This is a genomic window from Mesorhizobium sp. M0904 (assembly GCF_040319475.1).
In the GTDB taxonomy this organism is placed as follows: Bacteria; Pseudomonadota; Alphaproteobacteria; order Rhizobiales; family Rhizobiaceae; genus Mesorhizobium.
Genome location: NZ_JAMYOC010000026.1, coordinates 53,639 through 94,056, shown reverse-complemented (window position 1 = coordinate 94,056; position 40,418 = coordinate 53,639). Strand labels below are relative to the sequence as shown.

39 protein-coding genes (1 of these 39 cut by a window edge) are annotated in these 40,418 nt (G+C 63.9%); 14 read left to right on the top strand and 25 right to left on the bottom strand.

Annotation, left to right across the window (positions count from 1 at the left end):
- Positions 1-112 precede the first annotated feature (112 nt).
- The 6 genes from NKH80_RS24905 to NKH80_RS24880 form a co-directional block, all read right to left on the bottom strand.
- Positions 113-1,111, bottom strand: a complete 999-nt coding sequence (locus NKH80_RS24905) for an ABC transporter ATP-binding protein (RefSeq protein ID WP_352994203.1) — start codon at positions 1,109-1,111, stop codon at positions 113-115.
- 15 nt (positions 1,112-1,126) lie between these two features.
- On the bottom strand, positions 1,127-2,188 hold the full coding sequence (locus NKH80_RS24900) for a Gfo/Idh/MocA family protein (protein WP_352994200.1): 1,062 nt from the start codon (positions 2,186-2,188) through the stop codon (positions 1,127-1,129).
- Positions 2,185-3,024: a carbohydrate ABC transporter permease gene (locus tag NKH80_RS24895; RefSeq protein WP_352507069.1), complete on the bottom strand. Its 840-nt coding sequence runs from the start codon at positions 3,022-3,024 to the stop codon at positions 2,185-2,187. The genes NKH80_RS24900 and NKH80_RS24895 overlap by 4 nt, the downstream gene beginning before the upstream one ends.
- Positions 3,025-3,032: 8 nt before the next feature.
- Positions 3,033-3,956, bottom strand: coding sequence for a carbohydrate ABC transporter permease (locus NKH80_RS24890; protein WP_352507070.1), 924 nt, complete (start codon positions 3,954-3,956; stop codon positions 3,033-3,035).
- 239 nt (positions 3,957-4,195) lie between these two features.
- Entirely contained in the window at positions 4,196-5,455 is a 1,260-nt protein-coding gene (locus NKH80_RS24885; RefSeq protein WP_352476907.1) for an ABC transporter substrate-binding protein, read from the bottom strand.
- Positions 5,456-5,457: 2 nt separating this feature from the next.
- A complete protein-coding gene (locus NKH80_RS24880; RefSeq protein WP_352994198.1) occupies positions 5,458-6,417 on the bottom strand; it encodes an N-acetylmuramic acid 6-phosphate etherase in 960 nt (319 codons plus the stop codon).
- A gap of 199 nt (positions 6,418-6,616) precedes the next feature.
- Between NKH80_RS24880 and NKH80_RS24875 the strand changes: the two genes are divergently transcribed.
- The 4 genes from NKH80_RS24875 to nagA are packed head-to-tail and all read left to right on the top strand — an operon-like array spanning position 6,617 to position 10,474.
- Positions 6,617-7,498, top strand: a complete 882-nt coding sequence (locus tag NKH80_RS24875; protein ID WP_352994194.1) for a glucosamine kinase nucleotide-binding domain-containing protein — start codon at positions 6,617-6,619, stop codon at positions 7,496-7,498.
- Positions 7,495-8,277, top strand: a complete 783-nt coding sequence (locus NKH80_RS24870) for a GntR family transcriptional regulator (protein WP_352507073.1) — start codon at positions 7,495-7,497, stop codon at positions 8,275-8,277. The genes NKH80_RS24875 and NKH80_RS24870 overlap by 4 nt, the downstream gene beginning before the upstream one ends.
- On the top strand, positions 8,274-9,305 hold the full coding sequence (locus NKH80_RS24865) for an SIS domain-containing protein (RefSeq protein ID WP_352686219.1): 1,032 nt from the start codon (positions 8,274-8,276) through the stop codon (positions 9,303-9,305). Before NKH80_RS24870 ends, NKH80_RS24865 begins: the two co-directional genes overlap by 4 nt.
- Positions 9,302-10,474: an N-acetylglucosamine-6-phosphate deacetylase gene (nagA, locus tag NKH80_RS24860; protein WP_352994190.1), complete on the top strand. Its 1,173-nt coding sequence runs from the start codon at positions 9,302-9,304 to the stop codon at positions 10,472-10,474. Before NKH80_RS24865 ends, nagA begins: the two co-directional genes overlap by 4 nt.
- A 2-nt stretch (positions 10,475-10,476) precedes the next feature.
- On the opposite strand, the gene NKH80_RS24855 is transcribed toward nagA, so the two are convergent.
- The 3 genes from NKH80_RS24855 to NKH80_RS24845 are packed head-to-tail and all read right to left on the bottom strand — an operon-like array spanning position 10,477 to position 13,043.
- Entirely contained in the window at positions 10,477-12,000 is a 1,524-nt protein-coding gene (locus NKH80_RS24855; protein WP_352994187.1) for a malonate--CoA ligase, read from the bottom strand.
- Positions 12,001-12,039: 39 nt separating this feature from the next.
- Positions 12,040-12,717: a ribulose-phosphate 3-epimerase gene (gene rpe, locus NKH80_RS24850; RefSeq protein WP_352994184.1), complete on the bottom strand. Its 678-nt coding sequence runs from the start codon at positions 12,715-12,717 to the stop codon at positions 12,040-12,042.
- A 41-nt stretch (positions 12,718-12,758) separates the two neighbouring features.
- On the bottom strand, positions 12,759-13,043 hold the full coding sequence (locus tag NKH80_RS24845) for a hypothetical protein (protein WP_352994180.1): 285 nt from the start codon (positions 13,041-13,043) through the stop codon (positions 12,759-12,761).
- Between the two features lie 456 nt (positions 13,044-13,499).
- On the opposite strand from NKH80_RS24845, the gene dnaK reads away from it, so the two are divergent.
- The 3 genes from dnaK (at position 13,500) to pmtA (ending at position 17,475) form a co-directional block, all read left to right on the top strand.
- Positions 13,500-15,416 carry a molecular chaperone DnaK gene (dnaK, locus tag NKH80_RS24840; protein ID WP_023679851.1) on the top strand — a complete coding sequence of 639 codons (1,917 nt, stop codon included), beginning with the start codon at positions 13,500-13,502 and terminating at the stop codon, positions 15,414-15,416.
- 211 nt (positions 15,417-15,627) lie between these two features.
- On the top strand, positions 15,628-16,764 hold the full coding sequence (gene dnaJ, locus NKH80_RS24835; protein ID WP_254815727.1) for a molecular chaperone DnaJ: 1,137 nt from the start codon (positions 15,628-15,630) through the stop codon (positions 16,762-16,764).
- Between the two features lie 111 nt (positions 16,765-16,875).
- On the top strand, positions 16,876-17,475 hold the full coding sequence (pmtA, locus tag NKH80_RS24830; protein WP_352476898.1) for a phospholipid N-methyltransferase PmtA: 600 nt from the start codon (positions 16,876-16,878) through the stop codon (positions 17,473-17,475).
- Positions 17,476-17,501: 26 nt separating this feature from the next.
- On the opposite strand, the gene NKH80_RS24825 is transcribed toward pmtA, so the two are convergent.
- Positions 17,502-18,497, bottom strand: a complete 996-nt coding sequence (locus NKH80_RS24825) for an alpha/beta hydrolase (RefSeq protein ID WP_352994177.1) — start codon at positions 18,495-18,497, stop codon at positions 17,502-17,504.
- Between the two features lie 128 nt (positions 18,498-18,625).
- On the opposite strand from NKH80_RS24825, the gene NKH80_RS24820 reads away from it, so the two are divergent.
- From NKH80_RS24820 to NKH80_RS24810, 3 genes are read left to right on the top strand one after another with little or no spacing between them, the layout of a single operon-like run.
- Entirely contained in the window at positions 18,626-19,222 is a 597-nt protein-coding gene (locus NKH80_RS24820; RefSeq protein ID WP_352507080.1) for an NADPH-dependent FMN reductase, read from the top strand.
- The gene (gene pyrF / locus NKH80_RS24815) at positions 19,219-19,932 is read left to right on the top strand and encodes an orotidine-5'-phosphate decarboxylase (RefSeq protein WP_254815723.1); all 714 of its coding nucleotides are present in this window, start codon (positions 19,219-19,221) and stop codon (positions 19,930-19,932) included. Before NKH80_RS24820 ends, pyrF begins: the two co-directional genes overlap by 4 nt.
- A 27-nt stretch (positions 19,933-19,959) precedes the next feature.
- Positions 19,960-20,247: a DUF1330 domain-containing protein gene (locus NKH80_RS24810; protein WP_254815722.1), complete on the top strand. Its 288-nt coding sequence runs from the start codon at positions 19,960-19,962 to the stop codon at positions 20,245-20,247.
- Here the strand turns inward: NKH80_RS24810 and NKH80_RS24805 are convergent.
- The 6 genes from NKH80_RS24805 to NKH80_RS24780 all read right to left on the bottom strand — a co-directional run bounded on the left by NKH80_RS24805 (position 20,244) and on the right by NKH80_RS24780 (position 26,577).
- Positions 20,244-21,302 carry a D-alanine--D-alanine ligase family protein gene (locus NKH80_RS24805; RefSeq protein WP_352507081.1) on the bottom strand — a complete coding sequence of 353 codons (1,059 nt, stop codon included), beginning with the start codon at positions 21,300-21,302 and terminating at the stop codon, positions 20,244-20,246. The genes NKH80_RS24810 and NKH80_RS24805 overlap by 4 nt on opposite strands.
- A gap of 106 nt (positions 21,303-21,408) precedes the next feature.
- Positions 21,409-22,290, bottom strand: coding sequence for an SMP-30/gluconolactonase/LRE family protein (locus NKH80_RS24800; RefSeq protein ID WP_352507082.1), 882 nt, complete (start codon positions 22,288-22,290; stop codon positions 21,409-21,411).
- Positions 22,290-22,928, bottom strand: coding sequence for a 2-dehydro-3-deoxy-6-phosphogalactonate aldolase (locus NKH80_RS24795; protein ID WP_352507083.1), 639 nt, complete (start codon positions 22,926-22,928; stop codon positions 22,290-22,292). The genes NKH80_RS24800 and NKH80_RS24795 overlap by 1 nt, the downstream gene beginning before the upstream one ends.
- On the bottom strand, positions 22,925-23,875 hold the full coding sequence (locus tag NKH80_RS24790; RefSeq protein ID WP_352507090.1) for a 2-dehydro-3-deoxygalactonokinase: 951 nt from the start codon (positions 23,873-23,875) through the stop codon (positions 22,925-22,927). The genes NKH80_RS24795 and NKH80_RS24790 overlap by 4 nt, the downstream gene beginning before the upstream one ends.
- Positions 23,875-24,642 (bottom strand): SDR family NAD(P)-dependent oxidoreductase, encoded by a 768-nt coding sequence (locus NKH80_RS24785; protein WP_254815718.1) that lies wholly within the window; start codon positions 24,640-24,642, stop codon positions 23,875-23,877. The genes NKH80_RS24790 and NKH80_RS24785 overlap by 1 nt, the downstream gene beginning before the upstream one ends.
- Before the next feature lie 132 nt (positions 24,643-24,774).
- Complete coding sequence (locus tag NKH80_RS24780) at positions 24,775-26,577, bottom strand: GtrA family protein (protein ID WP_352507084.1); 1,803 nt, start codon at positions 26,575-26,577, stop codon at positions 24,775-24,777.
- A gap of 127 nt (positions 26,578-26,704) precedes the next feature.
- Here NKH80_RS24780 and NKH80_RS24775 point away from each other — a divergent pair, with 127 nt between their 5' ends.
- The 4 genes from NKH80_RS24775 (at position 26,705) to NKH80_RS24760 (ending at position 30,953) form a co-directional block, all read left to right on the top strand.
- Entirely contained in the window at positions 26,705-27,712 is a 1,008-nt protein-coding gene (locus NKH80_RS24775) for a glycosyltransferase (protein WP_352507085.1), read from the top strand.
- An 8-nt stretch (positions 27,713-27,720) separates the two neighbouring features.
- The gene (locus NKH80_RS24770; RefSeq protein ID WP_352507086.1) at positions 27,721-28,095 is read left to right on the top strand and encodes a GtrA family protein; all 375 of its coding nucleotides are present in this window, start codon (positions 27,721-27,723) and stop codon (positions 28,093-28,095) included.
- A 220-nt stretch (positions 28,096-28,315) separates the two neighbouring features.
- On the top strand, positions 28,316-29,257 hold the full coding sequence (gene gshB / locus NKH80_RS24765; RefSeq protein ID WP_352507087.1) for a glutathione synthase: 942 nt from the start codon (positions 28,316-28,318) through the stop codon (positions 29,255-29,257).
- 163 nt (positions 29,258-29,420) lie between these two features.
- Positions 29,421-30,953 (top strand): YifB family Mg chelatase-like AAA ATPase, encoded by a 1,533-nt coding sequence (locus NKH80_RS24760; protein WP_352686193.1) that lies wholly within the window; start codon positions 29,421-29,423, stop codon positions 30,951-30,953.
- Between the two features lie 224 nt (positions 30,954-31,177).
- Here NKH80_RS24760 and NKH80_RS24755 read toward each other — a convergent pair whose 3' ends face one another.
- The 9 genes from NKH80_RS24755 to lepA form a co-directional block, all read right to left on the bottom strand.
- Positions 31,178-33,352, bottom strand: coding sequence for a malate synthase G (locus NKH80_RS24755; protein WP_352994166.1), 2,175 nt, complete (start codon positions 33,350-33,352; stop codon positions 31,178-31,180).
- Positions 33,353-33,607: 255 nt separating this feature from the next.
- On the bottom strand, positions 33,608-35,635 hold the full coding sequence (locus NKH80_RS24750; RefSeq protein WP_352994163.1) for a hydantoinase/oxoprolinase N-terminal domain-containing protein: 2,028 nt from the start codon (positions 35,633-35,635) through the stop codon (positions 33,608-33,610).
- Positions 35,636-35,881: 246 nt separating this feature from the next.
- The gene (locus tag NKH80_RS24745; protein WP_352994160.1) at positions 35,882-36,505 is read right to left on the bottom strand and encodes a CDGSH iron-sulfur domain-containing protein; all 624 of its coding nucleotides are present in this window, start codon (positions 36,503-36,505) and stop codon (positions 35,882-35,884) included.
- Between the two features lie 236 nt (positions 36,506-36,741).
- Positions 36,742-37,116, bottom strand: a complete 375-nt coding sequence (locus NKH80_RS24740; RefSeq protein ID WP_352994157.1) for a hypothetical protein — start codon at positions 37,114-37,116, stop codon at positions 36,742-36,744.
- 270 nt (positions 37,117-37,386) lie between these two features.
- Complete coding sequence (locus tag NKH80_RS24735) at positions 37,387-37,626, bottom strand: hypothetical protein (protein ID WP_352994154.1); 240 nt, start codon at positions 37,624-37,626, stop codon at positions 37,387-37,389.
- 118 nt (positions 37,627-37,744) lie between these two features.
- On the bottom strand, positions 37,745-38,335 hold the full coding sequence (locus tag NKH80_RS24730) for a hypothetical protein (RefSeq protein WP_352994151.1): 591 nt from the start codon (positions 38,333-38,335) through the stop codon (positions 37,745-37,747).
- 122 nt (positions 38,336-38,457) lie between these two features.
- Complete coding sequence (locus tag NKH80_RS24725) at positions 38,458-38,955, bottom strand: hypothetical protein (RefSeq protein ID WP_352994148.1); 498 nt, start codon at positions 38,953-38,955, stop codon at positions 38,458-38,460.
- Entirely contained in the window at positions 38,952-39,710 is a 759-nt protein-coding gene (locus tag NKH80_RS24720; RefSeq protein WP_352994145.1) for a hypothetical protein, read from the bottom strand. The genes NKH80_RS24725 and NKH80_RS24720 overlap by 4 nt, the downstream gene beginning before the upstream one ends.
- A 304-nt stretch (positions 39,711-40,014) precedes the next feature.
- Positions 40,015-40,418 carry the 3' portion of a translation elongation factor 4 gene (gene lepA / locus NKH80_RS24715; RefSeq protein WP_352994142.1) on the bottom strand. It continues 1,402 nt past the right edge of the window, so only the last 404 of its 1,806 coding nucleotides appear in the window; its start codon lies off the right edge, out of view; the stop codon is at positions 40,015-40,017.

The window sequence follows — 40,418 nt, the reverse complement described above, 5'->3', positions numbered from 1 at the left end:
ACAAGGGGGCGGAGCTCACAAAGACGAGCGAAATCCCTGCGATCCCGCCCCATCCAAACATCCCCGGTTACTGCGCAACAGGCCCCCCTTGTGAGAGAAGGAAAAAGAGCAGCTACTTCAGCACCCTCCCATCGGCCCCAAACCGGTACGTCTTCGCCGGATCCGGCGTGGCGTAGAGCGTGGCGCCGGGTTCGGCATTGTAGACGCCGAAGATGCGCACGGTGATCAAGCCAGCCTTCTCGCAGTCGAGATAGAGATTGGTGTCGGCGCCAAGATGCTCGGCATGGACAACCGTGCCTTTCCAGGCACCGGATTTCGCATCGACGGTCAGGTGCTCGGGACGGACACCGATGGTCTTGGCCGTGTCGCCAAGCCTGGCCCCGTCGACGAAGTTCATCTTCGGTGAGCCGATGAAGCCGGCGACGAATTCATTTGCCGGCGAATTGTAAAGCTCCATCGGTCCGCCGATCTGCTCGATCTTTCCCGCGTTCAGCACGACGATCTTGTCGGCCAGTGTCATCGCCTCGACCTGGTCGTGGGTGACATAGATCATCGTGGCCTTCAGCCGGCGATGCAATTGCGCGATCTCCAGCCTGGTGTTGACGCGCAGCGCGGCATCGAGGTTGGACAGCGGCTCGTCGAACAGAAAAAGCTTGGGCTCGCGCACTACGGCGCGGCCGATGGCGACGCGCTGGCGCTGACCACCGGAAAGCTCGGCCGGCCGCCTCTCGAGGTAGGGCTCCAGCGACAGCATCGACGAGGCGATGCCGATGCGGCGGTCGATCTCGGCCGCCGGTGTGCCCGCCTGCTTGAGGCCGAGGCCCATGTTGTTCTTCACCGTCAGATGCGGATAGAGCGCATAGGTTTGGAACACCATGGCGATGCCGCGTTTGGCCGGCGGGGTGGCGGAGACGTCCGCCCCGTCGATCACCACGCGGCCCGAGGTCGAGTCCTCCAGCCCAGCAATGACCCTGAGCAGCGTCGACTTTCCGCAGCCGGATGGACCGACGAAGACGACGAACTCGCCATCCGTCACCTCGAGGTTGATGCCCTTCAGCACCTCTACCGGCCCGAAGGCCTTTTTGACATTCTCGATGTTCAGCGAGCCCACGGCTTCGTCCCTGTTCTAGAGTTTCACGGCGAGGCCGCTGCGCACGCTCTCGTCGGCGGCAAGGCAGACGGCAAGCGACTTCACCGCGTCGTCCATATGGCGGGTCAAGTCGAGATCCTCGCGGACCGCCTTCAGCACAAACGCCTGTTCCAGGTCGCAAAGATCCTGATGGCCAGGCTCGCCCTCCATCGACAGCATCTCGTCCGGTTTGGCGAACTTGCCGTCCGCCCCGGTCGCCGCACTGTGCAGGCGGATGGTCGAGGTCTTGGTATGGGTGTCGATGTCGTCGGACCTGACACCCTCCTTCATGACGATCGACACGCAGCCATTGGGCGAGATCACGTCCTTCACGAAGAAGGCCGTCTCCGAGATCATCGGCCCCCAGCCGGCCTCGTACCAGCCGACCGAACCATCGTCGAACAGCACCTGCAGGTGGCCGTAATTATACATCGTGGGCGCAATCTCGTCGGTCAGCCGAAGCCCCATGCCGCGCACCTCGACCGGCCTGGCGTCGGTGATCTGCAGCATCACGTCGAGATAATGCACGCCGCAATCGACGATCGGCGACGTTGTCTGCATCAACTGCTTGTGCGTCTCCCAACTATGGCCGGAGGATTGCTGGTTGAGGTTCATGCGGAACACGTAAGGGCCGCCGAGCTTACGCGCCTCGGCGATCAGCCGGATCCAGGACGGATGATGGCGCAGGATATAGCCGATCACCAGTTTTTTGCCGTTGGCCTTGGCTGCCGCGACCACGCGCTTTGCATCCGCGACGGTGGTTGCCAGCGGCTTTTCGACGAAGACATGGCAGCCGGCTTCGAACGCCCTCACCGCATAGTCGGCATGGCTGTCGGAATAGGTGGCGATGCAGGCGACGTCAGGACTCTCGTCGCGCAACGCCTGGTCAAAGGAGCGCCTGATGCCATAACTGGCGAGCCCGGCCGGCAACGGCACGTCGGAGCGATTGACCAGCGCCGCGATCTCGAAGCCCGGATTGGTATGGTAGGCCAGCGCATGGCTGCGGCCCATATTGCCGAGACCGGCGACGACGACGCGCAGAGGTTGTTGCGAACTCACTTGACCGCTCCCGAAGTAATGCCGCGGATCAGCTGCCGCGAGAAGATGACGTAGAGGATCAGCACCGGCATGATCGCCAGCGACAGTGCCGCCAGAATGGCGTTCCAGTTGGTGACGAACTGGCCGAGGAACAGCTGGGCGCCGAGCGTCACTGTCTTGGTCTCCTCCGACGGCGCCAGGATCAGCGGGAACCACAGATCGTTCCAGATCGGGATCATGGTGAAGACCGCGACCGTCGCCATCGATGGGCGCACCAGCGGCAGCACCAGCCGGAAAAAGATGGTGTATTCGGACAGGCCGTCGATCCTGCCCGCATTCTTCAGATCGTCCGAGACCTGCTTCATAAATTCCGACAGGATGAAGACGGCAAGCGGCAGGCCCTGCGCCGTGTAGACCAGGATCAGCGCCGTCAGCGTGTTGACCAGCCCGCTCGCCACCATCAACTGCAGGATGGCGACGGTGCCGAGGCGGATCGGGATCATGATGCCGAGCGCCAGATAGAGCCCCATCAGCGAATTGCCGCGGAAGCGGTATTCCGACAGTGCGAACGCAGCCATGGCGCCGAACAGAAGCACGAAGAACAGCGAGGCGACGGTGACGACTAGGCTGTTCTGGAAATAGTGGATGAAGTCGCCCTGGCCGATCACCGTGGCGTAGCCGATCAGGTCGAAGGTCCCTGGCGTTGGCGGCGTCAGCGGCGCGCCGAAAATCCCTGCGCGCGATTTGAACGAATTCATGATGACGAGGATGACCGGAAACAGCGCGATGGCGGTGTAGGTCAACAGGATCGCGTGGGCGCCAATGATGCGGGGCAGCGAGCGGGTTGCGGTGCTCATGTCGCGCCTCAGAACTGGTAGCGACGCAAGCGCGTCTGCACGAGGAACAGGTAGACGCAGACGCCGCCGAGGATGATCAGGAACATCATCGTGGCGATCGCCGCGCCCATGTTGGGATCGCCGACCTGCAGCTGGAAACCGAAGAAGGCGCGGTAGAGGAAGGTGCCGAGAATATCCGTTGAATAGTTCGGCCCGGCCAGCGCGCCTTGCGCGGTGTAGATCAGGTCGAAAGCGTTGAAATTGCCGACGAAGGTCAGGATCGAGATGATGCCGATCGACGGCAGGATAAGCGGCAGCTTGATCTTCCAGAACTGCGCCATCCCGGTAATGCCGTCGCATTCGGCCGCTTCGATCACCTCTTCGGGAATGGACAGCAGTGCCGCATAGATCAGCATCATCGGGATGCCGACGAACTGCCACACCGAGATCAGGCTGAGCGCGGTCAGCGCATATTGTGCCTTGCCGAGCCAGGGCGTGAACAGGCTTTTCAGGCCGACAAGGTCCATCATATGCGGCGCCACGCCCCATAGCGGCGACAGGATCAGCTTCCAGGCGAAGCCGACAATGACGAAGGACAGGATCGTCGGCACGAAGATCGCCGTGCGGTAGAAGGCGGAAAACCGCAGCCTGGGGCTGGACAGAAGTGCGGCCAATAGGACGCCGATCGGGTTCTGCACCAGCATATGGATGACGAAGAACCAGACATTGTTCCTGAGGGCGTTCCAGAAATTGACCGACCAGTTGGGATCACCGAACAGCATGCGGAAATTTTCCAGTCCGACGAAGACCTGCGACTGATTGATGTTGCGGAACAAGGAAAGCTGCAGCGTGCCGGCCAGAGGCAGGATCATGATCGCCGTATAGACCAGCAACGCCGGCGCCAGGAAAACGCCGATATGCCAACGGAACGGTCTTTTCGGTGCTGCGGCCATGCATTCGGTCCCCGGATCAGGTCTTGCAATTGCCGTCAAAGGGCGCGGCGCCTCCCTCTCCCTCGAGGGGAGGGCGCCTCGCACAGCGAGGCGGGTGGGGTCGGCCGAGGCGGCCCGCCATCGTGGTTTCGACCGTGCTTTCCAGCAGCGATCAAGCCGCAGCCTGCCTCGACCAACCCTCTCTGTCGCCTTCGGCGACATCTCCCCCTCGAGGGGGGAGACAACGCTTCGCCGCGCTCTTACTTCGCCGGCTTATACCAGCTGTCGAGGCCGTCCTGCAGCTTCTTGGCGGCAGCTTCCGGCGTGTCGGTGCCGTTGATGACGTTGGCCGATTCAACCCACGTCTCGTTTTCGAGGTTCGGCGTGCCGCGCGACAGGATCTGGTAGGTCGAGCGGATCGTCGACTTGCACTTGCCACGCCAGGAGACGAATTCCTGGGCCAGCGGGTCTTCCATCTTCACCGGGGTGTTGTTCAGGCTGAAGAAGCCCGGCAGCGCGTTGGCGTAGATGGTGGCGAAATCCGGCGAGGCCACCCAGGACAGGAAGGTCTTGGCCGCATCCGCGTTCTTCGAGGCCGCATTGAGGCCCATGCCGATGTCGGTGTGGTCGGAGATGTAGCAGGTGTCGCCGGCCTTCTGCACCGGCGGCGGGAAGGCGCCCATCTTGAACTGCGCCTGCGTGTTGAACAGGCCGATCTCCCACGAGCCGGCCGGGTAGATGGCGGCGCGGCCGAGCGTGAACAGGTTCTGGCTGTCCGGATAGGTCTGCGCCTCGAAGCCGTCGCCGAGATAGTCCTTCCACCTGGCCAGTTCCTTGAAGGGCTCGACCCACTGCGGATCGGTCAGCTTCTGCTCGCCCTTGATCAGCGCCAGGCGGCCTTCCTCGCCCTTCCAGTAGTTCGGGCCGATGTTCTGGTAGCCCATGGTCGCCGCTTCCCAGAGGTCCTTGGTGCCCATCGCCATCGGGATGTAGGTGCCGTCGGCTTTGATCTTGTCCAGCGCGGCGAAGAATTCGTCGCGCGTCTCCGGCACCTTGATGCCGAGCTTGTCGAAGGCGTCCTTGTTGTAGATGAAGCCATGGATGACGGAGGCCATCGGCACGCAGAAACTCGACTTGCCGTCGTCGGTCTGCCAGGCGGCCTTGGCGACGTCGGAAAAGTTCTCCATGCCGGGCAGGGTCGAGATGTCGGCGAGGTTGCCCTTCTTGAAGAGCTCCAGCGACTTGTCGAACGGGCGGCAGGTGATCAGGTCGCCGGCCGAGCCGGCGGCGAGTTTGGCGCCGAGGGCGGCGTCATATTCGGTTGGCGCCGACGGCGCGAACACCACCTTGATGCCCGGGTTCTTGGCTTCGAAGGCCGGGATCAGCTTGTCCTTCCAGATGGCAAGGTCGTCGCCGCGCCAGCTCTCGATGTTGAGCGTTACGTCGTCGGCGTAAGCCACCCCGGCGGAGCCGAGAATGCTGGTGCCGAGAAGAAGTGCCGTCAGTAGCTTCGTTGTCATGCTCAGTCTCCCTGTTGACCTTTTTCAGGTTCGGTTTTGATGAGAACAGAGGCATTGCGCCCCTTGCTCCCCTCGATTGCGGAAAGGGCTGGCCGCAGCTTGTGGCCGGTCCCTTCCAGTATCTTCTCGGCCGCATCGGCGCTGGTGGCGCCGGCGGCGAGCAGAATGGCGGTCTTGACGGCGCCGCCGCTCTTTTCGAGCAGGCGCGCCGCCTCGTCCTTGTCGCGCCCGCTGACGGCGGCAACGATGCGTGCGGCGCGGTCGCGCAGCTTGATGTTGTCGGCCATGAGGTTGACCATGTAGCCGTCATGGATATGGCCGAGATGGATGGCGGCCAGCGTCGACAGCATGTTGAGCGCGATCTTCTGGGCGGTGCCGGCGCCCATGCGCGTCGAGCCGGCAATCAGCTCCGGCGGCGTTTCGAGCAGGATGGCGATGTCGGCCAGCCGCAGCAGCGGCGCATCCCTGTTGTTGGCGATGGCAATCGTCGCCGCACCGCGGCGCCTGGCTTCCTCGATCGCGCGGACAGCGTAAGGTGTCGAGCCGCTGGCCGAGACGGCGATCAGGCAATCGCTATTGCCGATGCCGGCGGCGGCGACCGCTGCCGAAGCTTCGTCAACGTCATCCTCAGGCCCGCCGGCCAGTGTCCTGAAAGCTTCGTCGCCGCCGGCGATCAGGATGGCGATGCGGTCGCGCTGGATACCGAAAGTGCCCGGCAGTTCCAGCGCATCGGCCAATGCCATCAGGCCCGAGCTGCCGGCGGCCGCATAGGCGAGCTTGCCGCCGCTTTTCAGCCGGGTTGCGATAATTTCGGCTGCCGCGGCAATGGCAGCAATGGCGCCGCGTACGGCCTTGGCGGCCTCGATCTGTGCGTTGGCCAAAGAGGAAAGGATGGCGTCCGGGGCCTGGATGTCCAGTCCCTCGGCATTGTGGTGAAGCGCTTCGGTGCGCGTTTCGGCCATCCGCTTTCCTCCAATCCAGAAAACAATACCAAAAAAATACCACTTGTCCACACGCATTAATGAAATCCCTGCGTCGGGATAGGACCGCAGACGAAATCCGCTGATTTCTCAACAAACTAGGCCTTAACTTTTTTGAAATGGAAATTAACCCTTGGCTATTGGTATTTTATTGGTATTATCCGCCCCGAGGAGAAATCGCGTGAAATTCGTGCTCGGCATCGATGGCGGCGGCACCAGCTGCAGGGCGGCCCTTGCAACGGCCGACGGCAGCGTCCTCGGCCGCGCCAAAAGCGGCGCCGCCAACATCCGCACCGATCTCACCGGCGCCAGGACGAACATCGTCGACGCGGCGCAGCAGGCCTTTGTCGCCGCGGGCAGGGATCCCGCACTAATCCCGCAAACTCCGGCCGTTCTCGGCCTGGCCGGCGCCAATGTCGGCACCTATAGGCAGCAGCTCGAAGCGATCCTGCCGTTCCGCATCAGCCGTGTCGAGACCGACGCCGAAATCGCGCTGGAAGGTGCGGTCGGCTCCGGCGACGGCGCCATGGCCATCCTCGGCACCGGCACCGCCTATATGGCGCGCCGGCAAGGCAAGTCGCGCGCCATCGGCGGCTGGGGGTTCCAGGTCGGCGACCAGGGCAGCGGCGCCCGCATCGGCCGCGCCCTGCTCGAGCAGACGCTGCTCGCCTATGACGGCATCCGCGAAGGCTCGCCGCTGACGCAGGCCATGCTCGCCATCTTCCGCAACAATCCCGAGGATGTGGTCGAATTCACCACCAACGCCAAGCCCGGCGATTTCGGCGGCTTCGCGCCCAAGGTGTTCGAACACGCCGAAAAAGGCGACGTCGTCGCTATCTGGATCCTCGACAAGGCGGTCGCCGATGTCGAGGCAGCGCTTGGCGTACTCGACCTGGGCGGCGACGATCCGCTCTGCCTGCTCGGCGGGCTGGCGCCGCTTTACGCGCCGCGCCTGTCGGCCCGCTACCGGGCGCTGCTGAAACCGCCGCTCGACGACGCACTGGGCGGCGCGGTGCAGATGGCGGTTCGGATTTTCGCAAACACGGCGGAGACAGCGCGATGAGCGAGGCCGCCGACCAGATATTCACGGCGCTGAAACAATCGTCGCAGAGCGGCGCGCCGCTCTATCTGCAGCTGAGGAAGAGCATCGAGGATGCGGTCAAACGCGGGCTGATCGGACCGGGCGATGCGCTGCCTTCCGAGCGCGACATCGCCAGCAAGGCCGACATCTCGCGCGTCACCGTGCGCAAGGCGGTGCAGGACCTGGTCAAGGGCGGCATCCTCGTCCAGCGCCATGGTTCCGGCACCTTCGTTGCGCCGCGCATGGAGCGCGTCGAGCAGTCGCTGTCGATGCTGACCTCGTTTACCGAAGACATGGCGCGGCGCGGCATGGCGGTGCGTTCAGCCTGGCTCGACCGCGGCCTCTATCCGCCGTCGCCCGACGAGATGATGGTGCTCGGCCTGGCATCGAACGAATTGGTGGCGCGCGTGGCGCGCCTGCGCATTGCCAACGACACGCCGCTGGCGATCGAGCGCGCCTCGCTATCAACAAGCGTGCTGCCCGATCCGGCGGCGATCGGTTCGTCGCTCTACGCGGCGCTGGAACAGACCGGCAACAGACCGGTGCGGGCGGTGCAGCGCATTTCCGCCACCAATCTCGGCGATGGCGATGCGCATCTGCTCGAAGTGCCGCCAGGCATTGCCGGGCTGCATATCGAGCGTATCTCCTATCTGGCGAGCGGCAAGGTGATCGAGTTCACCCGCTCCATCTACAGAGGCGACGCCTATGATTTTGTCGCCGAACTCCGGCTAAGCGGGCCGGGCGAAGAGGGCCGGTCATGAGCGCAACAATTACCCATATGCGGCGCGAGATCGACGAGATCCCGGAGGCCACCGCGCGCCTGCTCGACGGCTCGGCCGCGGTGCTGACCGAGGCCGGGCGCGACATTCGCGAGCGCGACCCGAATTTCGTCGTCACCGTGGCGCGCGGTTCGTCCGACCATGCCGCGACCTTCATGAAATATGCCGTGGAGCTGACCGCCGGGCTGGCGGTTGCATCGGTCGGCCCGTCGATCGCCTCGATCTATGGCGCCAAGCTGAAGCTGGGCGGCTCGGCCTGCCTGGCGATCTCGCAGTCCGGCAAGAGCCCGGACATCGTCGCAATGGCGCAGGCGGCGCGGGCCGGCGGGTCGCTGACCGTCGCCATCACCAACACTGCCGATTCGCCGCTCGCGCGAGCCTCGGATTACGCGATCGACATCCTGGCCGGACCGGAGCGCAGCGTTGCGGCGACGAAGACCTTCGTCAATTCGGCCGTCGCAGGGCTCGCCTTGATGGCGCATTGCACCGGCGACGACAAACTTCTGGCAGCACTTGCCCGCCTGCCGGAGCATTTTCGCAAGGCGATCGCGTGCGACTGGATGGCGCTGGCTGCGGCACTCGAGACGCCGAAATCGCTGTTCATCCTTGGCCGTGGCCCGTCGGCGGCGATCGCCAACGAGGCGGCGCTGAAATTCAAGGAAACCTGCGCCATGCACGCGGAAGCCTATAGTGCCGCCGAGGTCATGCACGGCCCGCTGGCGCTGGTCGGTCCCGGCTTCCCGGTGCTGGCTCTGGCTGCTCGCGATGCGTCCGAACCGTCGGTGGCTGATGCCGCCGACAGCCTGGCCGGCAAGGGCGCCGCCGTCTTTGTGACGTCGAATAAGGCAAGGAGCGCACAGCCGCTGCCGCATGTCGCAACCGGTCATCCGCTGACCGATCCACTGACGCTGATCGTGTCGTTCTATGGTTTCGTCGAGGCTTTTGCCCGCCATCGCGGCCTCGACCCCGACACGCCGCCCAATCTGCGCAAGGTGACGGAAACGCTATGAGCGATCGCTTTGCCCTGACCGGCGCCCGGATTTTCGATGGCGACGACTGGCACGACAATGCGGCGCTTGTCGTGCGCGACGGCCTCGTCGAGGCCATCGTTGCCGCCGGGGCTATTCCACCCGGTGTTGCGCGTATCGAGACTGGTGGCGGCATGCTGGCGCCTGGCTTCGTCGATTTACAGGTCAATGGTGGCGGCGGCGTCATGCTCAACGACCATCCCGACGTCGCCACGATCGAGACCATCTGCCGGGCGCACGCACCCTTCGGCACGGCGGCGCTGTTGCCGACGCTGATCACCGACACGTCCGAGATCACCGCCGCCGCGGTTGCGGCCGGAGCCGAGGCGGCACGGAGGAAGATGCCAGGATTCCTGGGCCTGCATCTTGAAGGGCCGCATCTTTCGATCGCCCGCAAGGGCGCGCATGACCCGGCCCTGATCCGGCCGATGCTAGGCCCCGACCAGGCGATGCTGATCGCCGCACGGAAAAACCTGCCCGTGCTGCTGACGACGGTGGCGCCCGAATCCGTCGAGCCCGGCCAGGTGTCGGCACTTAGCAAAGCCGGCATTGTCGTCAGCATCGGCCATTCCGATACCGGCTATGCCACGGCTCGCGCCTTTGCCGAGGCCGGCGCAACGGTGGTCACCCATCTGTTCAATGCGATGAGCCAGATCGGCAATCGCGAGCCAGGGCTGGCGGGCGCGGCAATCGATACCGGCACATTCTATGCCGGCATCATCGCCGACGGTATTCATGTCGATCCGGCCACCATGGCCATCGCCTTGCGTGCCAAGCAGGGGCCGGGCAAGATCCTGCTCGTCACCGACGCCATGGCGACGATCGGCACCGACATGACCTCGTTCACGCTGAACGGCCGCACCATCCACCGCAAGGATGGCAGGCTGACACTTGCCGACGGCACGCTGGCGGGCGCCGATCTCGACATGATTTCCGCGGTGCGCTTCATGCACCGCGTCGTCGGTCTCGACCTCGACGAGGCCTTGCGCATGGCCTCGCTCTATCCGGCGCAAGCGATCGGCCAGTCGCACCGGCTCGGGCGTTTCGCCAAAGGCACCGCCGCCAACATCGTTTCGCTGTCGGACGATGTGGACATTAAAAGCGTGTGGATCGATGGCGCCAGGGTTTTTGCAACCAGCCCTGCTCGTTAGGGTTAGCCGGCTTTGGACGTATAGAGGTCCTTGTAGGTTTCGCGCAGCAGGTTCTTCTGCACCTTGCCCATCGTGTTGCGTGGCAGCTCGTCGACGAAGATCACCCGTTTCGGATGCTTGTACCTGGCGAGGCGCCCGGCGATGGCCTCGATGAGCCCCGCGGCGCTGATGGTCGAGCCCGGCGCCCGCACCACGACCGCGGTGACGCCTTCGCCGAAATCCGGATGGGCGACGCCGATGACAGCGCTTTCGGCAACACCAGGCAGCGCGTCGATCTCGCTCTCGACTTCCTTTGGATAGATATTGTAGCCGCCCGAAATGATCAGGTCCTTGCCGCGACCGACGATGTGGACATAGCCGTCGGCATCGATCAGCCCCAGATCGCCGGTGATGAAGAAACCATCGTCACGGAATTCGGCCCTGGTCTTTTCCGGCATGCGCCAGTAGCCGCAAAAGACGTTCGGGCCCTTGACCTCGATCATGCCGACCTCGCCCCGGGCAAGTGTTTCGCCGCCGTCGGGATCGGCGATGCGCAGGGAGACGCCGGGCAACGGGAAGCCAACCGTACCGGCACGCCGCTCGCCCTCGTAAGGGTTCGACGTGTTCATGTTGGTCTCGGTCATGCCGTAGCGCTCGAGGATGGCGTGGCCGGTGCGCTCTCGCCAGGCTCTGTGCGTCTCGGCCAGAAGCGGCGCCGATCCGGAAATGAACAAGCGGATGTTTTTCGCCGCTTGCCGGTTCAAACCGTCCTGCTGCAGCAGGCGGACGTAGAAGGTCGGCACGCCCATCAGGACGGTGGCGCGCGGCAGCAGCGAGACGATGCGGGCCGGGTCGAATTTGGTTTCGAACAGCATCGAGGCGCCGGCCATCAGGACGACATTGGTGGCGACGAAAAGGCCATGCGTGTGGAAAACCGGCAGCGCGTGAACCAGCACGTCTGCGGCGGTGAAGCGCCAGAGGTCGACCAGCACCCGCGCATTCGAGGCGAGGTTTTCGTGGCTGAGCATGGCGCCTTTCGAACGGCCGGTGGTGCCGGACGTGTAGAGGATCGCAGCAAGGTCGTCCGGCCCGCGCGCCACATCGTGGAAGTCCACGGCCGCCTCAGAGGCGCGATCGGTCAACGAACCCTCGCCCTGCCTGCCGAGTGTCACGACCGCAGCGCCCGAGGCCTGCGCCAAGGCGCCGATTTCGCTCACTCGCGTCGGGTCGCAGACGACCAGCCGCGGCTCGGCATCCCTGAAGAAATAGTCGAGCTCGGTCAGCGTGTAGGCGGTGTTGAGCGGCAGGAAGATCGCGCCGGCACGCAGGCAGGCGAGGTAAAGGAAAATGGCCTCCGGGCTCTTCTCGACCTGAACGGCGACGCGGTCGCCGGCTTCGACGCCGAGCCGCGACAGCGCATGCGCCAGTTGTGCGGAGCGCGCCAGCATATCGCCGTAGCTGATCGAGCGCCCGTCCTCTGCCTCCATCAAAAGGCGTCCGGGCGCGAGCATCCGGGCACGGAAAGCATCAAACAGATGGTTGCTCATGTTTACCCCGAGCGGCTGACTCCGGCCGGACGGCGGCGGTCAGCCGGCCGCATTGTCCGCCGCCGTCCTGATTGCCTCGATGTTTGCCCGGTAGGCTTCGACGCTGCCGCCCTTGAAGATGGCCGCACCGGCGACCAGCACGCTGGCGCCGGCGGCAGTGGCCAGGGGCGCAGTTTCGGGCGAGATGCCGCCGTCGATCTCGATCCTGATCGGCCTGCCGCCGATCAGCGCCTTCACCCGCTTCACCTTGTCGACGATCGCCGGAATGAAGGCCTGGCCGCCGAACCCCGGATTGACCGTCATGATCAGGATCAGATCAAGCCGGTCAAGCACGTATTCGATCATCGTCTCCGGTGTCGCGGGGTTGAGTGACACGCCGGCCTTCTTGCCAAGGTTTTTGATCGTTTGCAGCGACCGGTCGAGATGTGGCCCGGCTTCGGCGTGCACCGTGATGCCGTCGCAGCCGGCGTCGGCGAAGGCGGCCAGATAAGGATCGGCCGGGGCGATCATCAGATGGCAGTCGAAGAAGGCCTTGGTGCGGTTGCGGATCGCCTTGATCACCGGCGGCCCGAAGGTGATGTTCGGGACGAAATGCCCGTCCATGACGTCGAGGTGGATCCAGTCGGCGCCGGCGGCGGCCACCGCCTCGACCTCGTCGCCGAGCTTCGAGAAATCGGAAGCCAGCACCGATGGCGCAATCAGGGTTTTTTGAGCCATGTCCGCTTCCCGTTGTTGAGCCCGCCTTCGCCGTAATCGTCTCAACGCCGCTTGTCGACAGGAATCCGGCGTCGATATCGCATCTGCGCAGAAGGAGAGAAGCGGTGGCGAGCCACTTCTCTCCTGTGCAGACGTTTCCTCTCCTCCAGTGCAAGGACTTTCCAGAGCAAGGCCTGGATTTCAGTTCGGATGAACCGCGGTCTGGCCGTCCATGACAGGAAGAGCTTGCCGTTGCCTGGTTTCACCTTCTGCAGATCGGGCTTCTTCAGCCCAGCGGCGAGCGCCAAGATCGACAATCCGCTGGCAGCCTGGATGGCGCGGCGCAAACAGCCGCCACGAGAGCGCACGAACGCCCCGTGGTCGCAAGACATGGATCTCCCCCCACAGGTCATGGGAAGGCGAAGGTCGCGCTGAGCTCCTGCTGTTCCACGAGACCATGGAGCCTCTGGATCTGTGGTCATGGGGCTTTCCTTTCCGGGGCCGCACCGCGCGGCACCTAAGCGTCTGTCGCGGGGCGAGGCGGAAAGGTTCATGGGCCGGGGCCGGGCCGGCTGGATCACCGCCGGAAAATACCGGCCTGCCGGTCCCGGATCCGATCAACCGCGATGAATGGTGAACGCCTTGCGCAGAATGCTTGCGCGCCACGCAGCCTGTTCTTATATACGCGCCAAGCCGTCCAGCGCCGAATGCCGGTTGCCGGAGCGGAATTTCTTGTGAACAGGGGCTTTCATCGGAACGCCTGTACGGGTCCTGAGAGCCTGCTTAGCGGAGAGATTAGAACAATGGCAAAAGTAATCGGTATCGATCTGGGAACAACCAACTCCTGTGTCGCCATCATGGATGGCAAGGAATCCAAGGTCATCGAGAATGCGGAAGGCGCCCGCACGACCCCTTCCATCGTCGCCATCAACAGCGACGGCGAGCGCCTCGTCGGCCAGCCGGCCAAGCGCCAGGCGGTCACCAATCCTGAAAACACCATTTTCGCGGTCAAGCGCCTGATCGGCCGCCGCTACGACGATCCGGTGACGGAGAAGGACAAGAAGCTTGTCCCCTACAAGATCGTCAAGGGCGACAATGGCGATGCCTGGGTCGAGGCCGGCGGCAAGAAGCAGTCGCCCAGCCAGATCTCGGCGATGATCCTGCAGAAGATGAAGGAAACGGCGGAGGCCTACCTCGGCGAGAAGGTCGAGAAGGCGGTCATCACCGTTCCGGCCTATTTCAACGACGCCCAGCGCCAGGCGACCAAGGATGCCGGCAAGATCGCCGGCCTCGAAGTGCTGCGCATCATCAACGAGCCGACGGCGGCCGCACTTGCCTATGGACTGGACAAGAAGGAAGGCAAGACGATTGCCGTCTATGACCTTGGCGGCGGCACGTTCGACATTTCGGTGCTCGAAATCGGCGACGGCGTGTTCGAGGTGAAGTCGACCAATGGCGACACCTTCCTCGGCGGCGAGGATTTCGACATGCGCCTGGTCGAATATCTGGCGGCCGAGTTCAAGAAGGAACAGGGCATCGACCTGCGGAACGACAAGCTCGCCCTGCAGCGCCTCAAGGAAGCGGCTGAAAAGGCCAAGATCGAGCTGTCGTCCACCACGCAGACCGAAATCAACCTGCCCTTCATCACCGCCGATGCCACCGGCCCCAAGCACCTGACGCTGAAGCTGACGCGGGCGAAGTTCGAGAGCCTGGTCGAGGATCTCGTCCAGCGGACGATCGATCCCTGCAAGGCGGCGCTTAAGGATGCCGGCCTGAAGGCCGGCGAAATCGACGAAGTCGTCCTGGTCGGCGGCATGACCCGCATGCCCAAGATCCAGGAGATCGTGAAGCAGTTCTTCGGCAAGGAGCCGCACAAGGGCGTCAACCCGGATGAAGTCGTCGCATTGGGCGCCGCCATCCAGGCCGGCGTGCTGCAGGGCGACGTCAAGGACGTGCTGTTGCTCGACGTGACGCCGCTGTCGCTCGGCATCGAGACGCTGGGCGGCGTGTTCACGCGGCTGATCGAACGCAACACGACGATCCCGACGAAGAAGAGCCAGGTGTTCTCCACGGCCGAGGATTCGCAGTCGGCGGTGACCATCCGCGTCTTCCAGGGCGAGCGTGAAATGGCCGCCGACAACAAGGCGCTCGGCCAGTTCGATCTGGTCGGCATCCCGCCTGCGCCGCGCGGCGTGCCGCAGATCGAGGTCACCTTCGACATCGACGCCAACGGCATCGTCAACGTCTCGGCCAAGGACAAGGGCACCGGCAAGGAGCACCAGATCCGCATCCAGGCGTCTGGCGGCCTTTCGGACGCCGACATCGAGAAGATGGTCAAGGACGCCGAGGCCAATGCCGAAGCGGACAAGAAGCGGCGCGCGCTGGTCGAGGCCCGCAACCAGGCCGAGGCGCTGGTGCATTCTTCGGAGAAGTCGCTGAAGGAATATGGCGAGAAGGTTTCCGAGGCCGACCGCACGGCGATTGCCGATGCGATCGCGGCATTGAAGACCGCTGCCGAAGGCGACGATGTGACCGAGATCGAGGCCAAGACGCAGACGCTCGCCGAAGTCTCGATGAAACTCGGCCAGGCCATGTACGAGGCTTCGCAGAAGGAAGCCGCCGAGGCCGACGCCAAGGCTGACGCCGCCAAGGACAGCGACGTCGTCGATGCCGATTTCGAGGAAATCGACGAGGACGACGAGAAGAAGAAGTCGGCCTGAACCGCCTGACGGTACAGGTAAGCAAAAAGCCCGGCGCGCAGCCGGGCTTTTTGCAACCCTTTGCCAGAAAAACGCGGAGCTCCCCTAAAAAATGCGGACAAAGCCTCGTAGACACTGGCATCGCGGCTCCATCACACCTAAATCGGAACAGCGTGCCGGCAAACGACGCAACGATGCTTCAAGACGTTGACTATCCGGACTGCGGGAAAACATGAAAGCTGATTTTTACGAAACGCTGGGCGTGCAAAAGGGCGCCGACGAGAAGGAGCTCAAGAGCGCTTTCCGGAAGTTGGCCATGCAGTTCCATCCCGACCGCAACCCAGGCGACCATGCCTGCGAGCACAAGTTCAAGGAAATCAACGAAGCCTACGAAACGCTGAAGGACCCGCAAAAGCGTGCCGCCTATGATCGCTTCGGCCACGCGGCCTTCGAGCACGGCGGCATGAATGGCGGGGCGCAGGGCTTTGGCGCCGGCGGCTTCGCCGACATTTTCGAAGACATTTTCGGCGACATGATGGGCGGGCGCCAGCGCCGCTCGTCCGGCGGCCGCGAGCGCGGCGCCGACCTGCGCTACAATATGGAAATCACGCTGGAGGAGGCATTTTCCGGCAAGACCGCGCAGATTCGCGTGCCGGCCTCGATCTCCTGCTCGGAATGCTCCGGCAGCGGCGCCAAGCCCGGCACCCAGCCCGTCACCTGTTCGATGTGCAACGGCCACGGCAAGGTGCGCGCCACGCAAGGCTTCTTCTCGATCGAGCGCACCTGCCCGCAATGCCAGGGGCGCGGCCAGACCATCAAGGATCCGTGCCCGAAATGCGCCGGCCAGGGCCGTGTCACCGAGGAGCGCTCGCTGTCGGTAAACATCCCTGCCGGCATCGAGGACGGCACCCGCATCCGGCTGGCCAATGAGGGCGAGGCCGGCCTACGCGGCGGCCCGTCCGGCGATCTCTACATATTCCTCGCGGTCAAGCCGCACGAATTCTTCCAGCGCGACGGCGCCGATCTTTATTGCAAGGTGCCGATCTCGATGACAACGGCAGCGCTTGGCGGCTCGTTCGAGGTGACGACACTGGACGGTACCCAGACGAAGGTGAAGGTGCCGGAAGGCACCCAGAACGGTCGCCAGTTCCGCCTCAAGGGCAAGGGCATGCCGGTGCTCCGCCAGCCCAATATTGGCGACCTCTACATCCAGACCGTGGTTGAGACGCCGCAGAACCTTTCGCGCCGCCAGCGCGAATTGCTGGAAGAATTCGAGCAGCTTTCCTCAAAGGACAATTCGCCTCAGTCGAGCGGATTTTTCGCCCGCATGAAGGACTTTTTCGAAACGTTCGGCGAGCACCGAAGCTGATCCCTGGAAAACGCTTCCCGAGCGTCATCAACACCTTATCCGGGGATTCGCCTTGTCTTGCACCTCGTAGCTGTTAAGTAGCATGCGAGGGAGCGTTGAGGAGGACTTTCGATGACGCGTAGTCCCGGACTGCGAAAGACGCTGGCGGAAAAGTTCGACGACGAGTTGAAGTTCTTCAAGGGCTGGATCGACAAGCCGAAGGCGGTCGGTTCGATCGTCCCGACCAGTTCCGTCACCGCGCGCAAGATGGCCTCGATCGTCGATCCGAAATCCGGCCTGCCGGTGCTCGAGGTCGGGCCCGGCACAGGCGTCATCACACGCGCCATTCTCGCGCAGGGCATAAAGCCTGAGAATCTCTACGCAGTCGAATATTCCACTGATTTCGTGCGCCATCTGCGTCAGCTTTATCCTGGCGTCAACGTCATCGAGGGCGACGCCTTCAATCTCGACGCGACGCTTGGCGACAAGCGCGACCTGATCTTCGATTCTGTGATATCGGGCGTGCCCCTGCTCAATTTCCCGGTTGCCCAGCGCATCGCCTATGTCGAGAGCCTGCTCGACCGTATCCCGGCGGGCCGGCCGATCGTGCAGCTGACTTACGGGCCGCTGTCGCCGATCCCGCCCGGCCGCGGCGACTATACGGTCGAGCATTTCCATTTCGTCATCCGCAACATTCCGCCGACGCAGCTTTGGATCTATCGGCGCGGCTGAACGCATATCGGAGTTCCCGATGCCGGTCATTGCGGCTGGTTGGCCAATCGGTCCAGGAATGCCGTCAGCCTTTCGAACGCCTGTTCTCCTGCCTTGCCGTCGAGATCGAACTGATATTCATGCGGCAGGGCCGGACTGTAGTCGTCCGGAAAGAACAGCCTGTCGACCGCGACGCCTTGCGCCGTGATCGCGCGCGCGATCTGACGCGACTGCGGCGCCAGCGGATCGGCATTGCCAACCGAGACGAATGCCGGCGGAAATTGCGGCGTCAGGTGCCTGTCGACTGAAAATTCGGCAATGCGCGGGTCATCGTCCAGCCGCTTCACGCCGAGATACGACCACATGACGATCCTGTTGAAGCCGGCGAAAGGCCCTTCGGGCGAGATCATCGCGGGATCGTAAATGCCGCAGAACAGTGCAACGCCTTTCAGTTGCGCGCGCTCTATGCCCGGATCAACGTCCATCGTGGCGGCATAGGCGGGATTGCTGATCGTGGCAGCCAGTTGAGCGACGATCTGCGAGCCGGCGGAGTCGCCGGCGAGAAAAAGCCTGTTGCGATCGATGCGGTAGCGGCCGGCATTGCCGGAAAGAAAGGCAAGCGCCTTGTTGGCCTGGAGGACTGGCGTCGGATAGCGGGCGCCGGGGGCGACGGAATAGCCGACCGAGACAGTGACGTAGCCCCGCCCGGCCAGTATTTTCATATATGCCGAGATGTCGGCCTTGTTTCCGGCAACGAAGCCGCCGCCATGCACCCAGACCACCGTCGGCAACGCCTTTGCCTGAGCGTCCACGGGAAAGAAGACGTCAAGGGTCTCGTCGGGGTCCTCGCCATAGCGCTCGTCGGGCAGTTCGCCGACATTGGCGGGCACGTGCTTTTCAAGCGCGCGGTTCTTTGCCACTGCATGCTTGTGAAAAGCGTAACGGATCAGAAGGACCGAAGGCCACGGGCTGAGGACGAAAGCGGCGTAGCCGGCGGCAGCAGCCACCGCGAGAGCGACAAGACCATAGCCTACCCATTTCAATCCCACGAGGTCCGCCCTATCCGCTGGCGCCGGTCGCCAAAACGGCCAGCTCTAAATGCGTGCCGCAATCTCGGCTATTGATTCGTCCCACGCATCGCCTATAGCTGCCGCCACAGCAAGGGATTGCGATGCCGATCATCCCGAAAATTCTCGTCGTCGCCGGTTCGGTGCGCAGCGGCGCCTATAGCGGCAGGACTGCCGACGTGGCGCAGAAGGAACTTGCCATGCAGGGCGCGGAGGTGACCCGCATCTCGCTCGCCGACTATCCGTTGCCAATCCTCGACCAGGATCTGGAAAAGGACGAAGGCATTCCCGAAAACGCCGTCAGGCTCGGCCGGATGATCGCCGCCCATGACGGCCTGCTGATCGCGACGCCCGAATATAACGGCTCCATTCCGCCGCTGCTCAAGAACACCATCGACTGGGTGAGCCAACTGCGCAAGGATGGGGGCCGGACGTTCAGGCCGCTTGCCGGCAAGGTCGCCGGCCTCTGCTCGTCTTCCAGCGGACCCTTTGCAGGGATACGTTGCATCAACCATCTGCGCGCCGTGCTGGTGCGCTGCCGGATGGAGGTGGTGACACCGGAGTGTTCGGTGCCGGAGGGCGGTAGCGCCTTCGACGACGAAGGCAACTTCCGGGACGAAAGACTACGCCAATCGATGGAGCACCTATGCCGAACGCTGATCGAAACCTCGCGCATGCTGTCGACGCGGATCGAGGCATGATCCCGGACGCCGCGCGTGCCGACACAATTCAGGAAAGGCTGATCGTCGGCCTCGACCTGCCGACGCTGAGGGAAGCCGAGAAGGCGGTGCGCGAGCTCGACGGGATCGTCTCCTTCTACAAGATCGGCTACCAGCTCGCCTTTGCCGGCGGGCTCGACTTCGCCCGCGAGCTGGCCAGCGGCGGCACCAGGATCTTTCTCGACATGAAGCTGCTCGACATCGATAACACCGTTGCCAAGGGGGTCGACAACATCGTCAGGATGGGCATGAGCATGCTGACCATCCACGCCTATCCGAAGACGATGAAGGCGGCGGTCGAGGCTGCCAGGGGCAGCGACCTTTGCCTGCTCGGGGTTACCGTGCTGACCTCGATGGACGAGCAAGACGTGATCGACGCCGGCTATGAATATGACCCGCATACGCTGGTGCTGAGGCGCTCCGAGCAGGCGCTGCATGCCGGCATGGGCGGCATCGTCTGTTCGGCCGAGGAAGCGGAGGCGGTACGCCGCATCGTCGGCCCCGATCTGGCGGTAGTGACGCCGGGAATCCGACCGAAGGGCAGCGACCATGGCGACCAGAAACGCGTGGTGACGCCGGCGCAGGCGATCCGCAACGGCTCCAGCCATCTCGTCGTTGGCCGGCCGATCGTCGGCGCCACCGACAGGCGGGCGGCGGCGGAAGCCATTCTCGATGAAATGCGCTCGGCCTGATGCCAGGAATTAACCCGGAGAAATACCATGCCCAAGGGATACTGGATCGCTCGCGTCGATGTGCGCGATGCGGAAGGCTACAAGGACTATGTCGCAGCCGCCAAGCTGGCCTTCGACCGCTTCGGCGCCAAGTTCCTGGCGCGCGGCGGCGCGCATGAGAAGGCAGAGGGACCGGGCCGCGACCGCAACGTGATCATCGAGTTTCCGTCGCTTGCGGTGGCGCATGACTGCTACCACTCGCCTGAATACCAGCGCGCCGTCGCGATCCGCCAGAAGGTGGCCGATGGCGAGATCGTCCTGGTCGAGGGGATTTAGGCGCGAAGCCGGTTCGCCGCTGCCTCCGCCATCGCATCGGCGAGGCTCAGGCCCCATTGCTTGCGACAGTAATCGCGAAAATCGAAGCAAGGCAGGCCGGGGCAGACCTCGAACTCGATGAGATGCACGCTATCGTCGGCTTCGACCCGGAAGTCGATGGAAAAGACGTCCCGCAGGCCAAGCCCGACCATCAGGCTTTCGGCGATGCGACGGATTCTTGCATCGGCTCGAGGCTGGCTGGCGTCAACGGGAAGCAGCAACGGCTCGGCGTAATTTCCGGTGGCTTTGGCCGCTTCGCCGGTATTGCCGTAAAGCGCCAGGCTGTCCTGCATGGTTTGGAAATCGCCGCCGGAATCGACAAAGGCGACGCCGAGCGCCTCAATGCCGGTATCCGGCTTCAGGCCGAGAAAGCTCGCCCGCACATTGCGTCCGGCGACATAGGGCTGGACGACGACATCGTCGCGATAGGCGGCGAATACGCGCCGGCTAAGCTTCAGCGCATGGCCGAGATCGTGGCAGCGCGAATCCGGCCAGATGCCGATCTTGGCGCCGAGCCGGTTCGGCTTGACGAACCAGCCGGCGGGCGAGGCCGGCGGCGCGACCAGCCACGCCCCGTCACGGGCAAGGCCCGCCTGCGGCACCGGCAGGCCAAGCGCGCCGAGCACGGCGCCGGACCGGAACTTGTCTTGGCAGAGCGCGAACAACGCATCGTCGGCGCCGATCGCGTCGAAGCCATTCAGCCGTGCCAGAGCCGGTGCCGCGCCGCCGCGGAAATAGGCAATGCCATCGGTCAACGTCCAGACAAGCGAGGTCTTCGGAACTTCGCCGGCGAGAACGCTTGCGGCGTCGTCGAGCGCCACCGGCGCAAACGACAAGCCGCGCGTTTGGCAAGCGGCGGCAAGTGCGTCGAATTCAGCAGCGATGTCGGTCGATTGCGCTAGGTAGGAGGCGATTTCGGCGGCACGCTCCGGCACGTGGTTATCGGCGACCAGCCGATCGAAGCAGGCCTGTTCCGGCTCGTAGACAAGGATCAGCTTCGGCTTGCGGCTTGACATGGGTGGAACGGCTCCTGGCAGCACGATTGCCTACCATCGCACGGCGAACGTATTCGGCTTGCGCGCAACCGACGTCAGCCGGACGCCTGCACGACAGCAACTGTCCTCAGGCGATCAGCACGCGCGGCTCGAAGCGACCATTGACCGGAATGTCGAGCATAAACGTCATGCCGGCTTGCGGGTCGAGCAGGCGCTGCTTCTCGCTCTTGCCCGACCAGGCGGAGGTGACCGCGATCCGGTCGGCATTCCTGCCGAGGAAAGCCGGACAGGACGGTTGCGTGACCGGCATCGCCACCGAACGGACAAGCTTGCCGTCGGGTCCATAGGCTTCGACGACGCTGCCGCCCCAGCAAGCGTTCCACAATATCCCGTCGCGGTCGAGCACCGAACCATCGATATAGCCCTTGGCCGAACGGTGATCGACGAAGACCTTCGGTTCGCCAACCGGGAGGCCGGTCGCCGGATCGCAGCCGACGCGCATCAACAGGCCGGTGCTGGTATCGGTGTAATAGGCGATCGACCCATCCTCGGAAAAGCAGATAGAATTGGGCACCGTGATATCCGCATAGAGCCGGCGCAGCTCGCCCTTGAAGAACCAGTAGATCGAACCGGCGGCCTTCTCCTCGCCCTTGCCCATTGTGCCGACCCAGAGGGCGCCGCAAGGATGAACGCGCGAATCGTTCGAGCGGGTGACCGTATTATCGGCCTCGATCGGGGTGTGCAGCGTCAGCTTGCCGGTCGCGACGTCGCGGACATGCAGGCCGGTCTCGGTGGCGATCAGCTGACGCTGGTCGTCGATGACGGCAATGGCACTGGCCATCTGGCGGAGCTCGTGGATCTTGACCGCACCGCCGGACAAACGCTTTTCCAGGAGCTGGCCGTTGACGATGTCGAACCAGTAGAGCGTGTCGGTCGCAGGGTCATAGCTTGGTCCCTCGCCCAATTGGCAGACATGGTCGGAAAAAACCGAAACGATTGTCTCGCTCATCATGCCACTCCAAACGCCGCGTCCCAGGCCTGAACTGCGGCTTTCGCCCGTGCTGCCACTTCGTCGACGCTCATGCCCGGCTTGAACAGGCTGGAGCCAAGACCGAAGACGCTGACGCCGGCTGCCTTATAGCCGGCAAAATCCTTGTCTGAAACGCCGCCGACGGCGCCGACCAGCACATTGGCCGGCAGCACCGCGCGCATCGCCGAAATGCCTGCCGCGCCAAGCACGCTCGCCGGGAAGAATTTCAGTGCCGAAGCACCGAGCCGGATGGCCTGGAATGCCTCGGTCGGCGTGAACACGCCGGGCATTGTCACCATACCGTACTGCATGGCACGGCCCATGACCTCGGCATCGATATTGGGGCTGACCAGCAGCCGCCCGCCGGCCTTGTGCAAGCCGTCGACATCGGCGGCGGTGAGCACCGTGCCGGCGCCGACCAGAGCTGTTGGAGGAAGCGCTTCGACAATGCTGGCTAGGGAGGCAAAGGGCTCGGGCGAGTTGAGCGGCACCTCGATCGCTTCGATGCCGGCGCCGAAGATCGCCTGGCCGATCGCCACCGCCTCGCTTGGCTTCAGGCCGCGCAGGATCGCGACCAGACCCCGCTCGAGCTTTGGAAAAGGTGCGGTTTCGGTCATGCGGCAACTCCATTTTTGGCGATCATGCCATTCTCGCGCGCGGCTTCGGCAAGGCCGGCACGCACCGCCTCGTCGGCGTCGACGGCCCTGAAAGCGAGCCCGGCAAGGCCGAGCGCCTCGGCATAGAGCGTGCCGAGTGCGCCCGACGCGATCAGCACGACGGGCACAGCGCTTGCTTCATAACGGCGATTTGCCGAAGCGATCTCGCCGCCGATCAGCAGGCCGGACAGGCAGGCGGCGGCATCTTCGGGCTTCAGGTCCTGCAACAGGCTAGCAGCGCGGATCGAGAACAAACTTGAAACGACGTCACCGCCTTCGGCCAACGCCTTCAGGCACCAGTCCCGAAAAAACGGACTTTCGGCGGCAACCGGCTGCGGCGGCTCGCCCAGCGAATGGCGCAGGATCGAGTGCGCGGCCAGCACCGAAAACAGCTCGCCGGTCGGCCAGGTGCCGAACCCGGCAACAGAGCCGTCCTCGACCAGCACCCATTTCGAATGGGTGCCGGGCATGCAGACGAGGTGACGTCCCTTTGCCGGCAAACCGGCTCCGGCAAGCTGCGTTTCCTCACCGCGCATGACGTCAGGTGCATCGGCGAGGCGCTGGGCAAGGCCGGGCACAATGCGGATATCGCGGCGCTGGCCGGGAATGCGGGCAGCTTCGGCCAGGATAGCGCCGATTGGCGTGGGAACGCTGACATAGGGCGCCTCCAGCCAGCCCTGGCGCGAGCCGGCCATGCCGCAAATGATGACCGGCAGGTTTTCGGGTGCGCCCATGGCGGCCAGATGCCCTTCGAGAATGGACGAAAACCCTTTAGCCTGAGCGGTGATCAGTCCGTCATCGCCGCGCCGCTCGGCGAGAACGTCGCCGGTGCCGTCGAGCAGCCATACCCTCATGCGGGTGGTGCCCCAGTCGACGGCTGCGACGGAAGCTGCCTTGCTCGGTGAGATCACAGGAACCCCCCGTCGACGATCAGCATCTGCGCGGTCAGCATGCGTGAAGCATCCGACGCCAGGAACAGCACGGTGCCGACAATGTCTTCCGGCTGCATCACACGCTTGATGCACTGCTTGGCGACGTGAGCGGCGAGCGCCTGTTCGGTGACCCAGAGCTTTCTCTGCCGCTCGGTGATTACCCAGCCGGGCGCGATCGCGTTGACGCGAATGCCGTCGGCACCGAGCTTGCCGGCGAGACCCTTGGTAAGGCCGACGATGCCGGCCTTGGCGGCGGTATAGGCCGGCATATCGGGATGGTTGATGAGAAACGAGGTCGAGGTGAAATTGATTATCGAGCCGCCACCGGCCCGCTTCATGCCCGGCGCCACCGCCTGTGCGCTGAAGAAATGCGGGCGCAGGTTGATGGCATGGTTGTTGTCCCAGAACTCGACCGTGACGTCTTCGACGGCATGACGGTCATCCTGAGCGGCATTGTTGACCAGCACGGTCACGTCGCCATGCGCCTCGGCGGCTTTGGCGATTGATACCCGCAATGCCTCGATGTCGCGTATGTCGGTCTTGAGATAGAACGGCCGCCGGCCGAGTTCCTTGTCCAACCGATCGGCCAGCGCCAGGCTCGGACGGTCGGCGATATCGATAAAGGCGACCTTTGCCCCCTGGCGGACAAAACCTTCGGTCAAGGCAGCACCAATGCCGGAGCCGCCGCCGGTGATCAGCACCGAAGCGCCTTCGAGGTCGGCAAAGCGTGCCGATGGCATCATGAAATTCTCTCCCGGTCCAATGATCTCGGTCGGCCGGCGCGCATCCTATCCAGCCGTGTCGGGCGGGCAAGGGCGAAAGAGTGGATTGGCGCGACTTATGTCCGACAAAAGGCCGCACGCGCCGCCGATCGATCAGCCGCCCACCCGGACGCGGTACAATTCGACGGCGGCTCCGCTGGTCCCGGCAACCGGCGCAAGCCATTCCGGCACGCTGCCGCGCATCAGCCCGGCAAGAAAGCCTGCCGGCGCCTTGGCTGCGAGGAGCTTGCTTTCGGCGCTGCCGGGGCACAGCGCGACGAGGCCGACGTTATGATCCGCGACGACCGTCCTGGCATCGGCATCGGACCCAAGGAAGGCATCGAGCGCCAGCAGGTTGCCGGCGACATTGCGATGATAAGGCCCGGCGAAGACGCGATGTCCGGAATAGGCCAGGATAGGCGATCCGAGATTGGAAATTGCCAGCACGGTGGTGCCGGGCAGGCGGCCGAGTGCCGCAAAGGAGGCCTTGCGCTGGCAAGCGACGTCGGTGCCGTCGCCATTATCCGCCGTGGTGTTGCTGTGGTCGAAGGCTACCGAGGTCGCCGCGGCAGCCCCAGTCCAGACCGCATTCACCGAAACCAGCCAGACGGCAGCCATGCGCAGCGCCACACCGCGCGACGCGCTGGCCTCGGCCCGTTGACGCCATTTGGCAATCCAGGCGGCAAGCGGAATGACGGCGAAGGCGATCGAGAATGTCGAACCGCGTACCTGCCAGGCGCTGACGATGAAGGCCACGACAAGCAGCGCGCCGACAAGGCTGTCCTGCCGCCGCCAGCCACCGCGGCCAAGGCGAAGCGCCATCAGCACGAGCGCAATGAGCGGCGTGGCATAGCGCGCCACCACCCCGGCCGGATCTTCAGCGAGCAGCTTGAACAGCGACTGCGCCTCGTCGATGTGATCAAGCCATAGCTCCTTGAGGCGCGGATCGAGATTGGCATAGGGCGCTGCCAGGCATTGTGGGAACAACAAGACGACGACAGCGCCCAATAGCATGGCGAGCAGGCCAAGTGAGGCGATGCGCCGTTGGCGCGTGCGGCCGGCCGGCTCGATCGACGCTGTCGCCGCAAGGCCGGTTCCGGCAATCGCTGCGACGACGAACTGCACGGTTGAGAATGCGTCGCATTGCGCCTGGTCCCAGGCGGATGGCGCAATGGTGGCGACAAAGACGAGAGCGGAAACGCCGGCAAAGCCGAGGCCGAAATCCTTGGCGATCAGCCTCTCGCCATTGGCGTCGAGGGCAAACAGCATGGCGACATAGGCGCCGATGGTGGCAACGTAGGGCGCGGTTTCCATACCGATGGCCAGCATCAGCCCGGCGCATAGGCCGGAGAGCAATGCCGCCGCCTTGCGCAATGGCGCTTCAAGCAACAAGCTCAGGCTGGCCATGCTCAGCATCAGCTGGATATTGTGGTGATCGAGCGCGCCAGGCGAAAAAATGCCGAGGAAATGCAGTGCGGCAGCGCCGACGATGACAGCCGGCAGCACAGCGCCGCACCCGGCAAAGCTGCGCGCGGCGCGAGCCGTGAAAAATACGGTCAGGCAGAAGAGCAGCGCCGGCCACAGCACTTGCGCGACATTCTCGGCAAGCGCCGCGCTGCCGGTCAGGGCCGATACGGCGATGATGATGGCGGCGATCGGCGCATCGACCAGGCGCGACCAGTGCATGACGAAGCCGCCTTGCAGGCCCATCCTGTACTGGTGGAGATCGAACCAGCTTTGGCCGGCGAGCATGTCGCGAACTTCGACGAGGCGCAGCAGATTGTCGTTGTCGCCGCCGGCATTGGTCAGTGCCGGGAAGCCGGCAAAGGCATTGACGGCAGTTGCCAGCACCGTGGCAAGCAGCGCCAGCGCGATATCGGACCTCCAAATGAAGGCGCCATCGTCGGCTGTGCTCATATCAGGACCTTTGGAGGAATACGGGGCGGCTTAAACCTAGCCTTAACAGCTTCAATAAATAGTAAAGCCGCCCGAGCGAGGCCAGCGTTTGAGCGGTCAGGGCCTCACGGGGCATCCGGAGACGAAAATGCCACAAGACGTGCGCCATGAGCCGAGCATCGCCGTGCTGCTGCCCTGCTACAATGAGGAGCTGACGATCGGCGAAGTGGTGCGGCGCTTTCGCGAAACGCTGCCTTCCGCCGCGATCTATGTCTACGACAACAATTCGCGCGACCTGACGGCGCTCCGAGCCCGCGCCGCCGGCGCCATCGTGGTGCGCGAGCCGCGCCAGGGCAAAGGCAATGTCGTGCGCCGCATGTTCGCCGACATCGAGGCCGACATCTACCTGATGGCCGACGGCGACGGCACCTATGCGCCGGAGGACGCGCCGCAACTGATCAACACGCTGCTGACCGAGCGCTCCGACATGGTGGTGGGCACAAGGCGCGGCGTCACCGACGATGGCGGCAGGACCGGTCATGCCTTCGGCAACCGCATCTTCAACAGCCTCTACAAGCGGCTGTTCGGCTCCGACTTCACCGATATCTTCTCCGGCTACCGCGCCTTCACTCGGCGCTTCGTCAAGAGCTTTCCTGCGGTTTCCGGCGGCTTCGAGATCGAGACGGAAATGTCGGTGCACGCCTCACAACTCAAACTGCCGGTCAGCGAGATCGGGCTCGACTATGGCCGACGGCCGGAAGGCTCCTCGTCGAAGCTATCGACCTTTCGCGACGGCGCGAAGATCCTGTGGATGTTCGCCATGCTGATGAAGGAGACGCAGCCGCTGCGTTTCTTCGGCGCTTTTTCAGTGTTCTTCCTGGCATCAAGCCTGTTTCTGATGGCGCCGGTGCTGATCGAGTTCGCCGAAACCGGGCTTGTGCCGCGCATGCCGACGTGGGTGCTGTCGGTCGGGCTGCTGCTGCTGTCGATGCTGGCGGCGGTGACCGGGGTAATCCTCGATTCGGTGTCGCGCGGCCGGGCCGAGCAGAAGCGCATCTTCTATCTGTCGATGCCTTCCGGCCGCGTCGAACGTGAACGCGCAAGCGCGCTCGCGACTTTGAAGGCCGGACCGCGCAAGACCCCGCGGGCGGCTTAGATCTCTAAATGGGACGCCTCGCCCGCTTCATTGTCGCCGGCGGCATCGGCTTGGTCGCCGACGCGGCGGCGCTTTGGCTGGTGTTGGCGATAGCGCCGCTTGGCCCCTTCGCGGCTCGCATCATCTCGATCGGTTTTGCCCTGTCCGTCACCTGGCTGATCAACCGCCATCTGACCTTCTCGCCTTCCAGCCGCGGCGTCGCGCAAGAGGGCGCACGCTATGGCGGCGTCGGCATTGCCACCAGCCTCGTCAATTATCTCGTCTATTGCGCCATGCTGTTCGCGCTGCCGATGGTGCCACCGCTCGTCGCCCTTGCGGTCGCCTCACTGGTTGCCATGGCGCTGTCCTTCCTCGGCTATTCCAAGCTGGTCTTCGACCGCTGAACGCACATCGCATTGGGGTCTGCGCCACGCGAAGCGCAGCCTCATCATGACCTTGGCCGATTGGCAGAGGCCGCCGATTTCCCTATATCGCTGTCGTCGATGCATCGGCCCGAAAAATCGGAATCGATTTTCGGAAAGCACGACGCATGGATTCAAGAATGTTGGAGCGTATGTGCGTCCAGGTGGACGTACGTCGCTCCAAGTGCGCCGGAGAGCACCCATGCCCCTGAAAGTCGCCGTCCAGATGGACCACATCTCCACCGTGTCGATTGCCGGCGATACGTCGTTTGCGCTGTCGCTGGAAGCGCAGCGGCGCGGGCACCAGTTGTTCCACTACACGCCCGACCGGCTGTCGCTGCGCGACGGCAAGGTGTTTGCCCGTATCGAGGCGATGCAGGTCCGCGACGAGAAGGGCAACCATTATTCGCTGGGCGAAGAAGTCCGCACCGATCTTTCGGAGATGGACGTCATCCTTTTGCGGCAGGATCCACCCTTCGACATGAACTACATCACCACCACGCATATCCTCGAGCGCATCCATCCGAAGACGCTGGTGGTCAACGACCCGGCCTGGGTGCGCAACAGCCCGGAAAAAATCTTCGTCACCGAATTTCCCGACCTGATGCCGGATACGCTGATCACCAAGGATCCGTTCGAGGTCGCCGCCTTCCGCAAGGAGTTCGGCGATATCATCGTCAAGCCGCTCTACGGCAATGGCGGCGCCGGCATTTTCCACCTGCATGAGGCCGACCGCAACCTCGCCTCGCTGCTCGAAATGTTCGGCCAGATGTTCCGCGAACCCTACATCGTGCAGCGCTACCTCAAGGAGGTGCGGGCTGGCGACAAGCGCATCATCCTGATCGACGGCGAGCCTGTCGGCGCCATCAACCGCGTGCCGGCCGAGCACGATTCGCGCTCCAACATGCATGTCGGCGGCCGCGCCGAAAAGACCGAGCTGACGGAACGCGAACGCGAGATCTGCGCCCGCATCGGCCCCTCGCTGAAGGAGCGCGGCTTCATCCTCGTCGGCATCGACGTCATCGGCGACTACATGACCGAGATCAACGTGACCTCACCGACCGGCATACGCGAAGTGCAGCGCTTCGGCGGCGCCGACATCGCCAGCCTGTTCTGGAATGCGGTGGAGGAGAAGCGGAGCTAGCCTCGCTTCGCGAGCGGCCGCGTTGCAAACCATCGCAGCCGTTGCGTTCAGCCGTTCCCCAAATGTTCTTGCCTTCGCCGGAAATCTGTGGTTGTCTCCGGTGACGCCGTTCGCGGCATGATCGCAAAGGCTTGGGGCAAAAGCCTGCATCCGGGGTGAAGACATGGTGGCGCGGGTTCGCACGGTTGCTTTCCAAGGCATCGAGGCCGTGCCGGTCGACGTGCAGGTGATGATCGCGCCGGGCAAGGTCAACATGCACATCGTCGGGCTGGCCGACAAGGCTGTAGCCGAAAGCCGCGAGCGGGTGCAGGCAGCACTTCATGCATCCGGCCTGTCGATGCCGTCGAAGAAGGTCACCGTCAATCTGGCACCCGCCGACCTGCCGAAGGAAGGCAGCCACTACGATTTGCCGATCGCGCTCGGGCTGATGGCGGCGCTCGGCGCCATTCCGGGCGACATGCTCGCCGGCTATGTCGTGCTTGGCGAATTGTCGCTCGACGGAACCATTGCCGCGGTGGCCGGCGCGCTGCCGGCGGCGATCGGCGCCAATGCCGAAGGCAAGGGCCTGATCTGCCCGTTCGCCTGCGGGCCGGAAGCGGCCTGGGCCGGCAAGGATTTCGACATATTGGCACCGCGCAGCCTGATTGCCATCGCCAATCATTTTCGCGGCACGCAGGTTCTGTCACGGCCGGAAGCCGGCATCCATGCCGCGGCGCGCGACCTGCCCGACCTTGCCGACATCAAGGGCCAGGAGACCGCCAAGCGGGCGCTGGAGGTGGCGGCCGCCGGCGGCCACAATCTTTTGATGGTCGGACCGCCGGGGTCGGGAAAGTCGATGCTGGCGCAGCGGCTGCCGTCGATCCTGCCGCCGCTGGCGCCCAGGGAATTGCTCGAAGTCTCGATGATCGCCTCGGTGGCCGGCGAGCTCGGGGAAGGAAAACTCACCGACCGGCGGCCGTTCCGCGCGCCACATCATTCGGCCTCCATGGCGGCGATGGTCGGTGGCGGGTTGCGCGTGCGGCCGGGCGAGGCCTCGCTCGCCCATCACGGCGTGCTGTTCCTCGACGAGTTTCCCGAATTCTCGCCGCAGGCGCTCGATGCGCTGCGCCAGCCGCTGGAGACCGGCGACTGCATGATCGCGCGCGCCAATCATCGCGTCACTTATCCGGCACGCATCCAGCTGGTCGCGGCGATGAACCCGTGCCGCTGCGGCATGGCCGGCGAGCCGGGCTATCGCTGCCTGCGCGGCGACCGCTGCCGCACCGACTACCAGGCGCGCATTTCCGGCCCGCTGCTCGATCGCATCGATCTCAGGATCGAGGTGCCGGCGGTCTCGGCCAGCGATCTGATCCGGCCGGACCGGGCGGAGAAGAGCGCAGCCGTGGCACTACGCGTCGCCCGTGCCCGTACGATCCAGCGTGAGCGTTTCGAACGGCTCGGCGCGACCTCCGCCACCACCAACGCGCATTGCTCGCCGTCGGTCATCGAGGAGATCGCCATGCCCGATGCCGCCGGCCTGTCGCTGCTGAGGGATGCCAGCGAAAAGCTCGGCTTTTCCGCACGAGCCTACCACCGCGTCCTGAAGGTGGCGCGGACACTGGCCGATCTCGAAGCCAGCGAGACGGTCGGCCGCATCCATCTGGCCGAAGCGATTTCCTACCGCATGAGCTCGGAGCGGATGGCGCAGGCGGCGTGAGGGACGCTCTCCTCCCCCTTGAGGGGAGGGTGGCCGCGAAGCGGCCGGGTGGGGTCAGTGGTGGGACCCTCGGCCTTGCTGTATTTCGAAACCGATCCGCGTGCGGAGCGTTGCCGTGCTCTTCCCGAGGCGCATCGTCAGAATGGGCGTCAGCGCACTGCACCCAGGACCCCTCCCGGCCCTTCGGGCCACCCTCCCCTCGAGGGGGAGGGGGACGCTGGCGACTATCGCTCCTGCCCTTTCGCCTTCAATTCCAACCTCCGCGCGTGCAGCACTGGCTCGGTGTAGCCGTTGGGCTGGACGCGGCCTTTGAAGACGAGATCGCAGGCGGCGAGGAAGGCGATGGACTTGTCGAATTCCGGTGCCATCGGCCGGTAGAGCGGATCGCCTTCATTCTGGCGGTCGACGATAGCCGCCATGCGCTTCATCGTCTCCATGACCTGCTCGGGCGTGCAGACGCGGTGATGCAGCCAGTTGGCGATGTGCTGAGAGGAGATGCGCAGCGTGGCGCGGTCCTCCATCAGGCGGACGTCGTTTATATCTGGTACTTTCGAACAGCCGACGCCCTGGTCGATCCAGCGCACGACATAGCCCAGAATCCCCTGCGCGTTGTTGTCGAGCTCCTTCTGGATGTCTTCCTGAGACCAGTTCGGCAGCCTTGCCACCGGTATCGACAGGATGTCGTCGAGCCTGGCCTTGGGCCGGCTCTTCAGAGCCTGCTGCACGGCGTGGACGTCGACCTTGTGGTAGTGCGTGGCATGCAGGGTTGCTGCCGTCGGCGACGGCACCCAGGCGGTGTTGGCGCCGGCCTTGGGGTGCGCGATTTTCTCGGCCAGCATTGCCGCCATCAGGTCGGGCATCGCCCACATGCCCTTGCCGATCTGGGCGCGGCCGGCCAGCCCGCATTCGAGGCCGGTATCGACGTTCCAGGCTTCGTAGGCGGCAATCCAGGCGGCCTGTTTCATGTCGCCCTTGCGGATCATCGGGCCGGCTTCCATCGAGGTGTGGATCTCGTCGCCGGTGCGGTCGAGAAAGCCGGTGTTGATGAAGACGACGCGATCTTTCGCGGCGCGGATCGCCTCCTTGAGGTTGACCGTGGTGCGCCGCTCTTCGTCCATGATGCCCATCTTGATGGTGTTTTTCGCCATGCCGAGCAGCGCTTCGACGCGGTCGAAAATCTCGACGGCGAAGGCAACTTCGTCGGGCCCGTGCATCTTGGGCTTTACGATATACATTGAGCCGGCGCGAGAATTGGCGCGCCGCCCCTTCGGGCCGATGTCGTGCAGCGCGATCAGCACCGTCAGCGCCGCATCCATGATGCCTTCCGGCACCTCGTTGCCTTCGCGGTCTAATATCGCCGGATTGGTCATGAGGTGGCCGACATTCCTGACCAGCATCAGCGAGCGGCCGGACAAGGTCAGCGTGCCGCCATCCGGCGCGGTATAGGTGCGGTCGGGGTTGAGCCTGCGGACAAAGCTCTTGCCGGCCTTGGTGATCTCTTCCGCCAAGTCGCCCTTCATCAGGCCGAGCCAGTTGCGGTAGACCAGCACCTTGTCCTGCGCATCCACCGCGGCGACCGAATCCTCGCAGTCCTGAATGGTGGTCAGCGCCGATTCCAGCACGACATCGGCAATGCCCGCCGGATCGGTGCGGCCGATCTGGTTGTTGTGGTCGACAACGATTTCGATGTGCAGGCCGTTCTTGACCAGCAGGACGGCTTCGGGATTGGCGGCATCGCCGCGATAGCCGGCAAACTGCTTGAGGTCGGCAAGCGTGGTGGCGCCGGCACCCTCGCCGAGCCGCAACATGCCGTTGGCGACCGAAAGCCCGTTGACGCCGGCCCATTTGCCTGTGGTGAGCGGCACCGCCTCGTCGAAGAAGCTTTTCACCCAGGCGACGACCTTGGCACCGCGCGCCGGATTGAATTTGTTGCCTCGCTCGGCGCCGTCCGTCTCCGGGATGGCGTCGGTTCCGTAGAGCGCATCGTACAGCGAACCCCAGCGCGCATTGGCGGCATTCAGCGCATAACGCGCGTTCATCACCGGCACCACCAGCTGCGGCCCGGCGACCAAAGCGATTTCCGGGTCGACATTTTCGGTGGTCACGCTGAACGCCGGCCCCTCGGGCAGGAGATAGCCGATCTCGCGGAGGAACGTCTTGTAGGCCTCCATGTCGAGCGGCGCGCCATTGTCGCGGTACCAGCGGTCGAGCTTGTCCTGCATGGCATCGCGCTTTTCGAGCAGCGCCCGGTTTTTTGGCGAGAGATCATGGACGATGGCGGAAAAACCGTTCCAGAATGCCTCTGCTTCAATGCCGGTGCCCGGCAGCGCCTCGTTGACGACGAAATCATGAAGCTCGCGGGCAATCCGCAATCCGGCGATCTCGACGCGGTCGGTCATCAGGGCTTCTCCAGACGAAAGGCTAGGCCGGGCCTTTGACATGTCAGGGTGGCAGGGTCAATTCGGCTTAGGTGAAGGTAGGGCGTTTTCGCTGCCGATCTCCCCCCTCGAGGGGGAGATGGGCGCGAAGCGGCCAGAGGGGGTCGGTTCGACCGGGCTCGGCCTCCTGCGGCAGAAGGAAGTCGCGCTTCATGCGAGGCGACCCCCTCTGTCGCCTTCGGCGACATCTCCCCCTCGAGGGGGGAGATTACTCGCTCACACCGCAATCCTTGGCCGTCCCGACGCCACCGCGACGACATGCGCCTCGATGAACATGCGCTGGCCCTCGACGGTCGAGACGCGGAACTCGCTGGCGATTTCGATCTCGGCGTTGTCGGTGCCGGCATCCTTCGCCCGCCCGGCGGCAATCGCCCGCACGTCTTTCTCCGCCGCGGCGATCGCCGCCGCCTCGTCGTTGAAGTCGCGCACGCTTTCGCCTGAGGCGACACGGAACAGCCCTTCCTTGGGCTGGCTGACCCGCGCCTCGGCCGAGACCCGGACCTGGCCGACGACGGCGCCGAGCGCATTCGCGACATCGGTATCCTCCGGCACCACGCATCGATTGCCGACCAGCTCGGCCAGCCCGGCATAGTGCAGCGGCGCCGAGGCGCCGAGGCCGATGACTGGGCGGTCGAGCGCGACGCTGAGGCGGGCGATGCCGGGATGGGCGTCGACAGCGCGCTGGACCAGCGCATGGGCGACGGTCGCCGCGCCATCCAGCCCATCCTCGGCGAAGGCGGTCTCGAGGATGACTTCGGCCGACAGGCGGGTCAGCGCGGTCAGCACCCGTTCCGAGATCGCCTCCGGCGAGGCGGCGATGAACTGGCCGCGGCCGTCGCGCCTGCGCGCGAACAGCTCGGCACCCAGACGTGCCGCGGCCGCATCCCAATTGGCCTGCCTGCCCAGCACATGCGCGGCGTCCGACGGCGTGAAGCCGGCGACATGCACCAGCCCGCGCGATACCAGCCGGTTCAAGGTGGCGTTCTGGGCGTTCGAGGTCAGCAATCTGTCGAGAGCCTGCGGCACAGCACCGATCAGCTCGTAAAGCTTGGCTTCGGCGCCGGTCAGTCCGGCCGCCAGCCGCTCCGGCACGCCGGTGCGCACCGCCAGCCGGCCATCCATGCGGCCGGGGTTGGGCGCGCGCAGCTGGCGTTCGAGCTCTGATGTGACGGCCTCGCCATGCATCAAGCCGGCCAGCGCCAGCGGCACCAGGCGGCGCGGGCCGAGCAGGATTCTCGGATTGAGCGCGCCGTCCTCCAGCGCCACTTCGGAATCGCCGCCGAGGCCAAAGGCGCGCATGGCGACGGCTTCGACCATGGTGCGGAACCCGCCGACGGTGGCGCCTTCCGGATCGAGCCGCGGCCGGCCCTTGTCGAGCACGGCGACGTCGGTGGTGGTGCCGCCGATATCGGAGACCACGGCATCGTCGAGGCCGGTCATGTGGCGGGCACCGACGAGGCTGGCGGCCGGGCCGGACAGGATGGTCTCGATCGGCCGCTGGCGGGCAAAGGCGGCCGAGACCAGAGCGCCGTCGCCGCGCACCACCATCAGCGGGGCGGCGATGTTGCGCGCGGCCAAAAAGCCTTCGGTTGCCGCGACCAGCCGGTCGATCATCGAGATCAGCCTGGCGTTGAGCAATGTCGTCAGCGCCCGGCGCGGGCCGCCGAGCTTGGCCGACAGTTCGTGGCTGGCGGTGACCGGCAGGCCGGTCCTGTCGCGGATCAGGTTCCGCGCGCTTAGCTCATGCGCCGGGTTGCGGGTGGCGAAATAGGCGCAGACGGCAAAGCCGGACACCGACTTTTCCAGTTCCGGCAAAGCTGCCTCCAGCCCGGACAGATCGAGCTTTGCCGCATTGCCGTGGACATCGTGGCCGCCGGGGCAGAACACCACCGGGTCGGTGCCAAGCGCCGCCTTCAGCCCGTCGCGGGCAAGGTCGCCCTCGGCAAAGCCGATCATCACCAGCGCCACGCGGCCGCCCTGGCCCTCGACCAGCGCGTTGGTGGCTAGCGTCGTCGACATAGATACCAGTTTGATCGCTGCCGGGTCGGTGCCGGCCATTTCGAGCACCGCATCGACCGCGCCGGAGATGCCGACCGCCAGATCATGGCGCGTGGTCAGCGCCTTGGCCTTGGCCAGCACTTTGCCGTTAGGGCCGCCGGCTTCCGACCACAGCACGGCGTCGGTATAGGTGCCGCCGGTGTCGATGCCGAGGAACAGGGGTGAGGGTTTGGGCTTGGCGGTCATATTTGGGTCCGGAGAATTCGTCTCCGCCCCTTAGCGGATATGAACGGGCCGATAAAGGCACGAGCGCTGGGCCAAGGCAGCGTAATCTCCCCCCTCGAGGGGGAGATGGCCGGCAGGCCAGAGGGGGTCGTCTCGCGTGGAGCGCCGGCATTCTCTGGCCGCGATGGCGTTGGCGTCAGGACGCACCGACCCCCTCTGTCGCCTTCGGCGACATCTCCCCCTCAAGGAGGGAGATAGCGGCGGCCCCTACCCCACAAACCCCACGCGCTTGTGCGAGCCATCGCAGAACGGCTTGTTGGCGGAGTGGCCGCAGCGGCAGAGGAAGGTGCGTTGCGTGCGGTCGACCGTGTGGCCGGTGCCGGTGACGATTTCGACATTGCCTTCGAGCTTGAGCGGGCCGTTGGTCGTCGGTGTGACGGTCAGCGGGCCATCCCGCACCTCCAGCGCCGGCGCGTCCTTCAGCGCCGGCTCGCCGGTGGCGGTGAAGCCCGATTTGGTGTGGCTGCCGTCGCAGAACGGCTTGTTTTCCGAGGCGCCGCAGCGGCAGAGCGTGGCGCGGTAAAACGTTTCGCCGCCCAACACAATCTCGGCATGGACGGCAAGCGGACCGTTTTCCCTTATGCGCACAATGTTGACCACCGGCGGCTGTTCCTGCGGCCCGCCGTCCTTGCGGACATAGGTGATGGCGCCGGACGGGCAGGCTTCGGCGAGCGCCACGATCTTCTCGACGCTGGCCGCCTCGGGGTGGATCCATTGGCCGGGCGCATTGGGCACGAAGACATGCGGATCGCCCAGCACGCAATTGCGCGAATGGATGCAGCGGCGCCCGGAAAAGCCGATATCGATTTTTTCGCCTTCGACCACTGCCATGGGTGCATCTCCTTGCTGAAGGCGTCACGCTATGGCGGCGGCCGGGACGGCGTCAAGCTGCCTGAGAGGCTGGGCGCCTGATCTCCCCCCTTGAGGGGGAGATGTCGCCGAAGGCGACAGAGGGGGGCGGCCCGACTGGGCTCGGCCTGCTACTGCAGAACAGGCCGGCGCTCCACGCGCGGCGACCCCCTCTGGCCTGCCGGCCATCTCCCCCTCAAAGGGGGAGATTTGCCACGTCACGGCACCAGATCGATCTCCTCGGTCTCGCCGCCGCTGCAGGTGTAGCAGCAATCGTCGCATTTTTCCGTGTTGGCGGGGCCGACACCCCAATAGGTATTCTCGTCACCATCGACCCAGGCGCCGTAGCAGATCGATTCGCCGTCATTGCAGGACAGCGGGATCGACTTGGTCTCGCCGTCATTGAGATAGTAATCCTGATTGTTGCCCGGCCAGACATGGTCGCGGTCCTGGCTGTAGAGCTCGACGCGCATGGCGTTGGGATGGCTGTTCCTGATCTCGAAGGTGACATCGCCGGCATGCGCGGCTGGCGCAAACAACACGGCGAAGAAGAGCGCCGCGGCGGCGCGGCTCGCGAAAGCGTAAGACAACATGGAATTCCCCCCGGAATGAAACGGCCTGCCCGGCCGCGAGGGGGAACATGGCATGGCGGCGGGATGGGTGGAAGGGGGTGCGCCATTTGCACATCGCGAAAGCGCAGCGTTGCCAAGCAAGACCCCTCTCCGGTTTGTTTCGCAAACCACCTCTCCCCACTTCGTGGGGCGAGGAAATGCCGATCGCCGAAGCCTCACAAGACCTGGGTTCCTCGCCCCCACAAAGTGGGGGAGCCGCGAAGCGGCCGGAGAGGGGCGGTCCGACCGGGCTCAACGATCGGGCTTCAGCAGCGTCCAGATCCAGCCGATGAATGTGGGCACCAGGAAGGGATATCCGGCAGCGGGCAGCGGCGCCGAGGTCGGCAACAAAGGGTTGCCCCACAGGGTCAGGCCCACTGAGACGACAAACAGCAAAGCCGCCACGACAGCGGCAAGCCGCGTCCACAGCGCGAAGGTTTTCGGCGCTGACCATGACCAGCGCCGCCGCCCAAAGCGAGATGCCGCCGACATAGGAGGGGACGCTGGCCTCAAGCCCCGCCGCATTGCCGGCCAGCAGCAGGCTTTCGCCGGCGAGAAAGGTCAGAAATCCAGCCGCCACGCAGAGGGAGCGTCCGTGACGTTAGAGAGTTCACTCGATGGGAAAAGATTGGAGAGATGCCCGGAAAAGGGGCAGGTCAGGCCCATCTCGGCTCTGAATTCTCGGACTCTTAAGAAACTCCTCAATCGCTGGCCTATACTGCTCGACAAACATGCTGCGGGTTCTACCGAGTCTTCTATGTATCTCGCCATTTATCTCCGGCCATCCCGCCAGATACTTCGCAAAAAATAATAATAAAGAGCCTCTGCTTGCAGGGAACTGTGCGGAATACAAATGGCGCACAAGCTTCTCAGCCGCTATTTCCATCAATCGGTCGTCGCCGTCGTCTCTAATGAGGGTGTCTCTAATCCTGTCAAGGGCATGGTTGGCAAACTTTGCTTTATCCCGTCCGTACTGTAGGAGCGCAGAAATACCCACGCTTCTATTTTCCAATATTCCAGCAATAAGAATCGCTATGCGTTCTTCCTGGCGGCGCGCAGATCGCACCTCGATAAGTAAATCTCTGACCCCGCTTTCTTGCACATTGTCATATTTCTCGTATGTAGGGGTAGGTATAGCGATCATGTCTGGGACGATCGCAAATTCGGAAATTATCGCATCCTTTAAGAGCTCTTCATTCATCAAAGCTCGGTCGCCGTCGTCCAGAGCATCTAGGTGAAGTAGTAATTCGCCTCCCGCGCCTATGGATGCGCCCAATCTCGCGCGAGCGCCTAGGATACGTTTTGCAACATCTGCGTTTGGGGCTAATGCGACCAGATTACCCCAAACTGCCGACCTAAGAGCGGCTCCCTCGTAAAATGCCCTTGCAGACGGCAACCCGGCTGAGTTGACGAGCTCTTCACGCATTGAGAGACGAGCAAGTTTTTTTCTTGGGCGTTGCCGATCAGTTCCGCAACCTGCAAGGCAATTGCATTTCTCTTAGGAAAGCGAGATATGAAGCCCCGTAGGATGGGCGCTAGACTTGTAGCCGTGCCCAGATGGCAAAAGCCGTCCTCTGTGACAAACGCGAGAACGTGCTCATCTCCACCTTTAACGGTGAAATCATTTTGCTGCAGGACAATCTGTTCAGACGTCCTTTCAAATTCAAAAAAGCCAGAAATCAATCCGGTATACTCATCTATATACTGGACAACTTCTGTATGCGGCCTTGCGGGCGTCTTCAGTATTGGAAGGGCAAAGCCAACCAAATCATCTAGAAATGGCAAACACCCCACGACGAAGAAGGTCTGAGTGCTGTTCACAAGTCCCCCCAAGCTAAATACAGATCTCTAACCGCAGCTTCGAGATGGGCCTGATAGTAGTCAGGGTGACGACCAGGTACGAACGTATAAAGGCTGACCACGACACCACTTTGGACAAGCCTCTCAAGCCATGGCGCCCCCTTTTCGCCATCCCAAAGCGTATGTGGGACAACTACGGCGGATAGATTGCCTTCGATAGAGATTGGTTCGCCAAAAATTACCTCGATTGAGCAAATTCTGTCGTCTGGTTCATTGCGCCCGGGCGATGTTAAGAGATCCAAGTAAGCCTGAGCGTGAAACTCCCAGGCTTCTGCTGCTCGCCCGGAATCGATCTTTGACGTGTCACCTTCGAAATATTCCTTACGGGCGCCAAACAAGGCTGAAATAATCCGGTTGGGCCGCGTGGTGTCGCCTTCCAAGCTAAAGTCCTCGACTGTCATCTCATCCATAAGGATTCGACTGTATAACCGCTTGTCGAATGCTCCAGTGTCGAATGCAAAGATCGCTTTGGCCTTTTGAATGAGCGATGCGTCAAAAATGAAACAAAAAGGGCAGGCCGCTTCAACGCGTATCGAACCATCGCCGGCAACGCGATAAGCGGGCCGCCCATAGAAAAGATATGCAAGGGGCTCGCCAAAGACTTTGCAATCGCTTACCGAGACGGCATTTGAGCGGATGATATCCTCTGCGACAATACCTTTCGTAATATGAGTTAAGGGCATGAGCCCCCACTTGGGATCTGGGTGCTTATCCACCCAACTCCTAAATCCGGGTCGACCGCCAACCAACTTTGGCATCATTCCCCCCTACAAAACGAAAGGAACGGAACTCCGTATTTGCGCATGAAAACTTTCCCCCCGAAGCCGAGGCAACGATACAATCGGGGGTAGAGAATGCAAGGGTGACTGGGGTGTTCACCCCGTCTTCACCGCGCAGCTCCAGCGCCGCGCTGGCGGGGGGCCCGCTGCCTCCGGCAGCTCCCCCGCTTTCGAAGCCTGACATCGATCCACCGGATCGATGTCTCGGCGCACGCGCTGCGCGCGGTTGCCAACCGGCTTCTCAATCCCCCATCTTCAGCGCCTGGATAAACGCCTCCTGCGGGATATCCACCTTGCCGAACTGGCGCATCCGCTTCTTGCCCTCTTTCTGCTTGTCGAGCAGCTTGCGTTTGCGCGAGACGTCGCCGCCGTAGCATTTGGCGGTGACGTCCTTGCGCAGCGCCGAGATGGTTTCGCGGGCGATGACCTTGCCGCCGATCGCCGCCTGGATCGGGATCTTGAACAGATGGTGCGGGATCAGCTCCTTCAGCTTCTCGCACATCTGGCGGCCGCGCTTTTCCGCCGCCGTGCGGTGGACCAGCATCGACAGCGCGTCGACCGGCTCCTCGTTGACCAGGATCGACATTTTCACCAGGTCGCCCTCGCGATAGTCGGTCAGGTGATAGTCGAAGGAGGCATAGCCCT

What these genes read in the sequence shown, in the direction of transcription:
- NKH80_RS24895 (WP_352507069.1), bottom strand. Translation starts at nt 3,024, where the DNA reads ATGAGCACCGCAACCCGCTCGCTGCCCCGCATCATTGGCGCCCACGCG.
- NKH80_RS24890 (WP_352507070.1), bottom strand. Translation starts at nt 3,956, where the DNA reads ATGGCCGCAGCACCGAAAAGACCGTTCCGTTGGCATATCGGCGTTTTC.
- NKH80_RS24885 (WP_352476907.1), bottom strand. Translation starts at nt 5,455, where the DNA reads ATGACAACGAAGCTACTGACGGCACTTCTTCTCGGCACCAGCATTCTC.
- NKH80_RS24880 (WP_352994198.1), bottom strand. Translation starts at nt 6,417, where the DNA reads ATGGCCGAAACGCGCACCGAAGCGCTTCACCACAATGCCGAGGGACTG.
- NKH80_RS24870 (WP_352507073.1), top strand. Translation starts at nt 7,495, where the DNA reads ATGAGCGAGGCCGCCGACCAGATATTCACGGCGCTGAAACAATCGTCG.
- NKH80_RS24865 (WP_352686219.1), top strand. Translation starts at nt 8,274, where the DNA reads ATGAGCGCAACAATTACCCATATGCGGCGCGAGATCGACGAGATCCCG.
- nagA (WP_352994190.1), top strand. Translation starts at nt 9,302, where the DNA reads ATGAGCGATCGCTTTGCCCTGACCGGCGCCCGGATTTTCGATGGCGAC.
- NKH80_RS24855 (WP_352994187.1), bottom strand. Translation starts at nt 12,000, where the DNA reads ATGAGCAACCATCTGTTTGATGCTTTCCGTGCCCGGATGCTCGCGCCC.
- rpe (WP_352994184.1), bottom strand. Translation starts at nt 12,717, where the DNA reads ATGGCTCAAAAAACCCTGATTGCGCCATCGGTGCTGGCTTCCGATTTC.
- dnaK (WP_023679851.1), top strand. Translation starts at nt 13,500, where the DNA reads ATGGCAAAAGTAATCGGTATCGATCTGGGAACAACCAACTCCTGTGTC.
- dnaJ (WP_254815727.1), top strand. Translation starts at nt 15,628, where the DNA reads ATGAAAGCTGATTTTTACGAAACGCTGGGCGTGCAAAAGGGCGCCGAC.
- pmtA (WP_352476898.1), top strand. Translation starts at nt 16,876, where the DNA reads ATGACGCGTAGTCCCGGACTGCGAAAGACGCTGGCGGAAAAGTTCGAC.
- NKH80_RS24820 (WP_352507080.1), top strand. Translation starts at nt 18,626, where the DNA reads ATGCCGATCATCCCGAAAATTCTCGTCGTCGCCGGTTCGGTGCGCAGC.
- pyrF (WP_254815723.1), top strand. Translation starts at nt 19,219, where the DNA reads ATGATCCCGGACGCCGCGCGTGCCGACACAATTCAGGAAAGGCTGATC.
- NKH80_RS24810 (WP_254815722.1), top strand. Translation starts at nt 19,960, where the DNA reads ATGCCCAAGGGATACTGGATCGCTCGCGTCGATGTGCGCGATGCGGAA.
- NKH80_RS24805 (WP_352507081.1), bottom strand. Translation starts at nt 21,302, where the DNA reads ATGTCAAGCCGCAAGCCGAAGCTGATCCTTGTCTACGAGCCGGAACAG.
- NKH80_RS24800 (WP_352507082.1), bottom strand. Translation starts at nt 22,290, where the DNA reads ATGAGCGAGACAATCGTTTCGGTTTTTTCCGACCATGTCTGCCAATTG.
- NKH80_RS24795 (WP_352507083.1), bottom strand. Translation starts at nt 22,928, where the DNA reads ATGACCGAAACCGCACCTTTTCCAAAGCTCGAGCGGGGTCTGGTCGCG.
- NKH80_RS24785 (WP_254815718.1), bottom strand. Translation starts at nt 24,642, where the DNA reads ATGATGCCATCGGCACGCTTTGCCGACCTCGAAGGCGCTTCGGTGCTG.
- NKH80_RS24780 (WP_352507084.1), bottom strand. Translation starts at nt 26,577, where the DNA reads ATGAGCACAGCCGACGATGGCGCCTTCATTTGGAGGTCCGATATCGCG.
- NKH80_RS24775 (WP_352507085.1), top strand. Translation starts at nt 26,705, where the DNA reads ATGCCACAAGACGTGCGCCATGAGCCGAGCATCGCCGTGCTGCTGCCC.
- NKH80_RS24770 (WP_352507086.1), top strand. Translation starts at nt 27,721, where the DNA reads ATGGGACGCCTCGCCCGCTTCATTGTCGCCGGCGGCATCGGCTTGGTC.
- gshB (WP_352507087.1), top strand. Translation starts at nt 28,316, where the DNA reads ATGCCCCTGAAAGTCGCCGTCCAGATGGACCACATCTCCACCGTGTCG.
- NKH80_RS24760 (WP_352686193.1), top strand. Translation starts at nt 29,421, where the DNA reads ATGGTGGCGCGGGTTCGCACGGTTGCTTTCCAAGGCATCGAGGCCGTG.
- NKH80_RS24755 (WP_352994166.1), bottom strand. Translation starts at nt 33,352, where the DNA reads ATGACCGACCGCGTCGAGATCGCCGGATTGCGGATTGCCCGCGAGCTT.
- NKH80_RS24750 (WP_352994163.1), bottom strand. Translation starts at nt 35,635, where the DNA reads ATGACCGCCAAGCCCAAACCCTCACCCCTGTTCCTCGGCATCGACACC.
- NKH80_RS24745 (WP_352994160.1), bottom strand. Translation starts at nt 36,505, where the DNA reads ATGGCAGTGGTCGAAGGCGAAAAAATCGATATCGGCTTTTCCGGGCGC.
- NKH80_RS24740 (WP_352994157.1), bottom strand. Translation starts at nt 37,116, where the DNA reads ATGTTGTCTTACGCTTTCGCGAGCCGCGCCGCCGCGGCGCTCTTCTTC.
- NKH80_RS24735 (WP_352994154.1), bottom strand. Translation starts at nt 37,626, where the DNA reads ATGTCGGCGGCATCTCGCTTTGGGCGGCGGCGCTGGTCATGGTCAGCG.
- NKH80_RS24730 (WP_352994151.1), bottom strand. Translation starts at nt 38,335, where the DNA reads ATGAATGAAGAGCTCTTAAAGGATGCGATAATTTCCGAATTTGCGATC.